Genomic DNA, 57,671 nt, shown 5'->3' with positions numbered 1-57,671 from the left:
AGGAGCACCGGGAGGAGTCATTGAGATGCTTGAAGCTATAGGAGGCAAAGAAAACGCAGAAGTATGGCTGCGGGCGAAAATAGAGTCCGGGGAGCGGCTGATGGGGTTCGGCCACCGGGTATATAAAACGACAGATCCGAGAGCAGAAGCATTAAAGAAAATATGTGAAAGCATTGCAGGTGAAAATGACTGGCTTGATACTGCGTATTATGTAGAACAAAAGGCGGTGCAGCTGCTGGAGGAATACAAGCCGGGAAGAAAGCTTTATACTAATGTAGAATTCTATGCAGCCGCTGTTTTAAAGGCCGTCAAGCTTCCTAAAAGCTTATTCACTCCAACATTCGCTCTTTCACGAAGTGTCGGCTGGAGTGCTCATATTGCAGAGCAGCGAAATGATAACCGGATCATCCGGCCTCAGTCTGTGTATGTTGGCAAATAAATAAAAGATAGAAGGCCGCTGAAAAGCGGTTTTTTATATGGTTGAGTAAGAAAAATTTTCATAATAAACGAGTGAATTAAAAGACAATGGATAATAATGATGATAAAATAAGACTAAAGGACTATATAATTTATAAAAAAGTACTAAGTATATTTTTTTATTATTAAGAAAAAATTTGTACTGTTTGTAGCTTGTGGCTGAGGGAGGGCTGGCTCTTGAGTGGACAAAATAAAGAAGTGCAGTTATATCATACAACGATCAAGTATGGTGTATATATTGCCTTAACCATTCATATGGTGTGGCTCTTAGGCTTTTGGTGGCTGCAATTTGAGGCGATGGCTGCTGTGAATGTGCTCAGCTGTCTTGTATATGTAATTGCCTATTATTTAATGAAAAAAAGAAAATATGTAACATGTTTTTTCCTCGTACTTACAGAGGTCATGGCCCATGCTACTGTGGCTACGATAGTACTTGGCTGGGGAACAGGCTTTCATTACTACATGATTGTTACTGCCTATGTACTGTTCTTTTTTCCGCAGATTCGCGAGGTGAAGGCCACGGCTTTTGTAATTATTATAATTTTGTATGTGGGGTTATACAGGATCACTGTAGGCACGCCTCCTGTAGAAAATGACATTGTGGCTTTCGTTTTGCCGGAAGCAAATATAGTGGGGGCGCTTTGCATTATAGCGCTGTTAGGCTCGATTTTCCGTAATAATTTTGATCAAATGATCCAGAACTTACATCAAATGAACCGGCAGCTTGAACATATGGCCGCGACCGACGTACTCACAGGGCTTTTTACGAGGCGGAAGATGTATGAACTGATGTCTGGAAAAATGGAAAAGAACGATTCCTTTTATATCATGATGATCGACATTGATTATTTTAAATCAATAAATGATAAATACGGGCATGCGGTAGGAGATGCAGCTATCATACATGTCTCGGAAGTTATTACGGCAAACCTTAAGAATACAGGCTTTGTCTCCCGCTGGGGCGGGGAAGAGTTTTTGGCAACGGCTGATGTTTCAAGTGATGAAGAAGCAGAAAGGCTAGCGGAGACGGTGAAAGAGGAGATGAATATAAAGGCCCTGCACCACTGCGGAGAACCGGTGCCGGTAACGGTATCAATCGGGATAGCGAAATGGGAAAGAGGCCGTGATGCTGAAGAGGTGATCAACGAGGCGGACCGGGCGTTGTATAATGCGAAACAAAAAGGGCGGAACCGGACAACGATACATGAAGTGGTGGAAACCTAAAAATAGCTCTTCGGCTAAAAAAGCTGAAGAGTTTTTTTATTAAAAGGAAGCCGCATCAAAAAAAGAGGGTATGATAAAGAAAAGATGAGCAGAGCTTGTATCTTACTGGAGAAATACAGCGAAAGGGGAGAAAAGGATGGCCAGTGAAATTATGACCGGCAGGTATACTACGACAGGGAGTCAGGAAGTGACTGTGTTTATAATAGGAATGAGAATCAACAGATGGCGGGCGGTGCATAAATGGCTGCCGGTGCTGCTTGCAATGCCCCCGATGATCAAAGAATTATCAATAAACAAAGAACTCGGCTGCATGGGCTTACAAAGCTATATTCAATTTCCAGCAACGATGATGATCCAGTACTGGAATTCCGAAGAACAATTGCTGGCATACGCAAAGGAACCGAAGCATCTGAAGGCGTGGCGGACGTTTAACAAAAGAACTAAAGGAAATGACGCAGTCGGTATTTACCACGAAACGTATATAGTGCCAAAAGGGGCATACGAATCGATTTATGTAAACATGCCGTCCTTTGGACTCGGCAAGGCTATTGGCACTGAGCCTGTAACCAAAGCGAACGGTACAGCCAAAGAACGACTGAACCGGAAAGCCGGAAAATAACCAGGTGCACAAGGAGGAGAAAAAGTGGAAGAAGAGAGCCGCAGAACAGCAGGATGGTTGGTGATAGTATTACCTGCAGTTATTTACGGAGGCGTTAGTCTGCTTCAAATGATTGTTTCTAAGGATGCAGGTTATGTAGAGAATACGCTCCGGCAGGATTTTTTTCGTGCCGGACATGCGCACGCAGGAGTGCTTCTTATCCTTTCACTGGTCATACTTTTATATGTGGACTATACTTCCTATGGGCCAAAAGCGAAACGCTTTATACGCCACAGTATTCCGATGTCAGCCATACTGCTGCCAGCCGGTTTTTTCTTTTCAGTATTGGACCCACAAGCTACAGAGCCAAACGCATTTATATATGCTGCCTACGTCGGGGCAGTACTCCTTACCCTCGGGCTAATATTGCTTGGAATCGGCTTAATAAAAAATAAAATTCCAGGCAGGGACTAGGACTAAACTCGTGTTATGACGTATAATAAATAACAGTAACATCCCTGTACAGCACATTCAGGGTAACTTCGACAAAAAGTGAGCAGATTAAATGAAAAAACTATGGATCGCCCTGACGCTTCTTATTGCAGCGGGTATTACTGCTGGAGTATTAATCTTTTCGGAATGCACCCAGGCAGCCGCGAGCTCCTGTCTTTATGTAGCAACGGACGGGAACGACAGTAATGACGGCAGCAGATCGGCACCGCTGCAGACGTTGAACGCAGCTTCTGAACAGGCGGAGCCTGGAACAATTGTATATGTCAGAGGAGGCACGTACGAAGAACCGTTGGAAGTATCACAAAGCGGCAGTGCTTTGAATCCGGTTACGTTTGAAGCATATGAAGACGAAGAAGTAATTTTAGACGGTGAAGAAATGGAAGACGAAGCAGGTATAACAGCAATGATCCATATAGAAAACCAGAACCATATCACCATCCGTGGGTTCACCATCCAGAATTTATCGACAGAACTTAGCAACGAAACCCCTGTAGGCATTTTCGTTCATGACAGCGCTGATGGAATTACGCTCGATAACAACCATATTCGCGGTATCGAAACAAACGCAGACAGCGGAAACGCACACGGCATTGCAGTATATGGCCGGGAATCAATAACCGATGTCGAAATTATTAACAATACGGTGGAAAATCTTACACTTGGCTCAAGCGAAGCGGTCGTGTTAAATGGAAATGTAGAGGATTTTACGATTGCTTCGAATACAGTACGCCATAACGATAACATTGGAATTGACATGATCGGCTACGAGGATGTTGGAGACGACCCGGATCTTGATTACACACGGAATGGAATAGTGGAAAACAACACCGTCTACGACAACTCTTCGTATGGCAATCCTGCGTATGGCGAGGGGGATGTTTACGCCGCAGGAGGGATCTACGTAGACGGAGGCAGCGACATTGATATTCAGAACAATACGGTATACAGGAATGACCTTGGTATTGAAGCAACCTCGGAGCAAGACGGGGAACAGGCGGAAAATATCCGGATTACCGGGAACACCGTCTATGAAAACAATTTTACCGGCATCTCCATCGGCGGGTATGACGAAAAAAGAGGCGGGACGAAAGACAGCACGATTACAGAAAACATTATATACCGTAATGATGCAAACGATTTGGACGGAGGACAGCTGCTGCTGCAGAATGATACGGAAAACAACAGGATTGAAAACAATATATTAACAGCAGGAAGCTCCCGTGTATTTGTAGCTAATTACTTTGAAGATAACACGAATAACGAATTCAACAGGAATGTGTATCACCGGGAGAAAGACAAGGAAGGCATCTGGATTTGGGAAAACGAGCAGGTCTCCACGCTTAATGAATTTCAGTCTTTGGTTGGCAGTAATAATGATTCCCGTTACGTGAATCCGCAGTATAAAAACGCTTCTAATTACAACTTTGAATTATCCCAAAACTCTCCCGCGCGTGAAGTTATTGAATAAAATAAAGCCGGACGGATAGCAGTTTATCCGTCCGGCCTTTCTTATTGCTTTAAAGAATAGTGCGTTGGTTCATCCACTGACTCAATTTAGTAAATAAGGTCGGAGGATTTGGGCGTTCAAGATTATTCGGGTTGCAAAAAGCAAAGTAATCGACTTTTTCAATAAAGTACGTAAGACGGAGCAGAGCAAACAGCAGGGCCCCGCTCGACCCGAGAGCAAAGCTCAGTCCGTAGCCGTTGAATCCTAAAGGAAGCAGCAGGAAGGTGAGCACCGCATTTAAAGAGAAAAACAGGATGGAAGTAATCATCGCACCGCGCCGGTCTTCAAAATAGAGAAGGATCAGCGTCAGTACAAGAACCATCGCGTTTGAAAATGCCCCGACCGTCGTAAAACGGAAAATCGAGATGATGTCGTCCTCGATGGGTACAAACGTAGTAACGTAGCCGATCGATAAAATGATCACAATCGAAATCATTCCCTGACTGCGCACGAGCCGTTCGAGCTCCTCCTTTAATACATACTGCATGGAATCTTTTGACGTTTTAATCTGCTGAAGCGTCCCTCCCTGGTTGATGTAGCCGTAAAAAGAACGATACCGTTCGTAAAAACGGGTCTCCACCGATACGACGAAGATAATCAGGGTAGGAATAATAGTCAAGTACGACCAGAAGATCGCGGTATCATACACCCGGTTATAGACAAACGAGTCGAGAAGAATTGATCTTCCTTCCCCGAACCAGATAATCCAGTTACATACCCAGATACCGACATTGTACAAAAATCCGGTCCAGAATAGGGTTGGGTATTTGTCGAAATAGCTGATGTATTGAAACTGGCTGTCGGATGTATGAAGCGGAAACGTAATCAGCATCGAAAACAGCAGTCCGAACAAGGTGATAACCATGCCGCTCGTAAATCCAAGTACAAGCATAAAGCTTGTAGCGTGCGGAATGAACGTAAAAGCTTCTGCAGAGCGGCCGAGGAGAAATACCATGCCTACCGCAATCACTGCCCCGGACAAAAAGCTGTAGGCGACAGCCTGATAAAACTTTGCGGCACTTAAGAATAAAAACAGCACCCAGATTAAGTTAATGGTGACAAACAACACAAGGAGCAAAAGCTCATACAAAAATGGAAGAGAGCTTATCCATATAAAGATGAGCCAGGCAGTAACCGCGAGAAGCAGGGTTACCTTTGTCATTCCGAGAAAGGTTGGAAAGACTTTATTTGTCTTTTTCTCATAAAATAGATCCGCGACATACCGCGTAACTACCAGCTGCTGGATGCCAAACAGCACCTGGGAAAAAATAAACGAGTAGGAAATGGATAAGTTGAAAAGCTCCCGTTCCTGCAGCGTGACAGGCAGAAAAACCGTGGAAAACCATTGGATCATCGCAATAGTAGCGATAACGACAATCCATGGCCCAGCGGTGACCAGACCGGCAAAAGCATAGGCTTTCATCCTGGAGGAAAAGTAATCTTCCTGAAACAACTGCTGGAGTTTAAACCCTATGCCGGCCATATTCGAGCCCCCTTTGATGATAACGTTCTGTGTACTCCTGAATAAACTGATGAATCTGATAATACGCTTCGACCCGGTTCTGCCCATTGCGGCCGAACTTTTCGGCCTCCTCCGGGTGCTGATAAATCCATTCACAGCGCTGGGCTACCTGCTCCGGATTCACAGGAGGAACAACAAAGCCGGCTGGCCCGTATGGATCGCCTTCCCGCCCATGAATCAGCTCGGAGCAGGAGCCTACATTTGTAGCGATAAACGGGAGGCCTGCTGCCATGCCTTCAAGAACGGCCAGTGGCTGTCCTTCAGAAATACTTGTCAGCAGACATACATCAAAGGTTGGCAGGTAATCGGTAATGTTTACTTTTCCGACAAGAAAAACGTGGTCCTGGAGGCCAAGCTGGTCGACGAGACGCCGGCACTCACCGGCATACTCGAGATCTTCATCCAGAGGTCCCATAATAGTAAGCTTAAAAGGAACAGCACGGCTTTTTAAAATATTGCCGGCATGAATCATTGTCTTAAGGTCTTTAATAGGAACAACGCGTACAATAGCTCCGATATGAACATAGGATCGATGATGTTTGTCTTTTTCGACAAGCGATAAACGGGCGTAGTCAATTCCATTCGGAATGATTTCAATCTTAGCCGGATCGGCCCCAATATCCTCCTGCAATTCGCCGTTGCGGGCAAATAGGGTGATTACGTCATCCGCCTCTTTGTATGCCTGGCGGGAAAGGTGATGGAAAAACGTAATCCAGCGCTGTTTGTAGTAATCCGGTATCCAGTTAGCCTGAAGAATTTCTTCCTCTCGCTCCCGGGAATAAATACCATGCTCGGTCAGAAGATAAGGAATTTCCTGCTGTTTTTTAATAGCTGCAGCTACCATGCCGGCATAGCCTGTCGAGGCTGAATGCACAATATCAAGCTCCGGAAATGAAAATTGAAGCAGTTCGATCACGGGCGCAAACATGCCGCGCCACATCCAGAAATAATCGATAAACGAACCGGACTGCTTTTCTTTATCGTAGCTCTGTTGCACGATTTCCCAGAACAAGCTGCTGGAAAAAAAGTTTTCTGTGCCCCCGAGCTTTTGTCCGAGAGCAAGCAGAGCATCCGAATGGACAGATTCAAACATCATCCATTCGGTAATCGCTTCTTCATCCTCCGGTGTTAAATGGAAATTCCGCTGTCGTCTCGGCTGCTGCATATTAAGCGGAAGATTCAGGACCTGCGAAATGTTGCCCGGCAACTCATAACGGTAATCCTCTGGAGAGATCGGCTCCGGAGTGATAGCGATGATAACGAATTCATGCTCGGGCATTTGCTTTACGAGCATCTGGACCCAACTGGCCACTCCGCCGCTGACGTACGGATAGCTTCCTTCTACAACCATGCCTATTTTCATGATGCATCATCCTTTAGCGGAATTTCAGCCTGCGGCTCTTCGAGCGTCAGCCGGTACAACGTACCGGAATCGCCGTAAGCTTCAATGGAGCCGAAGTCAAAGCTTCCTGTTTCAATAGAAGTACCTTTTTCAACACGAAGCATCATGGTGGAAGGTTCAAGCAGAGCTTCTCCCTGAATCATAATTCGGTCCTCCTGATACATAACGTCAATATTTGAAGCCTGATAGCTTTTCATTCGTTCAGTGGCCTGCGCCTGGGTCATACTGTCGAGGTTTGGATATGTGTCTTCGACAAAAACTGCCATGTCCTCAAACTGGGCTTTCATATCGTCCCAGCCTCCCCCGTAAGCCCGGTCCGGGTCAAGCACGTCATCCGGGTGAATAAAGTGAGAGAATACACCGAAGTTTGCAACTGCATCTGCCTGAATGAACTGAGAGTCAGGACTTTCCCAATACCCGCTGGAGATACGCGGGAAATGATAAATCGATGGATATTCTTCATCTTCTTCAAACTCCTGAATGAAGCTTCCTTCGCCTTCGCCGGTATAGAGAGAAGCAATTGTGTTGATGCTTGGAAGGGCTTCATGAATCGCTTCAATTCCGGTTCTGTTTAGTACGTTGGAAGGAGGCACGTACGTTTTAAATTCCTCTTCAGGGTAGTAATGCTGAAACACTTCCTCCACCCGTGTCAGTGATTCCTCCATTTTTTCCTGACTTTCCCAAGGGCGGTATAAAAGCTCGGGATCCATTGGTTCGTCTTCGGTTACGAGCGGCTGGTGATTGTAACCGTGCAGGCCGATCTCTCCGTCGTGGCGGTAAACATTTCTGCCGAAGAAAAGCAGTGGAAAACGGTCATTTTCAATAAGCTCTTCGGCTGTGGCATCCATTCTATCCTCATACGTGCCGATAATTAATCCGGTATATGTGAGGTCATGGTCCATGCCAATTTGTTTCATGTCCTCCCACCAGACATCGGCGTAAAAATCCTCCACAGACATATTGTACTGACTGGCAATTTGTTCGTTTTCCTCTGTTGGAGCGGGAGCTGGGAAGTCGTCAATATGGGCCATTTTAATATCAGCCTGACTGCTTGCAAAAGCTGGAGGCAGAATAGATAGTGACTGCAGCATCATACCCCGTGAGTTTTTTATTTCCATGGAAGTTGTGTTCCAGAAAAGCGCTTTTCCTTCACCATACTCGTTTGTCCACATTAGTGGGTCGCCTTCGGTGGATAAATAAGGCTCCGCTCCTTCACGCAGTGTTATGTTGGCAATGCTGTGGGAAAACAGAGTCGAATCAGAACCAAGATCGGTGTAGCCCGGGAAGAGCTCCTGCTCAAAAGTCAGGCCCTGCCGGTTGCTAAAGTCGTTCACGTCGTCAATGCCAAGCATTTCATTATATCTTGTATCAATAAAACGGGCGCCAATGTAAAGGCGGCCGCCCTCCTCGACGAACGATTCTATCTCTTCAAATGGCCATTCTTCAGCGTGCTCGCCGGCTAGAACCAGTACATTGTAAGGAGAAGGCTCGAGATCTGCAATTTCGTCCCGCGAAATTTCGGTGTGCGGTACTTTGGCGTAATCGAGGGCATGTTCAAAGTTATTTAATGTATTTTCAGAAAGGTCACTGTCGTTTTTATGAATGTAGACGTTCATTTCTTCCCCCGCCGTTTCCTCGTTACCTGAATTCATCGTTTCTGTTTCTTCCGCTGTATTTGAGGCCTGATGGGGGAGCCACAGCTGAAAACGCTCAAGCCGGATAAACTGGAGGATGAGAAGAATACTTAAAATAACTGCAAAGAGCCCGATCGTTGACTTCATCATCTGTTTTTTCATGAAACGACCCCTCCCATCTGCCGGACAATATACTGGCGGTTTTCTGGTATTTTTTCTGTAGCTACATGTTGATGCATTTGGGAAAGGACGTGCTCTATCCCGGTCCAGTCTTTTTGGTTATAGTAGTATTCGATTAAGTTTAAATAACCATCGGCTTCATCCGGGAAAGCCTGAAGCATATACATGTACGTGTTGACGGCCTGTGTCGGGGAATTAAGCTGCAGATAGATGTCCCCAAGCTGGTTGAAAACCTCCATATGATCCGGGAAGTCTTTGGCTGCCTGCTCTAAGAATTGAAGAAACACATAGCGCAGATGCTCCTGTGAATGATCGTCAAGCAGGCGGCTGTCAAGGTAGCCCCGGTAGACTCCCATCAATCTGCTGAGAGTCTCTTCGCTGTGAAAGTGCTCATGCTCTGTTTTTGCTGTCTCAAGACTTTTTTCATAGCGGTCGACAAGCAGATTCATGGTCGTCGCAGCATAGTGGACGGTCTCTGAATCATCGTTGTTGAGTCCGAGATTCAGATACTTCCCTTTGTCCGAAATGTTGGAGTTGATCAGCTTCAGCATTAAGCTTTTGCGGTCCGGCTGGTTATCGTTTGTAAATGCCTCCATCAAGGGGGTGAGGTTTTTATTGTCTTTAGCTTCATAGCGAAGATGCTCCAGGTTAATCGGCTGAAACTTCACGTATTCTGTATAATCAGAGACAATTTTGTTTGAATCTACCCGCCTGGAAGCCCACCAGGCAAGAAGACCGAAAGCCTCCCCAATCAAAGGAAGAAAGCAGCTGATCAGCACAATCCAGATAACGGCTCCGTACTGATCCGGCTGTAGTCTTTTTTTCGCGGCCTTCGCCGCAGCAAATAAAATACAGGCGTGAACGATGTAAAAAAGAATAACGAGTATCGTTGGCTGTATAAGGTTACCCAGCATGAGTGCCTCCTTTTTCTTTTAAGGCTTTTTTGATTCGTTTTTCGACCACTTGAGCGTTTTCAGCATCGGTACCGGGCAGGAGGAAGTAGAGAATACTCTGTCTGGCATCAAAGCCGATAATATCTATTTCACGCAGGTAGGTCCTTAAAATAACTTCAGCTTCAGCAACAGACATCCCCTCAAAGCGGTCAAACTGAATGGCTACTGTGCTGTAAGGAACGCCGTACTCTTCCTGGCGCACCTCCTGCTGGGCCACATGAGCATCAAAGGCATCTTTATAGTAGACGTTTGTTCCGGGAAGCATTTGTTTCTCTTCATCTTTGGCCTGCCATTCACGTGCTCTTTCAATACGGTTGGAAATCCAGTCAAGCACAAAGGACATGATTTGGATTTCATGAGTAGTAAGACGGGAGAAGTCGAGCTGGTCGATAATCAGTACTTCCTGGATTTCTTCGTTATAAACGATAGGCCCTGCAATTACCGGGGCATTTTTTTCGTCTTTGACGTTTCGCAGCGTGATTGCCTTTTCCGTGAACAAGCGCTGGTAAAAGGATGATTCTTCGCTTAAAAATACGGTTTGCGGCAGTGTCTGTGAACTTCCCTGGCGTACTCTCAGCCGAAGGGATCTTTTCGACGAATCTACATGATAAATCGCAATGTCATTAGCTTTAAATAAATCTGCGATAATTGCGATCGCCTCATTTCGCACAAGCTCCGGCGTAGGCTGATCGAGCTTAATGCCGACCTGGTAAATCTGGGCGAGAGTATGCTCGGAGTCCAGTACTTTTTCCTGCATAACCCGCTGGGAATCCTCGAGTTCTTTAATAGTTCTGGTCAGTTCTTTATTATCATCTTTCAATTCATTCTGGGTGTACGTAAGGCTTTCATAGCGTTCCCGGTAGGATGAGCTGTAAAGGCCGCATATAACAGCGAGAAGCAGGGAAAACAGTAAATAAAGATAGTCTCCGGTGTCATAAAACAGAAGGAACAGGTCATCTCCTGCTGTAAATGTGGCAATAACGTGATACACAAGGGTGGTGAAAAAGCTCATAATGGCAATATTAATGCCATACCGCAGAGAGAAAAACAAAATAACAAACAAAAATGGGTTAAGTGTCCAATCAAGCATTCCCAGCTGGAATACCTGGTCGATGATCCCTAGTACAAGAACGACAACGAGCAGCTCCACAACTTTTCTCCACACATTTTTCTGCGTGTAAATCATCCCATCACCTCTTCAAAAAGTTATATTAGATTTATGTACCGTATTGCTATTGCTGCACCGTCCGAGTAAGATTAGTGAAACTTTATACTTACAAAGGAATTGAAACCGTGATGCTGAGGGTGCAATGGCATGGTTCATAAATCCCTGCACTTAAAAAGGACCGGTCCTAATTCTGTGCTTCAAAGCTTATTTACTATCTATAAGGAGGAGCATTATGGGTATTATCTCACAAAAAATGATTTTTGTTACAAATTTTTCTCTATTTTTTTATAAGTCTTTTCTAACGAATCTGAAACCCGCTTCTCACGGTACTTTCCCGCTGGCGAAAATGAAAAATTACAAAATTTTTTACGATTCCCCAAATAAAAACATACTCAGGGAAATGAAAAATTATGATGTGGTAATTATTGAACCGGTGTATTATTCCAGAAAGCAGGTAAAAGCCATCCAACAGGTGGGAACGAAAGTTTACGGTTATATTAATGCAATGGAAGCGGATCGATGGAATGAGGCTTTGTATACACAGATGGAGGAAAAAGATTTTTTTCACCGTCGTGGAAGCCGCGTATATTATAAACAGTGGGATTCCTACCTTATGAATATAGACGAAGAGCATTACCGGCAAGTCCTTTTGAGTGAAGTCACAAAGCAGATTTACGCCAAAGGGTGTGACGGTGTATTTTTAGACACGGTGGGAAACATCGATGACGAACATGAAAACGAATCTGAAATACTACGTACACAGCGTGCCGCGATGGCTGTGTTTATGCAAAGCATTAAAGAGAAGCATCCGCACCTTGCCATCATTCAAAATTGGGGATTTGATACGCTCAGCGCTGTTACGTATCCGTTTGTAAACGCTATTATGTGGGAAGGGTTTGAGTATTCAGAAATTGCAGGAGATGAATGGGCGCAGCAGAAAATTGCCAAATTAAAAAAGCTGCGGAAAAAACACAAAATTCAAGTACTGACGGTTTCTGAGCGTGAAGAGGAAGAAAGCCGGAAGTACGCAGAATCTAAAGGGTTCTGCCATTTTCATTCCCCGCGTGGATATAATGTCTGGGAGTAGGGCAGGAAAACAAAGCATTAAAGAACTTTACAGACAATAGTATTGTTATTAAAAAGAAAATGATGTAGTTTGGAAATAATAAATAACCAAATTTTGGGGGGAGATCAGCGATGATACTGGTAACCGGTGGTGCAGGATATATAGGAAGCCATATTTGTGTAGAACTGCTGGAGGAAGGTCACGAAGTAGTAGTTATTGATAATTTTTCCAACAGCCGCTCCGTTTCTCTGGAGCGGGTGGAAGAAATCACAGGAAAAAGTCTTGAATATTTCAATGTGGACCTGCTGGACCGTGAAGGAATGGCGAGCATATTTGAAAGATTTGATATTGAAGCAGTTATTCACCTCGCAGGACTGAAGGCGGTTGGGGAGTCTGTGGAAATCCCGCTCAAATACTACCACAACAATATTACTGGCAGTATTATCCTTTTTGAAACAATGAAAAAATATGATGTGAAAAAGATGATTTTTTCGTCTTCGGCTACTGTGTACGGTACACCGAGAACAAATCCAATTACGGAGGACTTTGAGCTGCAGGCGACGAATCCCTATGGCAATTCAAAACTGATGATTGAAGATATTCTCCGGGATCTTTACGTATCCGATCGCGAATGGAGTATTTCCATTCTCCGGTATTTTAATCCCATCGGTGCACATCCAAGTGGACGCATTGGAGAGTCTCCAAGCGGTATACCGAACAACCTGATGCCTTATATAACGCAGGTGGCAGTAGGAAAGCTTCCGCAGCTGAATGTGTTCGGGGATGACTATCCAACAAAGGACGGCACAGGAGTAAGAGACTACATTCACGTTGTAGACCTTGCTAAGGGTCATTTAAGCGCTCTGCATAAATCGATGGAAGGACCGGGGATTGGAGAGTTTAATCTTGGCACCGGAAAGGGGTACAGTGTACTGGAGTTGGTGGAAGCCTTCGAAAAAGCATCTGGCAAGGACGTGCCTTATGAAATACGGGACCGGCGTCCGGGGGACATTGCTGTCTGTTATGCGGACCCTGCCAAGGCGCGTAATGAACTGGGATGGACCGCTCAAAAAGGAGTCGAGGATATGTGTGAAGATTCCTGGCGATGGATTAAGCATAATCCGGAAGGGTACCCGACTGTGTAAATAGTAACGCTCAAAAAAAGTCTGTCTTTTCAGGCTTTTTTTTTGTTTTTATTTCTAAAATTAAGAAATATTTCTAAAAAAATGTACTTTATATATAAATATAGTTCTTATAGCACGGTACTTATTTATGAATAAGAAGTATAATAAAGTAAATAATGAATGCATGTTCACTCATACATATGCCGGTCGACCGGCATAAATAAATAAATGGGGTGAGCAGGATGGGTAAGAAATGGTTCAAAGCCGTGATTCTTTTAGTGTTTTTGCTTGTCACCTGTTTCTCGTTCCCGGTTCAGGCGGATGCTGCGAGTTCAAAGTATGTGGTGAAGGGAAATACTTCAAGTAAGGTAGTGGCGCTGACATTTGACGACGGGGCAGACGGTGCCAACATTTCCAGAATTCTTCAAACTCTGTCCACTCACAACGTTAAGGCCACGTTTTTCTTGACGGGTACTGGTACTAAAGACCATCCACAGTCAATAAGAAATATTGCTAATGCTGGGCACCAGCTAGGTAATCATTCATACTCCCATCCTGATTTCACCACCATTTCCACCACGAGAATGAAAAAAGAATTAGCAGATACGGAAGCGCTCGTGAAAAGTACTACTGGAAAATCAACCAAACCTATTTTTCGGGCACCGTTTGGCGCCACCAACTCCACCGTGCTTAAAACAGTGGGAGATGCAGGCTATACGCATACTCTGCACTGGAATATCGATACCATTGACTGGAGAGGGCTTTCAAAAACGCAGGTGCTGAATAAAGTAGTAAACAATATTGAACCGGGTTCGATCGTGTTAATGCATACAGGTGCAGGAGCGCCTGGCACGCCAGCCGCACTGCCGGAAATGATTACAAAGCTGAAAGCACAAGGATACAAGTTTGTGACGGTATCTGAATTATTGCAAATCCAGGGTTCGCCATCGACCGGAGGAGCTTCTTATACCGTAAAATCGGGCGACACGCTCTACAGCATTGCAAACCGTAACGACGTGAGCGTAACAGAGCTGAAAAAAGCGAATAGCATCCCAACGAGCTCGAATGTCATCAGGGTCGGCCAGGTGTTGAAAATCCCGGGCAAAGGGACCACTACACCGCCTCCTGCTGAATCCGGCTCGTATACTGTGAAATCGGGCGACACGCTCTACAGCATTGCAAACCGTAACGACGTGAGCGTAACAGAGCTGAAAAAAGCGAATAGCATCCCAACGAGCTCGAATGTCATCAGGGTCGGCCAGGTGTTGAAAATCCCTGGGGGAGGCACAGCCTCTCCACCAGCCTCGTCTACTACGTACACCGTAAAGTCAGGTGATACGTTGTACAGCATTGCAGGAAGATACAATACTACTGTCCAAAAAATTGCTGCAGACAATAACATCTCTAATACTGGCGTGCTCAGTATCGGTCAGAAGTTGAAAATCGCTTCGTAATAAAAGGTTGAACGTAAGCCCTGTGCGGGTAAAGAGAATCAGACCGTAAGAAAAGGGAGGTTTTCTAATGACCGAAATTACGTTCAAACCAGAAAAAGGCACACACACTACGAAAAGCAGCGATGGCCATAACATTCAGTACACGATTAATTTTGTGGAAAAAAATAATGAACGTGCTGTACACGTGAATTATGAAACAAAAGACCGGCTCACTCCACAGGCTGGAACTGTGTTGTTTGAAATGGGCCAAACAGAGATTGAACAGCGAGGGGTCGTCTTTCATTTAGACGGTACGCTCGAAAAGGGGGAAAACGAATAAACCGGCCGGAATGTTCGGCCGGTTTTATTTATGGAAAAAGAGCAATATAAGCAGGTTTCTTGGTATAATAACTTTTCAGAAAGGAGTAATGGCCTATGATATTATTAATGATGCTATCATTTAAAGCAATTTTAGCCTTCGTTGCTGCTGTAGATATTATTTTAGAGGCTTTTACTCCACAGCCTTTGCTTACCGGCTGGATGAAAGGAATTCATGTGTGGAGCCTGCTTTATTTATTATACTTCAGCCTGTATAAGAATTTTGACGTTGAAGAAGGAAATGAGCCGAATGGAAGCTACCGGTGGATTCTGCCTGCCCGGAAACAAAAAGAAAAGGTAGCAGACATTGAAAACAAAAAAAGAAAGAAAAAATTATCATAAGCGTACAAGTTCTTTATGAAGTCTATAAATTTCCTCATTAAAAATACGAGAGAGGATTTGAACACCGTTTTGAGAAAGGCGGGTCTTTACTTTTTTCTTATGAATTTCACGAAGCCAGTCGCGCCGGTCGTTAATATCACCAAGCAGAGGCTGCATTTGTTTGTACAGCTCTTCGGAACGATTCCCATCAAACTGGTATATACTGCTGGTGTATTTGTACAGATAACGCATCTCTTTCGTTTGCAGGCGTACATCGTGCAAGGCGGCGAGGGTCTTGGCGTGTGTCCAGCCATGACGGTCTTTAATAGATTCGTAGCGGCGAAAAGTTTTTTGATAGCTGCTTTCTTTTTTATCCAGTCGATCTTTGAAGGGGAAAAATCTGCTGTACAGTGGCAGTTCGCTTTCAAGAAAAAAGTGCCATCGCTGCATATGCGCGTTTTCAATCATTTCGGGGAGATTTGTAAGGAGAGCTTGCTGATGCTTTTTTTGTTTGTGGTACTGAAGTTGCAAAACTGTCTTAAATACTTCTTCCTGCCGGGGATCCGTTGTCTGGTCAAGAAGCGATTGAAAAGAAGAAATTATCACATCACTCTCTCTTAAAGGGGCAAGAAGGCGATGGATACGCTTTAGCCGTGTGCGAACGTCATTGGAACGTGGAATGCCCAGAAAATCGATAAGCGCCTGAAGCCGGCGCCCGGTCACGCGTGCTTGATGAACGTCTTCGGGGTCTTCAAGAGTGATAGCTTTCCTGCAATAGGTGAAATGATCGGAAAATAGCTGATCCAATGTCCTGTTCCAACGGTTTGTTTCTGCATGGGAGCTTTCCTCCCGACAGTCGAGACACAGATACGACTGGCCTACGGGTAGCAACTCTTCTTTTTTTCTGCAGAGGGCGCAGGAGGCTGTATAGGTTTTCAGATAAAGACCGCCCTCACTTTCATCCCATTCAAGCAGGGTGTCTTCCTCCCACTGCAGCGAGTGCCGGAAGGAGGCAGGAAGGAGCACGCGCCCGTCAGCGTCAACTTTTTTTTTGTAAAATAGCCCTTCCGGCGGTATTGTATTAAAAGAAAAATGCAAACATTTTTCAGAAGCCATGAGAGTGATAGTAATGGTTGAGTGCTTAGAGACATGATGCGGCCTGGCAGGCACAAAAAGGTGTCCTGTTTTGTCAAATGTTACCGGTGTCAGACTATACATAGAAAGTCCTCCCCAAGGTAATTGTTATCGTAGCTTTACCCGGTTCTTACTATTTTTATTCCTTTAAGCAAAGATGGCCCTTGACACTTCCCAGAGTAAAAGTGTAACATTACCTTTAATTAAAGATAATTGAATTAAGGATATGATGAGCATGAGTAATCCTATGAGCGGGCAGGACCTCGCTTTAAAATCATTAGTCGTGTTATCAAGAGCTAATCATGCAGTAGAAGAAAAAATTCGGGAAGATATACGTGCACATGGTTTGAATCCTACCGAATTTGCTGTGCTTGAGCTTTTGTATCACAAAGGAGAGCAGGCTATTCAGCGCATTGGGGAAAAAATTCTGCTGTCGAGTGGAAGCATGACCTACGTTATTGATAAACTCGAAAAGAAAAAATATCTTTTCCGGACCCGGTGTCCACAAGACCGGAGAATTATTAATGTACGTATTACAGAAGAAGGCTCTGCCTTGATGGATGAGATCTTCCCCCGTCACCAGGCAGCTATTCAGGAGATGTTCAGTGTGTTTGATGACCAGGAAAAAGAAACATTTATAGCTATGCTGAAAAAATTAGGTCTCTCTCTCGAAAAATAAATTTTTTTACGTTAATATCTTGAATTAAAGATATATGGCTTCGAAATAATAATGAAGAGAGGATGAATATGAAGAAAAAAACCGCTGGTATTCATCACATTACGGCGATCGTAGAAAATCCAAAAGAAAATATTAGCTTTTATTTAGAAGTTCTTGGTTTACGGCTTGTTAAGAAAACCGTGAATTTTGATGACCCCGGCACGTATCATCTGTACTTTGGTGACAGCGAAGGTTCACCGGGCACCATTATGACGTTTTTCCCCTGGAATCAGGCACGTAGAGGCCGGACTGGCAGCGGTCAGGTAGATACCACGGTGTTTGCTGTTCCTTTAGGGAGTCTTGCCTTCTGGAAGGAACGCCTCACAGCTTTCGGGGTGAAAGTCGAACAATTCGGAAGATACAACGAAGCGTATCTTCGCTTTCAGGACCCGCACGGCCTTCATCTGGAGCTGACGGAACGTCCGCCGGCGGGGAACAGTTCTTCCAGGGTGCCTGAGGGTTACGCGATTCAGGGATTTGCCGGGGCGGTACTGAATTCCGGGGCGCCTCACCAGACAGCTGATCTTCTCGGACAGGTGATGGGAATGAAGTATGTGGGACAGGAGGGAACGTATCTTCGTTTCAAGACCGAAGCCTCTGTCGGTAACACCATTGAGGTCAGTACAGCTCCGTTTCCGAGGGGAGAACTCGGGACGGGTACTGTGCACCATATAGCTTTCCGGGCTCAGGACGACGAGGACCAGCTCGAATGGCAGCAGCATATGACATCCCATGGCTACGCAACTACGGAAGTGAAGGACCGTGATTATTTCAAAGCCATCTATTTTCGGGAACGCGGTGGTTTGTTGTTTGAGATTGCGACCGATCCCCCGGGATTTACCCGGGACGAGCCGTTCGACCAGCTGGGACAGGAATTGAAGCTGCCGGTCTGGCTTGAGCCAAGGCGGGAGCAGATTGAAGCGTCACTGGAACCGGTGCATGCATTAGAATAAAGGAGGATTATAGTGAAACACATTTTTCAACAGGGAACGGAGCAGAGCAAACCAATATTCATGCTTCTTCACGGGACAGGGGGAACAGAAAACGATCTATTACCGGTGGCGGGAATGATAGATGATTCCGCTTCGGTGCTTGGGGTGCGCGGAAATATTACGGAAAATGGCATGCCGAGATTCTTTAAACGCTTGGCTGAAGGCGTGTTTGATGAAGAAGATTTAATGAAACAGACGGAGGAGCTTTATGGATTTATAGATACCGCCTCTGCAGAGCATTCCTTTGACCGGAAGAACGTGGTGGCTGTTGGGTATTCCAATGGGGCCAACATTGCTGCAAACCTGCTCTTTCATTACGAAGAGCCGGTAAAAGGGGCGGCTCTGTTTCATCCGATGGTGCCCCGCCGAGGCATACAGCTTCCAGATTTAACAGGCCTGCCTGTGTTTATTGGAGCGGGGAAAAATGACCCGATCTGCCGCCCGGAAGAAACAGAGGAGCTGGCGGAAATGCTTGAAGCAGCCGGTGCTGAGGTCACCCTGCATTGGGAGGACGGCGGCCATCAGCTGACAAGAGAAGAAGTAGAGCGGGCGGCTGCCTGGTATAAACGCTCGGTACTTTAACTTAATTGACTTTCGTGTGTGAGTGGAGCACGCATCCTTATACCAGAAAGCATGCAGAAATAAAAGAAATGGTGGTGCACGAAAGTGGGAGTATTTGATTTTTTGAAACAAAATACAAGGAGCGATGAAGCAATGGAAAACGTAAAAGTAGCAGTCATTTATTACAGCGCAACAGGCACAAACTATACAATGGGACAATGGGCCGTGGAAGGCGCAGAAGCAGCCGGCGCGGAAGCGAAGCTCGTCCGTGTTCCGGAGCTTGCTCCTGACGAAGCGGTACATGCAAACCCGGCGTGGAGGCAGCATCTCGAAGATACCTCCCACATTCCTGAGGCTACACTTGCTGATCTGGAATGGGCAGATGCCTTTATTTTCAGTATGCCGACGCGTTTTGGCAATCTGCCGGCGCAGATGAAGCAGTTCATTGATACTACCGGCGGCCTGTGGATGAACGGCCAGTTGGTCAATAAAGTTGTAAGCGGCATGTCCTCCGCCCAGAACCCACACGGAGGGCAGGAAGCTACAGTGAAGAACCTGTATACGACGATGATGCACTGGGGAGCGATCATCGCTTCTCCGGGCTACACAGATCCAGTCACGTTCGCTTCCGGCGGCAACCCATACGGCACGAGTGTAACGGTCGACCAGGAGGGCAACATGCAAGAAGACATTGAAGAAGCCGTCAAGCATCAGGCGAAGCGTACAGTGACAGTAGCTTCGTGGGTGAAAAAGGGTATGGAGCAGCAGTAGTCAAAAGGGGCGCGTGCGCCCCTTTTATATGGAATCTAATAAAGCATTTGGAACAAAGGAGGAACGCAAGGTGGAAGGAATCAGAGGCCTGCACCACGTAACAGCTATTACGAGCAGTGCAGAAAAAAATTATGAGTTCTTTACGTACGTATTAGGCATGAGACTGATCAAAAAAACCGTCAATCAGGACGATATTCAGACGTATCATTTGTTTTTTGCTGATGATGAAGGAAATGCCGGCACAGACATGACTTTTTTTGATTTTCCGGGTATCCCTAAAGGCACACACGGCACAAACGAGATCGCACGAACATCTTTCCGGGTGCCTAGTGACGAAGCGTTAGTATACTGGGAAAAACGATTTGACCGAAAAGATGTTAAGCACCAGGGCATTTACGAACGCTTTGGGAAAAAACGCCTCCCATTTGTTGATTTTGATGAACAGCAGTATGAACTTGTTTCTGATGAAAACAATGAAGGAGTGCCGGCAGGCAAGCCGTGGAAAAGCGGTCCTGTCCCAGATGAGTACGCGATTACGGGGCTTGGGCCCATTTATGTCCGTATCGATAACATTGACTATTTTAAAGAAATGATGGAGCGCGTGCTCATGTTTAAAGAAATCGGGCATGACGGCTCATTTCGTTTATTTGAGGTCGGAGAAGGAGGAAACGGTGCCCAGGTGATCGTCGAATACAACGCGGTTCTTCCGCCGGCGCGTCAGGGCTATGGCACTGTGCACCACTCGGCATTCCGGGTGAAGGATCGCGAGGAGCTCGACGCCTGGATTCAGCGAATGGCAGATTTCCGCTTCCGCACATCTGGGTACGTGAACCGGCATTATTTTGAATCACTTTACTCTCAGGTGGCACCGCAGATTTTATTTGAATTTGCGACGGATGGCCCGGGATTCATGGGAGACGAACCATATGAAACCCTCGGAGAAAATCTCGCTCTGCCGCCGATGCTCGAGCCGCAGCGCGAACAGATCGAGGCATCTGTGCGCCCGATTGATACAGTAAGAAGCACGAAAACATTTGAAAAAGAATACAATGACTAAGGCAACGCCTCCGGCCTCCGGGCCGGGGGTTTTTTTATGACTCACCTTTGCCTGAAAAATGGAAAGTATAGTAAGCTGGTAAAAAGAAGTCAGAACGCATCTCCATTCAGAAGGGCGGGGGTAAAATGAAAAAAGACATATATGTAGTGGGAGCAGTCATTTACGACAAAGAGTGGATTCTTTGCGCTCAGCGCGGGCAGACGAAAACTCTTCCGCTGAAATGGGAATTCCCGGGCGGGAAAATTGAAGCAGGGGAAACGCCGGAGCATGCGCTGCAAAGAGAAATCAGGGAAGAAATGAATTGCGGCATCAGCATTGAAGACAAAATTGAAGAAACAACGCATGAATACGATTTTGGGATTGTGCACTTAACGACATTTTATTGCAGGCTTACTGGAGAAGAACCGACACTTACGGAACACCGTACAATCAAATGGGTACATAAAGAAAATCTGTATGAACTGGACTGGGCGCCGGCAGATATTCCTGCCATTCATAAAATCACTCAGTAGTTTTTATTACAAACATAGGCAGGAGATTGATGATGGATACAGTACGTCAATTACAGGAATCGTTACACCGCGGCTTTATTGACCGGAACAGCTACGAGCGCAGTCCTTATGCACCAAAGCTTTTAATGAATGACAAACAAAAGCATGAGGAGGTGCTCGCTACACTTCTTCATGAATTGCAACGGTGTGAATCTTTTTTCTTTTCAGTTGCCTTTATTACGGAAAGCGGCCTGGCCACCTTGAAAACGCACCTGCTGGAGCTGAAAGAACGAGGTGTGCATGGGAGAATACTTACGTCCACCTTTCTTCAGTTTAATCAGCCGAAGGTCTTTCAGGAGCTGCTGAAAATTACGAATATAGAAGTGCGCTTAGCTGAAATCGATGGATTTCATTCCAAGGGGTATGTATTTAAGCATAAAGACCACTATTCGCTGATGGTCGGGAGCTCGAACCTGACGGTGCATGCGCTGAAGGTGAACTACGAATGGAATATTAAGCTGTATTCTCATGAAAACGGAGAAGTGATTCATCACTTCCGTCAGCAGTTTGAAGATATCTGGTCGCAGGCGGTTCCGTTGACGGAGGTATGGATAGAAAAGTATCAGCAGCTGTATCGTCCGCAGGCCCAGGAGAAGATTGCCGAGCTTTCTCCAGCCTGGATTGACCGGAACGCAATGAAGGAAGCACTGGAAATCAAGCCGAATAAAATGCAGCAGGCAGCTTTGAAGGAACTGGAGGCCTTGAGAACAGAGGGGCAGCAAAAAGGGCTCGTCATCTCAGCAACAGGTACCGGAAAAACGTATTTGGCCGCATTCGATGTGCGAAAGTACCGGCCCCGAAAGATGCTGTTTATCGTACACCGGGAGCAGATTCTCCGGAAAGCAAAGGACGACTTCGCCGAAGTTCTCGGAGGCCGCACAGAGGATTTCGGGTTATATACCGGCGCTGGCCAGGACACGGAGGCCCGGTACGTGTTTGCAACGATACAAACAATTTCAAGGGATATTCATCTACAGCAGTTTGACCCTGAAGCATTTGATTATATATTAATTGATGAAGTACATAAGGCAGGGGCTGCATCGTATCAAAAGGTTATTGATTATTTTCAGCCATCATTTTTACTTGGTATGACAGCGACACCGGAGCGAAGCGATGATGTAAATATTTTCGCTCTATTTGACTATCAGGTGGCGTACGAAATACGGCTGCAGGAAGCGCTTGAGGAAGAAATGCTCTGTCCTTTTCATTATTTCGGAGTAACCGATTATGAGAAGGACGGAGAAGTGATTGACCAGACAACAGATTTGAGCCGGCTTGTGTCGGAAGAGCGCGTAGAACACCTGCTCAAAAAAATTCATTATTACGGTCATTCCGGGGAGACAGTGCGTGGACTGATTTTTTGCAGCCGAAACCGGGAGGCAGAAGAGCTGTCTGCCCTCATGAACCAAAAAGGGCGGAGCACCGTAGTGCTGACCGGGGCTCATTCGCAGGACGAGCGGTGGAAGCAGGTGAACCGTCTTGAAAACGGCGTGATTGAATACATTATTACCGTGGACATATTCAATGAAGGCATTGATATACCAAGTGTGAATCAGGTTGTCATGCTCCGGCAGACGCAGTCGAGCATTATCTTTACCCAGCAGCTTGGGAGAGGACTCCGCAAAGCCCCCACTAAGGATTTCGTAACCGTCGTGGATTTTATCGGCAATTATAAAAATAACTACCTGATTCCGGTGGCGCTCTCCGGCGACCGTTCGCTTAATAAAGATAATATCCGCCGGCGGATGCAGACTAATAGCTTTGTTCAGGGCGTTTCCTCTATTAATTTTGAAGAGGTGGCCAAAAAGAAGGTGTTTGCTGCTATCGATCAGACGAATCTGCAGGAAATGCGAAAGCTAAAGGAATCTTATATGAATGTAAAGCAGCGTATCGGACGGATACCGCTTTTAAAGGATTTTCTACAGCAGAATGCCGTGGATCCGGAAGTGATCACTTCTAAATATGGGAGCTATCACCGTTTTCTGGGCAAATTGAAGGAAGAGGTTCCCCGGCTGTCTCCGCTTGAGGATCAACTCCTATACCTCATTTCGGCGGAATTTATTAACGGAAAACGCCGGCATGAAGTAGAAGTACTGCGGCATCTTCTTAAGCACGGCCGCATTACGACAGAAGAAATAGAGCGCATTGTGCAGGCGTCGGGGGACGTCGAAACAAAGGCAGCGACCATATCAGTGAAGAGACTTTTAACGACGGATTTTTTCACAGACCCTTATCAAAAAAAGTACGGCAGAACCCCGCTGGTAGAAGAGGACAGAGGAACCATATTATGGCACACTGCGATGAAAGAAGCGCTCGCCGGTTCGCCCTGGTTCAGCGTGCTCGCGGAAGACGTGCTTTCCTGTGCGGAACTGAAGAATGAACAATACGGCAGGCCGCCATTTACGCTGTATCAGAAGTATTCCCGTAAGGATGTATGCCGGCTGCTGAACTGGGAAAACGATGAAAGCTCAACCATATATGGCTATAAAACGAAATACGGCACGACTCCTATTTTTATTACGTATCATAAGCCAGAAGACGTGGAAGCCAATATTAATTACGAGGATGAGTTTATTAGCCGCAAAGAGCTGCAGTGGTATACAAGGAGCAACCGGACGACTGCCTCCAAAGAAGTGCAGGAAATTGTCGATGCAGATAAACACGATAACCGCATTTATATCTTTGTGAAAAAAGACGATGACGAAGGCCGTGAGTTCTATTACATGGGCGAAGCAAACCCGCTGAAGCATACGGCAGAAGATACATCCATGCAAGATAAAAATGGAAAATCAATTCCGGTTGTGCGGTTGAAGCTTCAATTAACGGAAGAAATCGATGCCGATCTATACCGTTACCTGCACAGTGATTAAGTGATTAGAAGATAAAATTTTTCAGGCTGTTTTAAATGGCTTTTTCGCCTGGGCGGCCCACGGACTGGGAAGTATGTAAAACAGCTTGCTTTTTTCAGATTTAACGTACATGGAATATATCTATTTTATTACCCTGCTTCCCGGACTAGGCTGCTCTTCCTTCGGGTATAGGGGATCATGTAGACTGGGAGGAGGAGTATATAATGAAAAAGAACGCCTTGGTGACTGGCGGGAATCGCGGTATTGGACTGGAAGCCTGCCGGCAGTTAGCTCAAAGCGGCTTCAAAGTATGGCTTGGAGCAAGAGATGGGAATGCGGGCAGGGAAGCAGCAAAAGCATTACAGGACGAAGAACTCGACGTGCAGTTTATTGCACTCGATGTCGGTCGCCCCGATATGGTGGAGGCAGTGAAAAAACACATTCTGGACGAAGACGGAAAACTCGATGTGCTTGTAAATAACGCCGGAATTTTTCCGGATCAAAAGCAGTCTATCGTTGATATTGAACCAGAGACGTTCGAAGACATTCAATTAACAAATTATTTCGGACCGTTTTTTACGATGAGGAGCTTTATGCCCTCCATGCTCGAAGCAGGCTATGGACGTATCGTAAATATAGCTGCTGAAATCGGAGTTTCCGGCACTATGGATGCCCCGATGGGTGGCGCGTATAAATCCTCTAAATATGGATTAAATGCTCTGACACGGTTGTTCGCCGGAGCGGTGCGGAAAAAAGATGTAAAAGTGAATTCGGTCAGCCCGGGATGGGTACAAACTGATTTGGGCGGAGAAAAAGCTAAGCGAAAGCCGGCTGAAGCAATGGAAGGTATTTTGTGGCTTGCCCAGCTTGAAGAAGACGGTCCGAACGGAAAGTTTTTCCGTGATAAGGAAGAACTAGATTTTTAAAGCAGACGCACCTCCCGGAGTGCGTTTTTTTATTGAAGAAATTCCTCATTAATCGCAAAAATACCTCCACCTTAATCTGTGGTGGAGGTATCATCTGCATCGTCGTTAATGATGTTAACTATCTGCTGTGTGGCCCGGCGGCCTTCCTCGGTGTCCTGGAGCTGAAACACATGAGGCATTTCCGGATACTCATAGTAGTTGATGGGAATATTTTTCTCGTCGGTAATCTCAGAAAACTTCCGGGCATCCGCAAGAAACAATTCATGGGTGCCAACAATTAAAGTCATATCTCCAAGGCCGGTCATCTCTCCATAAATCGGACTAACCATTGGATTTTTCAAATCAGCATCTCCGGCATAGGAGGCTCCGGCATTCAGCAGCCATTCCAGATCAAGAAAAGGATCTACCGAAGTTAAATCCTGGATACCGGGGTTTGTCATGCTGACGTCAAGCCACGGAGAAAGCATGATAATATCTCCCGGCTGTTCGATGCCCTGACGGTTTAGCTCCTGGGAAAGTGCGAGAGCCAGTCCGCCTCCGGCAGAGTCCCCCATGATGACAATATTTTCAGCTTCTGTGTTCTCAAGTGTCTGCATATAGAGAGGCACCAGTTTTTCGAAGTTCTCTTCATATTTATGCTGCGGGGCTTTCGGATAAACAGGGAGCATTACCGTGCTGTCAGTCTGATCCTGCACTCCCGCCAGCCACTGAAAATGGCGGGGGTTTGGCTGACTGACGTAGCCGCCGCCATGCAGATAAATGATTTTCTTTTCTGCGGTCTGTTCGTTTTCGAGTACATAATTGTCCATGCCGTTTAATGTCATTTTCTCGTAATCATAACGGGCCTCAGTTTCTTCAGGAAGCTGGTACTCCGGCCTGTCCGGGTAAGAGCCGTCTTTGCCATTTGAGCTGTCAGCAAGGTTTGTCACTACGGACATTACCGAGCGGTCCTCGTGCCAGCTTGTGTAAAGAATAAACGCAGAAAATCCTGCAGCGAAAAGACCCAAAAGGCTCAAAATCCAGTATTGTAATTTTCTCTTTGGTGTTTGTCTTTTCATGCACCGACCTTCCTTAAAGTTGCTCCGTGAGAATCAATACGTATTATCTTAACACAGGTAGTTGGTTGTTGACAGCTTTCGGTCCAGAAGGAGGCCGGGAGGTTATTTACCTATAAGAAACGGAGCTTTATTTTTGATTAAATATACGAACGGTACGCTGATGATAAGCGTAACTACAGTAAACATAATCCCCCACAAAGAAGTAATAGGCATTGGGTTGCCTTCAATACCGAAGCCGTATTGAAGCGTTATACGGATGATGGCAAAAATCATAAAATGTAAAGCGAAAATAATCAGTGAGTTCTGTCCCAAGTAACTGAGAATGCGACTTGTTCCTGCCAGGCGAAAGCTTAAAAACAAAATACCTGCAGTGCCGAGAAGAGAAGTAGAGATAAAGATAGGGATAGATTCATATTCCCCGGAACGCATGTCAATACGATTGATAAATTGAATGAACGGATAAATCAAGCTGAGTGCTGCGGCCGCTGCCACCCAGCCGAAGGAGTATTCAAATATTTTTGTCCGGGCCTTTAACAAATAACCAAGCCCGAAAAACAGTATGGCAACGGTAGCTACCTGGATACTCCACGGAAGCATAGAGTCAAACCAGCGGGTCGAGAAGTAACCCGCTGTTGCGACAGCAACAATACTGGCAATGCGGACACTGTCCAATGGCACATATTTGAGCAGCAGATAAAAGCCGACTTCAACTAAAAACAGACAGGTTAAAAACCATATAGCTGGGTTGTAGGCTAGCAGATAGTTGTCACCGGCAGAGTAAAAAATGCCGAGAGCGGGAATAACAGCATCAACATCGTCTTTCCCTAGAAAGGGACGCTCGAGAAAAACCCAGAATGTATATGTAATGATGGAGAAGGTAAAATAAGGGATAAGCAGTGAACGGCCTTTTTTTCTGGCGAAATCGACCGGGCGGAGATCAGTATAGCCACCTTTAAATGTAACCCCGGATAAAAGAAAGAACAAAGGCATGTGGAAAGCAAAAATATACTGGCGTAAAATATCGTCAATGGGAGCGTGGCCGAGGACAACGAGAATAATGCCTAGTCCTTTGGCAATATTCACCCATTCAAAGTGCTGATTCATCATTATCACCTGCGTCAACTGTTAATTTTAGTGTCGGAAATGCTGAAAGATACAGCATATCATGGAGAAAAAGCGAAAACTATCGCAAGCCTATGTAAAAAAGTAAAATAAGCTGCTTTCAAAAAATAAACAGACTAATGTCACATACCCTGTATACCGTCATTGTATACGACGAAATGAAACAATGTTGCAAATAACCGCAGAAAGGGGTCTATCCTCATGCAGGAATTCCGTCTCACAAAAATAAAGCTCGAACATTCAGCTGAAACGATCAATATTTCACGGGGGTCGCTGACCATTTATGACGACAAAGCCAGTATATGGTATGCCGAAATTGAACAGCCTTCAGAGGTGGAATTATTACATGAATGGAAGAAAAAAGACACAGAAGAAGAAGTGATGTTTTTTACTGAGGGCCACAGCGCAAGAATCGGCTTCGCTAAAGTAACAAGGGTAACAGAAAGCAGCTCGGGAGTGAGTGTGAGCTTTAAAGGAAATGGAGAACTGCAGCTAGTGGAAAGCAAATAATAGCAATAATACCGGTGTGGGCTGAACGAACGCCTGTAAGAGTTACTCTGCGCACACTAAAGAGCTGAAAAACATGTAAGCGCTTTAAATTACTTTTAAAATGTGTGAAAATAGGGAAAAGTATAAAAACAATAAAACACAGAGCCCGGAATGGAAGTCTTTGGAACTCATTAAGGGGGGCGTTACCGATGAAAGAGTATCGCTTAACGAGGCTAAAGTTTGAACACGCACAAACACCATTGACGTTCGATAAAGGACTTTTAACTGTATATGATTACGAGCCGGCAGAAGTGTGGTATGTAGAGCTGGAAAACCCTCATCATATCGAGCTGTTTGAAGAAATGTATGAGAACTGTGATGTACGCAGCATGATTTTTTATACGGAGCGAAACAGCGCACGGATTGGCAAAGCAAACATTACCAGGGTATTAAAAAGTGACGGGAAAGTAAGCGTCAGTATTAAGGGCGAAGAAGCATTAAAGCTTGTAGGAAGTTAAACAACCGGTACCCGGGAAGTGTCCCGGGTCTTTTTTTGCCCTGCGGGCAAAAAAACAGGTTCCGGAAAGGGCTGAACGGGAAAGAAAAAAGCAGAACACACAGAATGGAAGATGACACATGCTGATAGATGTAAAAAAGGAATGGGAAAAAATCATTGGCCCGTTCGCGAGCGAGCGTCTGACGGGAGGGTTCAGCCACCACACCTTTTTGGTTACCCAGACGTCGGGACAGCTTGTATTGAAAATTGAGAAAGGACGCGGCGGCTATCTGCGCAGGGAGTATGAAGTGCTCGAACAGCTGCGGGGCGGATCCTTTCTCCCGGCTCCAGCGGGCTGTCTGGAATCAGAGGGCTATTTTTCATTTATGCAAAGCTATCACCGCGGGGAAAATGTCTCTAAACTTCCGCCTCACTCTTCCTTCTGGCTTGAGGCCTATAAAAAGCTTGCTGCCGTGCTTGCTTCTGAGGTGCACAGCCGTTCTGGGAAGGTCCGGGAGTATGACCGGAATGCAGAGCCCTTGCAGCTGGGTATAGATACGCTCCCTCCACGGAGCATGCATCAGCGGGCTGTAGAAGCCTGGGAGGCACGGACACCTGGGGAAATTACGTTTGTTCACGGAGATGCGGGGCCGCATAATATGATTCTGAACGAAAACCATAGAGCAGTCCTGATCGATTGGGAGTGGGCCGGATGGAACGATCCGATGATAGACATCAGCTGGGCATTATGGAACGCAGCATTCCATGCCCCTGAAAGATACAGCGAACTCCGGCGTGCATTTTTAGAGACGTACGTAAGTATTCGTACAATGAATATTACAGAAGACAATATTAAAGCCTACAGTCTTGCTGTGATTTACCGGGCGCTTGGCCGGGTAAAACGTTCTCCGGAAGCTATTCAGCGCCGATGGATCAAACGGCTGGAATGGACATTGACCAGCAACTGGGAAAAGGGGGAAACGCTGTGAACATTCAACCAATGAAGGAAATTGACTGGCAGAAGAAAAAGGATTTTTTTACCACCTGCTGGGAAACAAATGAGATGCATGTTAATAATCAAACGTATGTACTGCCGGAGCTTGAAGGATTCTGTGTCCAGGAGGAGGGTGTACTTGTCGCAGCGATTACTTATACATACGAAGGCAGCATCGGTTTAATTGTGTCTCTAGACAGCATAATTGAGAAACAGGGACATGCGAGCCACCTGCTTATGCATACAGAAGAGTATTTAAAAAAGGCGGGAGTGGAAGACCTGCGGGTCGTTATTACAAATGAGAATGAATACGCACTTCGTTTTTACCGGCGCCGGGGATTTCAGCTGGCGAGTGTACATGTTGATGCTGCGAGGAGAGCCCGGGAGGATAAGCCCTCCATTCCGCTTGTTGGTGTAAACGGAATAACAATCCGGGATGAGTGGCATTTAAGAAAATGGTTGTAGCAAAAGAGAGCCGGCATAATAATGCACGGCTCTCTTTTTAGGATCCAAATATTGGGGAAGCTGCCTGGTCCTCGCATAAATTATAAGGAAGACAGAGCGGCATTCCAGAACGGGGATCTTTAATAATGTCGCTTTTAATACCAAACACTTTTTCGATAATTCCTGCTTCCATCACTTCGTGAGGCGTGCCGGTCTTTACAACATTGCCGTGTTTGATGGCGACAATATGGTGGGCGTAGCGGCTGGCATGATTCAAATCATGCACGACCATTACGATTGTCCGGTGCTCCTGTACATTTAGTTTTTCAAGAATGTTCAGCACTTCCATCTGATGGGCCATATCAAGAAAGGTGGTAGGCTCATCCAGGAACAGGGTTTCGGTTTCCTGTGCCAGAGCCATGGCAATCCATGCCCGCTGGCGCTGCCCGCCGGATAAATGATCAATTGGGCGGTTGGCGAATTCACGCATGCCGGTGATTTCAATTGCCCAGCCGATCATTTCTTTATCATGGGCTTTTAAGGAACCAAAGCCGCGCTGATGGGGGGCCCGCCCGTACGTTACAAGCTCCGTAACCGTTAAGCCCTGCGGCGCTTCAGGGTTTTGAGGAAGAATGGCCATCTGTTTGGCGAGTTCTTTTGTTTTTTGGCTGTGAATGGAGCTGCCGTTTAAGTAAACGACGCCCTTCGAAGGCTTCATCAGCCTGGACAGTGCCTTAAGAATGGTAGACTTTCCGGAACCATTTGCGCCGACGAGCGCGGTAATTTTACCAGAAGGAATCTCAATATTTAAATCGTTTACGATTGTCTGCTGATCATAACCAATATGGAGTTGATCTGTTTCGATCATCGCATAAACATCCTTTCAGGGTGATAAAGTTAGACATTGCTTCTGGCAAGCAGGTATAGGAAATAAGGAGCGCCAATAACGGCAACGACAATTCCCGCATGAATTTCCGACGGTTGAATGATAGTACGGCCGAGTGTGTCCGCAAACAAAAGCAGAAGTCCACCGAGAAGCGCCGAGGCAGGGAGGGCAAGCGCATGATTGGGACCGATCAGCCTCCGTGCTATATGAGGAGCAATCAGTCCGACAAAGCCAATCCCGCCGCTGACAGAAACAGCCGATGCTGCAAGAGCTACCGAAGCGAAGGTGAGCATAAGGCGTTCTTTTTCCACCCGAAGGCCGAGCCCCTTTGCCATCTGTTCGCCGAACGTAAGAGTATCAAGAGCGCGCCACCGGTAATAAATGAAAATCGATAATATAATAAACCAGGGAAGAAATGAATATACATAAGGCCAGGTGGACCCGTAAATTCTTCCAGCCAGCCATATAGCGACAAAGTCAAACTGCTCCGGCTGCAGACGCAGCATAAGAACGGTCATCAGTGCATTCAACCCGGCAGCTACTGCAATGCCGGTCAGTATCATTCTCATCGGCACGAGTCCGAGCTGCCGGTCGTAGGCCAGGATATAAATTAATGCTGCAGCGAGCAGGCCGCCAAAAAGCGCGAATACCGGAAGTAAATACGGAGAAGCAGCATCAATCGAACTGAAAAACGAAATATATAAAACTACAAACAAACCGGCTCCAGTAGTAATACCGAGAATCCCCGGATCGGCCAGGCTGTTACGGGAGATTCCCTGCAGTACGCATCCTGAAACGGCAAGAGCCGCTCCGACAAGAAGAGCGAGCACGATCCGGGGCAGACGGAACTGAAATAGGACAAGATTCTGATTACTGTCTCCAAGCCCAAAGAGCGTCTTTAACACCTCGAACGGACCCAGCGGGGTAACCCCGGAATTCATGCTGAACAGCAGCACGATAAATATTAGAACGGCAAGGGAGCTGAATACGAAAATGCGTCGTCTGCGGCGCTTTCGTTCCCATTCACCGGAAAATATAGAATGCATTTAAAGCTCCCTCCTCTCGCGGCGCGCTATATATAAAAAGAACGGCACACCGATAAGCGCGAATAAAGAGCCGAGAGGGGTTTCGTACGGCGGATTAATAATCCGGGCACCGATATCAGCAAGTGACATAAAAATCCCGCCCACCAAGATAGAGCACGGAATGATAGCCCGGTAGTCGACTCCTACGAAAAACCGGACGACGTGAGGTATAACGAGACCGACAAATCCGATAGGGCCAGCAATGGACACGGCAATGCCGGCGAGAAACAAAACGGCAAGTGTACAGAGTAATTTGATCAGCCCGACACGCTGCCCAAGACCCGAAGCGATATCATCCCCAAGGCTTAAAATAGTGACAGACCTCGATAGGGCGACTGCAAATACAAGCGCTCCCCCCATCCACGGGAGTGCTGGCAGCAGCTGTTCCCACCGGACGCCGGACAATCCGCCGGCATACCAGAAAGCAATATCCTGGCTGAGATCAAAGTGAATGGCGATGCCTTCACTTAACGCAGTGAACAGAGCGTTAATCGCCGCCCCGGCAAGCACCATGCGAAGAGGCGTCAGGCCGATGCGTGAAAGCGAAGCAATGCCAAAAATCAGCCCCATGCTGATCGCCGCGCCTAAAAAAGAAAAAACGATCAACAGGTTATAAGAAAGGCCCGGCAGAAATGCAAAACAGATCGCCACCATAAAAATTGAACCTGCGTTGATACCGAGAATCCCGGATTCGGCCAGTGGATTTCTTGTCATTCCCTGCATAATGGCTCCGGCTACGGCGAAGCAGGCGCCGACAATAATATCTGCGATAGCCCTTGGAAGACGAAGCTCGCGGATCACGACGTGATCATTTAGGGAAGCGTCGTAGTGAAACAATGCGTTCCAAACAGTACCAATTTCCACGTCTGCAGCACCGACAGAAATTGAAAGCAAAAAAATAAATCCAAGTATAGGAAGGCCGACAATAAACATTAGTACAGCTGTTACAGGACGTGAAGTAATATCTTCTTTATAGCTGGAGGGTTCCGTTTGTTGACGCATGTTATATCCTCTTTCAACATTAAAAAATCATTCAGTAGTGATAATCATTATCAATCAATATTTATCATATCAGTTGAATTTCTTTCTGTCCACGTTTTCCTGTATAAGCAGGACAAATAAAACAACTTCCGCCTTTTTCAAGAGGGAAGTTGTTTTATTATTTTTCAGGTAGTATCACCTTTAATCAACTGCACGTCGAGGACAATGTTTTGATTATGTTTCTCATCTTCCTGTCGTTCAATATTATTGATTAAGGAAAAAGCAAGCGCTTCTCCCAATCTATCGAGTGGCTGCTGAATGGTTGTTAGCCTGGGTGTCTGCAGCATACGGGTAAAGCTGTGATTGTCATAGCCGATAATTTTAAGTTCATCAGGTACATGAATATGATGTCTTGAGGCATAAACATATAACGCGTACGCCAGCAGATCGTTACTGCAGAAGATGCCGTCATAATTTTTAAGAATAGTACTGATCTGTTCTTTAATAAATTTATAATTATCTTCAAAGGTCGCTTCAATATAGGCACCTTCGATACTCATATAAGCAACGCCTGCTTTCATAGCCGTTAATTCAAAGGCGTCCTTGCGGCGGTTGGCTAGCAAGTCGTATTCAAGCGGCCCCGAAATATGAAGGATTTTTTTGCACCCGCTCTCAATGAGGTGTCTGGTGGCAATCTCTCCGCCTTGATAGTTATCACTGGCGACGTAAGGAATAGAAGGGGAAATCACGCGGTCAAAGGAGATGACCGGCATTTCTTCATGTTCATATTTTTCGGTAGACAATGTATGACTGCAAACAATAATACCATCCGCCCGGTTCTGACGGAGCATATTTATATAATTGGCTTCCTTTTCGGCATCGTGCAGAGAATTACAGACGATGATTTTGTAATGCCGGTCAATTGCGTAAGCTTCAATTTCATTAATCAGCTCAGAAAAGAATGGATGTGCGAGGTCCGGCACAATCACGCCGATTAATCCCGAACGGCTGCGCTGCAGCGACCGGGCGATCTGATTCGGCTGATAATCGAGCTCCTGCATAGCTTTTTCCACCCGGCTTCTTGTCTCTTTTCCAATATAGCCCCGGTTGTTCATGACTCTTGAAACAGTAGTTACGGAAACCCCTGATAGTTTCGCGACATCTTTAATACTGGACATAAATACGTTCTCTCCTTCTGGCAAGCAATCTCCTGTTTATATTATAACTTATTTCCGGATCGGTCATTTTATGAAAACGTTAACTTATGCTTTGTGATTAAATAATCCATGAAAAATGCTTATTTGTAAAGATTTTATTGAAGATAAAAGTAGAAATAAAGAATAATATGACAATTTTTATGAAAACGTTTGACATATATTTTTAAATACGTATAATGCAATTTGAAAGCACTTACAAAAATGAATGCATAAGGGAGTGTGCACCGTGAAAAAACCTGCCCTCTGTTTAATCGCTTTTTCAGCTTTAGGACTAGGCGGCTGCTCGTTTGAATCGTTTGGAGCAGATGATGACCGTACAGAAGTAGAAATCATGACGGGGAAAGTAGAAATTAACGATGCCTTTGAAGAACTGGCCAGGGAATACGAAGAAGAAAACCCGGATGTGAAAATTCAAATTACGAGCGTGGGCGGAGGGTCGGACTACCTGGGCACGCTGAAATCGCGTTTTTCTTCGGGAGATGCCCCGGATGTATTTAGCGTAGCGGGCCCCAGGGAGCTGCAGCAGTTTGATCAGTATGTGAAGGATTTATCGGACACGGAATCAGCTGAAACAGCTCTTGACGGCTCCCTCGAGCAGGTAAGTGAAGGGGAGAAAGTGTACGGGCTGCCTTTCAATTATGAAGGCTATGGATTGATTTATAACAAGCGGATTTTTGAAGAGGCAGGAGTTAATGCTGACGAAATTCAGTCATATGAAGATTTAGAAGCAGCGGTGCAGACAATGGACAGTCAGAAGGAAGAGCTGGGGATTGACGGAGTATTTGCTTTTCCGGGCAAAGAAGGATGGGTTATCGGCGGTGATCTGGCCAACGCCTATCTCTCTCCCGAATTTGATGAGAGTGGGACAAAAGCATATGAGGCAGAAACCGTAGATTTTGAACGTGAAGATGAATATCAGCGGATGTTTGATCTTCAGGCGGAAAATTCGATCACGCCGGTTCTCAGTATGAGCTATGCCCAGCAGGTGGAGGAATATTTTGCCCAGGGTGATGCTGCTATTATCCAGCAGGGGAACTGGGTGTACCCGTCACTTGCTCAGGCAGATGAAGAGTTTGCAAACGAAGATATAGGCATGATGCCTATTCCGGTGGAAGGGCATGAAGGAGAAATACCGGTCGGCGTCCCAAACTATTGGGCAGTAAACAAGGATAACGATGATCAAAGCACCCAGGAAGCAGAGGCATTTCTGGACTGGATGAATAATTCCGAAGCCGGCAAGGATGCCGTGATGAATGACTTTAACTTTGTGCCTGCCTATGAAGGCTATGATACATCGCAGATTTCTGATCCATTATCCCAGCAGGTAAATGAAAGCATTGAAAATGATGAAACACTGAACTGGATTAAGCTGAGTTTCCCAAATGCATGGGACGGTTTCATCGGCTCTCAAATGCAGCGTTACTTGAGCGGCGATTATACATGGGACGAAGCGATAGAAGCTTCGAAGGAAGAATGGAAGGAAGAACGGGCCACGGAGTAGGCGAGAGAAACCCGGCTCTTCAATAAAGAATATAAATCAGGCACATTTCAAGCAATGTCAGGAGGAATACGATGAATGATCGCAGTTTAGCATATTGGTTGTTTTTAGCCCCGGTATTGATTGCTCTCGGAGCAGTGGTGATCGTTCCGTTCTTATACGGATTCGGCTTGTCATTTACCAACTGGAACGGGGTGTCGATCAGCAGCTTCGTCGGACTGGAAAACTACATCAGCCTGTTTCAGGACGGGGAATTCCGCAACGCCTTTTGGTTCACACTTTTATTTGCTGTCGCAACAGTCATATTACTGAATGTTTTTGGTCTCGGTCTTGCTTTGCTCGTGACCAGAAGTTTAAAAAGCAGCAATTTGCTTAGAACCGTTTTCTTTATGCCGAATCTGATCGGGGGGTTGATTCTTGGTTTCATCTGGCAGTTTATTTTTGTGAACGTGTTCAGTGAAGTAGGCACAGCCCTAAATATCGAAGCTATGCAGGGGTGGCTGTCTACAACTGCTACCGGCTTCTGGGGCCTGGTTATTCTTACCGCCTGGCAGATGTCCGGCTATATCATGGTTATCTATATTGCTTATCTGCAGAGCATCCCCGGTGACTTGATTGAAGCTTCAAAAATTGACGGGGCAGGAGCTTTTGAGCGTTTTAAAAGTATTTTGTTTCCTTTGCTCGCCCCGGCCTTTACGGTCAGTATGTTTTTAACGCTTTCGACCGGATTTAAGCTTTACGATCAAAATTTGTCACTGACAAATGGCGGTCCGTTCGATTCGACCCAGATGCTCGCCATGGACATTGTGCGGACGGCCTTCGTGGAAAATGATATGGCTTACGCTCAGGGTAAAGCAGTAATTTTCTTTATCATTGTGACAGCGATCGCACTTGCCCAGGTTTACTACAACAAACGCCGGGAGGTTGAAATGTAATGAGTATGTCCAAAGCCGAAAAGCGCAGACTGGTACCGCTCGAAATTGCAGGAATAGTCCTCGGAATACTTTGGTTGATCCCTTTTTATCTGATGCTTACCAACGCTTTTAAAACGCCGGACGGTATTTTTGAAAGCGTGATGGCTCTGCCCGGCACCTTTGTATGGCAGAATTTCGTTACCGCCTTTCAAGAGCTAGACTTTCTCAAATCCTTATTTAATTCTGTTATGATTACGGGTGTGAGTATTGCTGTTATCATCATATTTTCATCGATGGCCGCCTACGCGCTCGCCCGGAATCCGAGCAGACTGAGTACGACACTATTGTTTGTATTCGTTGCTGCTATGCTTATTCCGTTTCAGTCCGTGATGATTCCACTCACGTCGATTTTTGGCCAGATAAACATGATGAATGGAGCGGGACTGATCTTCATGTATCTTGGATTCAGCTCGAGTCTGGCAATATTTTTATACCACGGGGCGCTCAAAAGCATTCCAAAATCGATGGATGAAGCAGCAATTATTGACGGGGCGAATCGCTTTCAAATGTTTTGGTTAGTCATCTTTCCGTTGTTAAAGCCGATCACAGTGACTGTGGCTATTTTGAATGTCATCTTTATATGGAACGACTACCTGCTTCCATCACTGGTGCTTGGCGAGGCTAATGCAACGATCCCACTGAAAATGTTCTATTTCTTCGGCCAGTATACGACTCAGTGGCATCTAGCGCTTGCTGGTCTTGTGCTTGCGGTGCTTCCGGTTATTATTTTCTACTTTTTAGCTCAAAAACAAATTATCGAAGGGGTATCGGAAGGCGCAGTGAAATAGTTAGCTGTGCTGCCCCGCAGAAATTTTATGAACACAGGAGGTATCTGAACAATGGAGCAGGCATGGTGGAAGGAAACGGTTGTCTATCAAATTTACCCGAGAAGCTTCATGGATGCAGACGGGGACGGCGTCGGCGATATTCCAGGGATTATTTCGAAGCTCGACTATCTCCAGGAGCTGGGCATTGGTGTAATCTGGGTATGTCCGGTATATGCATCACCTAATGACGATAACGGGTACGATATCAGTGATTATCAGGCGATTATGCCGGAGTTTGGGACGATGCAGGATTTTGACAGGCTGCTCGGGGAAGTTCACCAGCGGGGGATGCGCCTGATCATGGATTTGGTCATTAATCATACGTCCGATGAGCATCCATGGTTTGTGGAGTCTCGTTCTTCCAAAGAGAGTGAATACCGGGACTATTACATCTGGCGGCAGCCGGAAAACGGTCAGGAGCCAAATAATTGGGGGTCCATTTTTGAAGGGTCGGCCTGGGAATGGGACGAGCATACCAAAGAGTATTTTCTGCATATTTTCTCCCGTAAGCAGCCGGACCTGAACTGGGAAAACCCGGATGTCCGCCGTGATCTGTACGATATGGTCAACTGGTGGCTCGATAAAGGAATTGATGGATTTCGCATAGATGCTATTTCCCATATTAAAAAGAAACCCGGCCTTCCCGACGTGCCAAATCCGAATAATGAAGACTATCCACCTTCCTTCGAGGGGCATTTAAACCAGCCGGGCATTCAAACATATCTTGAGGAACTGAAGAAAGAAACGTTCGATCATTACGATATAATGACCGTCGGAGAAGCCAATGGAGTAACAATTGAAGAAGCGGACGCATGGGTTGGGGAGACAAACGGCAAATTTAATATGATTTTTCAATTTGACCACGTTGATTTATGGGGGAAAGGCATCGACAGCCGGCCGGACATTTTTGCCTTGAAAGAAATTTTTGCTAAGTGGCAGAAGGGGCTGGACGGTGTCGGATGGAACGCTTTGTTTTTAGAGAATCATGACCTGCCGCGTTCAATATCTACATGGGGAGACGCGGATAACTATTGGTATGAAACGGCTACGGGGCTCGCCACGATGTATTTTTTCATGCAGGGAACCCCGTTCATTTATCAGGGGCAGGAGATCGGTATGACCAACGTCGAATTCCCTTCCATTGAAGATTACAATGATATTGCCATTCGGAACCTTTACCATAAGGAGCGCCAGGCAGGAATGCCGCATGAAGACATTATGAAAACAATCTGGAAAACCGGCCGCGACAACTCCCGCACTCCGATGCAGTGGGACAGCAGTCCGGGCGCCGGCTTTACGACAGGCACGCCCTGGCTGAAGGTTAATCCGAATTATTCTACGATTAACGTCGAACAGGAAAAAAAGAGATCCCCGTCTGTATTTACTTACTATCAAACATTAATACGGCTGCGACAGAAATGGAAAACGCTTGTATACGGTTCATTTGACCTTGCGCTTCCAGATCACCCGCAGATTATGGCATATATAAGAACTCTTGAGGATACCAAAATGCTTATTATGGTGAATCTGTACGACACTAAAACAAGCTGTGAGCTCCCGGGTGAATTTGCAGCTCAGGCTCCGGACCTGATATTAAATAATTACGGAGAGGCCTGGACAAAGGGAACAAAGGAAATCATGCTGCGACCGTTTGAAGCTGTCGTTTATGCTTTAGGAGGTGGCGATGCATGAATCATCAGCAGCGAATAAACGAAGCAGTGAAAGGCGTTACGTCCATACAAAAGAAAAACAACAAGGAGTACTGGCGTCCCGCCTTTCACATTACAGCGCCTGTATCATGGATGAACGATCCCAACGGCTTCAGCATGTTTAAAGACGAATATCATTTGTTTTATCAGTACCATCCTTACTCGCCGGAATGGGATAACATGCACTGGGGCCATGTTAAAAGTCCGGATCTTGTTCATTGGCAGCATCTTCCGCCCGCGCTGGCGCCAAGCGAACCCTATGATATAGATGGCTGCTTTTCGGGAAGTGCCGTGGAGGCGGACGGACAGTTAGTCTTAATGTATACAGGTAATGTGTGGACGGGCCCGGACCCGGATGAAGACTTAAAGCAGGTTCAGTGTCTGGCTACAAGTACAGATGGTCTCCGGTTTGAAAAGAGCTTTCACAATCCTGTTATATCAGAAGCCCCTGAAGAAGGAGCACATCCGAATCATTTCCGGGACCCAAAAGTTTGGAGAGAAGATGATTATTATTATGCAGTGCTTGGCTCCCGGACAGAAGACAACATTGGCCAGGCGCTTCTCTACCGGTCGGAAAATCTTCTGGAGTGGGAATTTATGAACATACTGGCAGCAGGCCGGGGGAATATGGGCTACATGTGGGAGTGTCCGGATCTTTTCCGGCTTGACGGTTTTGACGTGCTAGTGATGTCTCCGCAGGGCGTGCTCCCGGAAGGGGACAGGTATCATAATCTGCATCAGGCGGTCTTTGCCGTCGGTGACCTGGATATTGAGGAGGGAACGTTTGATTTTGACGTCTTCCATCCGCTCGATCACGGTTTTGATTTTTACGCCCCGCAGACAACGCTGGACCGCTTTGGGCGCAGAATCGTTATCGGATGGTTTGCGATGTGGGAAAGTGATATGCCGGAAAAAGAAGAGTTGTGGGCTGGTGCGATGAGCCTGCCACGCGTTTTATCCTGTGCAGCAGGCCAATGGAAAAGCCGTCCTCTGCCGGAAATGGCGGACCTGCGCGGTGAAGAAGTGAAGCACCGCGGCGTCATCGTTGAAAATGAAGGACAGATGGAAGGTGTCGAAGGAAAATGTCTGGAGCTTCAGGTGGTTATAGATCCGCTCAAGGCAGAGCAATGTGGTTTGGACCTTCTCGCAAATGAAAGTACAGGGGAAAAAACGAAGCTTGTATATAATACACGCGAGCAAAAAATAACGCTTGATCGTGAAAAATCCGGCTGGGGCCCCGGCGGGACACGAACGACAGACGTTTCTTTGAAAAACGGCCTTTTGTATCTGCATATCTTTATCGATCACTCCACGGTAGAAGTATTTATGCAGGACGGGGAAAAGGTGATGAGCGCCCGCGTCTACCCGGCAGAAGCTTCTACCGGTGTCCGCTTTTTCGGAGACAGGGCAATAGAGCTGGTTGAAGTCCGGAAATGGGAGCTTTCAAAAAGTATATCGACCGCAGCGGTTGATATGCAGCTGCTATCAAAAAATGAATAATAAAAGCAGCCGTATTTTTCAGGTACGGCTGCTTTTTATCATGGCGCATGGCGAAAATTATTCGGTCAGCTGGACCATTTGAGCAGAGGACAGGACGGTATTTGGAGAATTTACGGTAAGGCATACGACAATGCCTGAAGGATCGGTGACGTATAAAGTATGTTCTTCGCGGTGAAATGGATAATCATCGGCCTCCAGCCTGTCGGCAATAGGCTCCAGAGCCCATTCAGAAGGAAGCACAAGCGTGTACATGTCGATTCCGGTATTTCGTATGGATGCTTTAGGCGCCTGGGCTCCGGCCCATGGGTTAAGCCCGATATGGTGATGATAGCCACCGGCAGCAACAAAAAAAGCAGGAAATTTCTGCGGGTCGGCGGTAAGTTCAAGTCCCAGCACCTCTACGTAAAAATGATAAGCCTCCTCCATGTCGTGCACATGAAGATGAACGTGTCCCATCACAGTTCCGGCAGGCAGGCCGTGCCACTGCGTATTTTCTCCCGTCTGAACCAGCTGTTGTTCATGCAGGGGACCCACGGTCATGTGCACGAATCCGTTGCTGTCGTACGTCCATTCTGTTCGGGGGCGGTCACGGTAAACCTCGATGCCGTTTCCATCCGGATCCGTCAGATAGAGAGCTTCGCTGACGCTGTGATCAGAGGCTCCGAACCGCTCGTCGATGCTGTGCAGATGACGAGTGAAAGCTCCCAGGGACGCACGGTCCGGAAGAAGAACAGCAAAGTGGTATAGCCCGGCATATGTGCGAGGGGGAGTGATCGAACCTTCCACTTCCCGAAGCATGACAAGAGGGAGTCCGTCTGAAGGCACGCCGAGAACAGCGGTAGAAGATGAGCGTTTGAGTATCTGGAGGCCGATCACATTTTCGTAATAAGCGGCGGCCCGGCCGATATCCTGCACCCTGAGCTGCACAGGCCCGATAGAAACATCGGGATCAATCACATTAGTCATGCGTGAACACTCCTCTAATTTTATTTTAGTATGCAGATGTATGTAGAGTTCATCATACTAGGAAAAGGCTCAGGCATGGAAGTACCCATTTTGAAGTGGTATAGTATCCCAAACGATACTAACGAAGGCTGCATCTGAATAAACGCTTAAAAAAGGATTTTCTTTTACCCTGGGCAGGAGAGAGCGGGAGGAAACGAGAAGAAAGCAAAATAGTTTCATTACAGGCAGGGGGGCAAACAATGCATGAAAAACACGGTTCGTCCGCAGTGGACAAATACAATTTCCCGGATACGCCCGAAGAACAGGAGCTTAAGAACGCAATTGTTTCTGCAGAAGTAGAAGGTTTTGTTTTTTCAGAAAAAGATATTGAAGCCGTACGTAAGCTCCGAGACGGGCAAATGACGATTAAAGAAGTGACAGCTTCTGTAGCGGAGGGGCGTTTATAATATGAGCGAATCCTATTACACGTATGGAGACAGCGGAGTGCTTATAAACAAAATGAATTTTCGGGAATCAGCCAAGGCAGAGAAAATCGAGCAGATTATTACAACGTACCGTCTGCAGCAGATGATGACAGCAAAAAAGGTGCTTGGATCCTTTGACGAAGAGCATATACGGCGTATTCACCGACGGCTGTTTTCTGATGTATACGCCTGGGCCGGGGAATTTCGGACGGTGGATCTTACTAAAGGAAGAACATCCTTTCTGCCTGCAGCATTTATCGACAGGGGTCTGCGTCATCTAAGAGACTCCGTACAGGAAAAAAATAAACTGGCGTACAAAGACAGGGAAGCTTTCGCTGAAGCCTTTGCCCCGGTTTATAATGACCTTAATCACATTCATCCATTCCGGGAAGGAAACGGCAGAACACAGCGGGAGTTCGTGCGCCAAATTGCCTGGCATCATGGCTTTGACATGAAGTACACGCCGCTCCAGCAGGAAAAGCTGTTTGAAGCTTCTGTGGCTGATGATGAAAAGAAAGCAGCTGAAGCACTGGCGGAGGGCCTGACTGAAAGCTGAAAAAGCAGCCTCCCACGGGAAGCTGCTTTTGATTTATTGTTTTTCGATCAGTACGCCCTGGCGTGAGGAACGCGGCTTCGCTTTAGGAATGGGCCTTGAAGCGGCGATTTTTCCTTTGGCTATGCTGAGCACAAAAGCAGTAGCGATAATGGAAAGTGTGGAATAAGCGCCTGCGATTAAGCCGACAGAAGCGAGCCCCACAGCTACTGCCAATATATCGAAGGATAAATTGACTTTGCCGGGGTTCCACTGGAGCCGGCGCTGAAGAAATAATGCCAGAATGTTAGCCCCGCCGAGCGAGGTGTTGTTCATAAATAATATTGATATGCCGGCTCCTATACTGATACCGCCGAAAATGGCTCCAGCAGCCGGATGGATACTGAAGGCAGGAAGAAAATAACTCAGGCTTGTCAGAGCGGAAAGCAGAGACACTGCGGCGATTGTATTCAGTGTGAATTTCCATCCCATATGCACAACAGAAAACACATAAAAAGGCAGGTTGATGATAAAAAACACAGCTGAAAAAGACAGTGGCAGGACGTAAGTTAAGCCGAGCGCAAGGCCCGCCGTACCTCCGGTGACTAAATCAGCGTGCTGGAGCAGGGTAATGCCGAAGGCAGCTAACAAACATCCGGCCAGGACTTGTAGTATATTGGTTATGTTTATCAACGGTCGTCTCTCCTTCAACAATAGGATACTTCTATTATAAGGAAAAATAATCCAAGTTTGAATATACATATGAAGGATAATTGTTTTAAAAATAGCAAAAATGAATACATAATAGATTTATTATATTCAAAAAGAAAGGTGAAGTGCATTTAAATGGATCATATTGATATAGAAATGCTTGAGATACTTCAGGAGGACGGAAGGATATCGGTAAGTGATTTATCCAAGAAATTAAATTTAAGCCGTCCAAGCGTTTCTGAACGAATGATCAGGCTGCAGGAGAGAGGGATTATTGATCACTTCAGTGCAGTGGTTTCACCGGAAGCCGTGGGCCGGGATACGCTTCTGATGATCCAGGTGAGCGAGCTGAAGGATACGATCCCCCGTTTTGAAAAAATGATTGCAGAGGATACACATGTACTTGAATGTCACCGGGTGACTGGGGAAGTAAGTTATTTTATTAAAGCAGCGGTAGAGGGGATGGACAGCCTGAGAGAGCTTGTTGATACCCTGATCTCCTACGGAAACATTAATACGTCAATTGTGTTGAAATCGCCGGTGGAGCGGAGGAAAATACTGCCCGAAAACCGGGAGCAGGAATAGTCGGTTTTCTTTCTAGGGGTGGGTAATTGTGATAAGATTAATATGATTTAGAGAGCGAGAGCATATAAAGTAGGGGGAGAAAGATATTGGTGAACGAACGTGAAGCTTTGCAGCGTGTCATCGAAAACGTGCAGCAGGTCGTGGTCGGAAAAAAAGCTGAAATCGAATTAAGCCTGACGGCGCTCCTGGCCCGCGGACATATCCTGCTTGAGGATGTGCCTGGCGTGGGGAAGACGATGATGGTGCGGGCAATTGCCAAATCCATTGGCGCGAGTTTTAAACGGATACAATTCACCCCGGATCTCCTCCCATCAGACGTTACAGGTGTGTCCATATATAATCAGCGGACGATGGAGTTTGAATTCCGGCCCGGCCCATTAATGGGAAACGTTCTGCTCGCAGACGAAATAAACCGTACTTCTCCGAAAACGCAGTCGGCCCTTCTCGAAGCGCTGGAGGAAAAAAGCGTGACAGTGGACGGCGAAACGAGGAATCTCGAACGTTTATTTTTTGTGATGGCCACCCAGAATCCAGTAGAGTACGGTGGGACGTATCCTCTGCCGGAAGCACAGCTCGATCGTTTCCTGTTTAAGCTCCGGCTCGGCTACCCAACCGAAGAGCAGGAGATAGAAGTGCTCGAGCGCGTGGAATTCACTCATCCGATTGACGAGCTTTCCTCCGTAATGAGTCTTGAAGACGTCCTGGAGGCGCAGGAGCACGTAAAAGATGTGCACGTGGACCAGTCAGTGAAACAGTATATTGTTTCTATCGTGCGGGAAAGCAGAAATCACCGCGATATTTATCTTGGCGTCAGTCCAAGAGGGTCAATTGCACTGATGAAGGTGTCGCAGGCATATGCTTTTGTGAGGGGAAGAGACTATGTGACTCCAGATGATGTGAAGTATCTTGCGCCATTTGTTATGGGGCACCGCCTTATTCTGCAGACAGACCAGCAGATGGCGGATAAAGACGGAGAAACTGTAGTGCGGGACATTTTATCGAGTGTTCGTGTACCGGCATCGGACAGTGATTCGGCGGTACGCCCATGACTCGGTTTTTAAAAATCGGAAAAAAAGTAATGCAGCTGGCAGCTGTTGTGGCTGCATTGGCTGTATTATTTATTTACGCTATGTTCCAGGGAGGCTTTGTCAGCTGGTTTTTATTTTACAGTGTGACGACTCTTGCGCTAATGCAATTATTATTGTTAATTTATCCACTTCGTTCTTTAAGGGCTGAGCGCAGGCTGACTGCTGAAATGCTTTCATTCAACGGCTCTGCAGAAGTCGACGTTACGCTGAAAAAAAGAATTCCACTTCCACTGATATATGTAAAGGTCCGGGATCACCAGCCGTACGGGCTCCGGGAATGGGAAACGTCCGCTGAAGCCCTGGTATTTCCTTTTTTTCAAAGGGAGGCCTCCTATTCCTACAGTATTAAAGGGAGACGGCGGGGAAAGCACACCATCGACTATCTCCGTGTTCGTTCCGGTGATCTGTTTGGCTTTGTGGAGAAGGATTATGACATTCCAGTTTCTTCTACGGTGGTGGTGCTTCCAAGAATGAGAAAATTAGCGAACTGGAATACAACGGCAGATAACTCCTCGGAAGCAGTATCGCTGTCGCAGCGACTGCAAAGCGAATCTGTGAATGTGGCAGGAGTCCGGGATTACACTCCTGGGGACCGGATGGCAAATATTGACTGGAAGGTAACAGCCCGGGCCGGAAAGCTTGTTACGAAAGAATTTGAAGCCGAAAAAGGAGAGGGTTATTTTCTGCTGCTTGAAAACGCCTTGGGTACCACATCAGAATCATTTGAAACCGCGGTAGAATTTGCTGCTTCTTTAACAGAGTATGCCTACCAGATGAAAATGCCGATTGGCTGCGGAGTTACCGCTTCTGAGCAGCTTTTGCAGCATCCCGGTACCTCGAAAGAGCATTTTCAGCGTATTTATCAGAGTCTGGCGTATGTGGAATTGAACACAGACACAGAGGCATCGCCGTTTTTACGTCAAACCCCAGGGCTCGAAGCGCTGATTTATGTTACCCCGGAACTTTCCGGAATTAGAATTAAAGAATTAAAACAGTGGGCCGAACAGAAACGATCTGTTATTGTAGCTCTCCTCCCTCATGAGAGCGGGTTCTCCCGCCACGAGGGGGTAGAAGCGCTGCGGCACACCAATATTCATATATACTATGTGCAGCCGGGCGAGGCTGGCTTTGAAGTGCTGTAAAGGAGGCATAATTATTTGGTTAAACCGGAGCATACCTGGAAGAAGTTGATTGTTTATATTCTTGGTTATTTCCTGCTGACAGAATGGCTGCTGCCTTTGCCGGAAGCTACTGGAACAGGGTCAGTGACTGTATTTATGGTTGTTTCCGCTGTTTTTTTTATCGTAATTTATCTGCGTCCGCCCTGGTGGGTGATTATCGGCAGCGTACTGCTTGTGATACTGATAGGCATAAACGCTGTTTTTTATGAGGAATCACTGCTGCAGCCGGGCTGGCTGGCTGCCCTGGCGGCAGAAGTGCAGACTAATGCCGATTATATTATCAGTGGCCAGTGGTACGCTCTGACAGATATGTTCCGCAGTGTTTTGTTCATGCTTCTGCTCGCTATTATGAGCTATTTGATTTATTTCTGGGTAGTTCAGTCCCGCCGGATTTTATTTTTTCTGACGTTTACGATTATTTATATTGGCGTGATGGATACTTTTTTCGAATATGATGGAATGTTTGCGGTAATCCGGACGTTTGTTATAGGGTTTTTGCTTTTAGGGCTTCTTCAGTGGGACCGTATTGTATCACGGGCGGAAGACAGAAAGGCACAGAGAAAGGTCTTTAGTCGGTGGATGCTGATTATGGCGGTCTTTCTGATTATCGCCGGGGGCGTTGGCGTGCTTGCTCCCAAAAGTGAACCACGGTGGCCTGACCCCATTCCGTTTTTAACGTGGGGAGAAAGCAGCACCGGAAGCAGCCAGGGCGCACAGAAGATTGGCTATGACGATACCGATGAACGTCTGGGCGGTGGATTTCAAATGAGTGATATGCCTGTGTTTACTGCCTCCGGAGATATTAACGGCTACTGGCGGGGCGAAGCTAAAAATGTATACACCGGTCTTGGATGGGAAATAGATGCCCCGGATGAAACGTCTTCGGAGGCCGGTTTGTACAATGAAAGTATTGAGACAGAAGAACAGGAAGTAAACATTGAAATGGCAGAAACCCAGGAGTTTGACTTTGCCTTTTATCCAGGTTCGTTTCTTTCTATTGAAGAAGACATAGAAACCTCGGTAGATACTTGGACCACCCAGGCAGAGTTTGAGAATGGCAGGGAGTCTGAGGCGTTAACTAATTATACGGTGGCGTATGAAACAGCAGATTTTCCGGTAGAGCAGATGAGTGCTGTCACTGATGATTCAGAAGACCCGGATGAAGTGACAGAATACTTTACACAGCTTCCGGACGATCTTCCGGGAGAAATTCAGGAGCTCGCCGAAGACCTTACAGAAGAAGATGATAACCGCTATGCAAAGGCAAGGTCGGTGGAAAGATATTTGCGCGGTCCGGATTTTTCCTATCAAACGACAAACATTCCGGCTCCCTCGGAAGGTGAGGATTATGTCAGCCAGTTTTTGTTTGAATCACGGACCGGGTACTGCGACAATTACTCGACTTCGATGGCGGTGCTGCTTCGGACGCTGGATATACCGACACGCTGGGTGAAAGGGTTCACGGAAGGCGACCAGGCTCCGGGAAATGAAAACCAGGTGGAGGTTACCAATGAAAATGCGCATTCCTGGGTGGAAGTGTATTTCCCGGAGGTCGGATGGGTGCCGTTTGAACCGACGAAAGGTTTTTCTTCAGAGTTTAATTACACGTATGAAAACAATGAAGCGTCGGAAGAAGCACCTGAAATTGAAGAGGAGCCGGCAGAGGAAGAAACAGACGCACCCGAGGAAGAGGAAACGGCTCCTGAATCAGGAGAAGAGAACGAAGAAGAGCAGGAGGACACATCCGGGGGCGCCGGTGTTGACTGGAGGCTTCCGCTGTGGCCCTTTTTTGCAGCGATTGTTATCCTCCTTGGAGCCGGGTGGTTTTTCCGGAGGAAGCTGTTGGCCAGCTATCTTCTTTTCAAATACCGGCATATGCATTCCGATGCAGAATTTCAAAGTGCCTACCAGGCACTGCTAAGGCTGCTGCGGACAGCTCGTGTGAAACGAACCAACGGAGAAACGCTACGGGAATTTTCCGGACGGGTCAATGACATTTACGGAAGCAGTGACATGGATCCACTGACTGAAAAATACGAACGTCTGTATTACGGGCGTAAAACCGGAAACGGAGCCGAACCGGAAACAGTTGCTGCATGGAAACGGCTGGTAAAGAAAATCCGTTCTTGACCGGCTCATGACGGGCTGTTAGAATTTATTTCATGTTTACAGGTGAATACCTCGTATAGTTTGGGATCAGGCCCAAATGTCTCTACCCGGCCGCCGGAAAATGGCTGGACTACGAGGGCAGTGAAGGACAGACAGCGGCAAGGGAGCCGCCGTTTGTTTCCAGTCAAAAAGCTGCTTTCGTATAATGCGAAAGCAGCTTTTTTGGTCTGTAAAAAAAGACTTTCATTGAGGTGTTTGACGTACGCCCGGCAATCGAAAACAGATAGTTGCCCGGAAGCAGGCATTCCTTTAAAGTGAACCTTGCACGTACATATTTGAAAACAGTTAGGGGTAGAAGCGATGAGCGTAGGAAATATCAGTGAAACGATTATTGTTCTGGACTTTGGCGGCCAGTATAATCAATTGATTACACGCAGAATCAGAGATCTCGGTGTTTTTAGCGAACTCCATCCGAACACGATTAGTGCAGAAAAAATTAAAGAATTGGATCCGGCAGGAATTATTTTTTCCGGCGGACCGAACAGCGCGTATGTTGAAGGCGCGCTCACCTGTGATCCAGCTATTTTTGACCTGGACATTCCTATACTGGGTATCTGCTACGGGATGCAGCTGATGACGCTGCATTACGGCGGAAAAGTGGAAAAAGCCCAGCATCGGGAATACGGCAAGGCGGATATTCATGTGCAGGCGAATCCAGTATTATTTGAAGGGCTGCCGAAAACCCAGAGCGTGTGGATGAGTCACGGTGACTTAATTGTCGGGCCGCCGGAAGGTTTTACGGTCGACGCGACCAGTCCGTCATGCCCGGTGGCCTCCATGAGTGCTCCGGAGAAGAAAATGTACGGCGTTCAGTTCCATCCTGAAGTACGCCACACCCAGTTTGGCGATGACATACTGAAAAACTTTGCCTACCGGGTCTGCGGATGCTCGAATGAATGGACGATGGCCAACTTTATCGATGAGCAGGTGGGAATTATCCGGGAACAGGTAGGCAGCCGTAACGTGCTGTGTGCGTTGAGCGGAGGGGTAGACAGCTCGGTAGCAGCGGCTCTTGTACACAAAGCGATCGGAGATCAGCTTACGTGCATGTTTATTGATCACGGCCTGCTTCGTAAAGAGGAAGCCACAGGCGTCATGGAGTCTCTCGGACGCGGATTCCAGATGAATATCGTGAAAATTGACGCAGCCAAACGCTTTCTCGATCAACTCGACGGAGTGAGCGATCCGGAGCAAAAACGGAAGATTATCGGAAATGAATTTATATATGTGTTTGAGGAAGAGGCAGGAAAGCTTGAAAACGTGGATTTTCTTGTCCAGGGCACGCTGTATACAGACGTCATTGAAAGTGGGACGGACACAGCTCAGACGATTAAGTCACACCATAATGTTGGCGGACTGCCGGAGGACATGAAATTCGATCTGATTGAGCCTTTAAATACGCTGTTTAAAGACGAAGTCCGCAAGCTCGGAACAGAGCTCGGAGTGCCGGATGAAATCGTTTGGCGCCAGCCGTTCCCGGGGCCGGGACTCGGCATTCGTGTACTCGGGGAGATTACGGAGCAGAAGCTCGAAATTGTCCGGGAATCGGATTATATTTTAAGGGAAGAAATCAAGAATGCCGGTCTCGACCGTGAAATCTGGCAGTATTTTACGGCGCTGCCGGACATGAGAAGCGTGGGCGTCATGGGTGACAGCCGGACATACGATTACACTGTCGGCATCCGCGCGGTCACTTCAATTGATGGTATGACTTCGGACTGGGCCCGTATTCCATATGACGTTCTCGAAAAAATTTCCACCAGAATTGTCAATGAGGTGCAGCACGTCAACCGTGTAGTGTACGATATTACGTCCAAACCGCCTTCGACCATCGAATGGGAGTAGGGGCTTGCGTCGTAAACGCTTAGTTAGTATATAATAGAATCAGAGAGAGTTTTGCCTGGGGAGAGCAAAGAGAGGAAGAGATAAGAGGATGGATCGTTTTTTTGAATTTACAAAGAATGAGACGAACTACAAGAAAGAATCGTTAGCTGGTTTAACGACTTTCCTTGCGATGGCGTATATTTTATTCGTCAACCCCAGTATTTTAGCCGAAGCCGGAATGAATGAGTCCGCTGTGTTTGTAGCGACAGCCCTGGCAGCAGCTATCGGAACACTGATTATGGGGCTGCTTGCCAGGTATCCGATCGCTCTGGCACCGGGGATGGGGCTCAATGCCTTTTTTACATATTCCGTTGTGCTGACAATGGGGATCCCCTGGGAGCTTGCTTTGTTTGGGGTATTCTGCTCCGGGATAATCTTTATTGGTTTAACGACATTTGGCATTAGAGAGAAAATTATTAACGCGATTCCGGAGGAACTGAAATATGCGGTTTCTGCCGGTATCGGACTGTTTATTGCTTTTGTCGGACTGCAGGGAGCGCAGATTGTGGTGGCTGATGAGTCTACTCTCGTCACGCTTGGCACACTTACTTCCGGACCTGCTGCTCTTGCAGCATTCGGGCTCGTTATTACCGTCATACTGATGACTCTGGGTGTCCGGGGAGGTATTTTTTACGGGATGGTGATTACAGCCCTGGCTGGCATTTTGGTGGGGCAGATTCAGCCTCCCGGCCAGATTGTCTCCGGGGTGCCCAGCATCGCACCGACATTCGGGGCTGCTTTTACTTCTCTTACAGACTTTTCGTGGGATTCAAGCTTCATTATTGGATTTATCGTAGTTGTTCTTACATTTTTGTTTGTAGACTTTTTTGATACGGCTGGAACTTTGTTTGCAGTAGCCAACCAGGCCGGCTTCGTAAAAGACAACAAACTGCCGCGTGCCGGGCGCGCCCTGGTGGCAGATTCATCTGCTACCGTGATCGGCTCGATTCTTGGAACGTCTACAACAACAGCATATATTGAGTCCTCAGCCGGTGTAGCTGTCGGAGGACGTACCGGATTTGCTTCGATAATTACAGCGCTGCTGTTTCTTGCCGCTTTGTTTTTCTCGCCGCTTCTCGGCGTGGTGACAAGCGCCGTAACGGCTCCAGCTCTTATTATTGTAGGAGCACTGATGGTATCTTCGCTTCGCTTAATTGAGTGGCAGCGTCTTGAAATTGCCGTGCCGGCCTTTTTAACCGTCGTCTCGATGCCGCTCACCTACAGTATCGCGACCGGTATTGCCATGGGCTTTATCTTCTATCCGATCACGATGGTGCTGACTGGAAGAGGGAAGCAGCTGAATCCAATTATGTACGCTCTGTTTTTTGTATTTATCATTTTTTTCCTGTTTTTAACACCGTAACAAGCCCGCACGTGCTTCCCTGGAGGAGGCACGTGCTTTTTGTTTACCCCGCATAAAATAAAACTTTTATGGGAATAGGGTAGAGGATCATTTTATGGAGGTGGAAAGTATGAGCACATTTAAGGCGCTGGTCGTGGATAAAAACGATCAGGGAGAAGTTACAAAAGAAGTACGCACACTGGAGGAAAAGGATCTGCCTGAAGGCGACGTCACCATTGATGTACACTACTCAAGCATCAACTATAAGGACGGCTTGGCAGCAGTACCTAAAAGCCAGATTGCCCAGGGCTATCCACTGATTCCGGGTATCGATCTCGCCGGCGTTGTCGCTTCGTCCAGTGACTCGAGGTACCAGGAGGGCGACGAGGTGCTCGTTACAGGATATGAACTGGGTGTTGCCCATCACGGCGGCTATGCGGAAAAAGCAAGAGTGCCTGCTGACTGGGTAGTAAAACTGCCGAAGGGGATGACTCCGAAAGAAGCCATGATTTTTGGTACTGCCGGGTTTACAGCAGGGTTGTCGGTCGTGCGCCTGGAAGAGGAAGGAGTCAGACCGGATCAGGGCGAGGTTGTTGTAACTGGTGCTACTGGCGGCGTTGGAAGCATGGCCGTGGCGATGCTTCACTCCCTTGGATATGATGTGGCAGCCGTTACCGGAAACACCGAAGCTCATGATTATCTCCGGAACATTGGTGCAGGACGTATCCTGTCCCGCGAAGACGTAAATCCGGACAACCGGAAGCCGCTCGGCAAGGCGATGTGGGCCGGGGCCGTCGACCCAGTTGGGGGAGAAACGCTTGCCTACCTGCTGAGTACGATGAAATATCACGGTACTGCAGCCGTCAGCGGACTTACCGGAGGGACAGACGTTCCTACGACAGTGCATCCGTTTATATTAAGAGGTGTCAACCTGGCTGGAATTGATTCTGTTTATTGTCCGGCAGAAAAAAGGAAGTATGTGTGGAACCGGCTCGCAAGTGACCTAAAAATTCAATCACTGCTTGATACGATTGCAAGCGAGACCACCCTGGACGATTTGGCGGAGGATCTTGACGCTATTTTGGAAAACCGGATCCAGGGTCGCCGAATCGTCGCTCTGAAGTAATAGAACTCAGGCCCTCCATTTGGAAACGTACGGATTTCCGGATTCAAAGAATCGCCACGGGTAATGGCGTGCTTCGCCGCTTCCGGAAATACCGACGCGCGGGCCGCTTTCAACCGCAGGTTCATAATCTTTTGGTGACAGATACAGCGGCGGATGATCAAGTTCATGGCCGTAGTAGCTCATATCAATACCAAGCGCTTTCGTTAACTTGCCGGGGCCGTTTGTCTGCTGAATGCCGCGGACACGGTGCCGGCGTTTTTGAATAAGCTCAAGGCCCGCTACAGGCTCGACAGCGCGGATGAGGACAGCTTCCGGAGATTCCTCCACTCCGCTTACGATATTTAGAAGCGCGTGGGTATGCATCGTGTACATATAAACGTGTCCCGGGGGAAAGAACATTACATCCGTCCGCTTTGTTCTGCGGTAATTGTAGCTGTGGGCCGCCCGGTCCACGGGGCCGATGTAGGCTTCCGTTTCAACAATTCTGCCGGCTGCAGGACCTTCCGGCGTTTCGTGCACAAGTACACAGCCGATCAGCGCCCGGGATAGCTCGAGGGTCGGTTTTTCGTAATAATCCTTTGGAACAACAGAATAAAGTGTCATAGGGAAGAATCCTTTCTTTAGGTGTATACGAAAAGGAATATATTGATTATGATAGAAATATAATGTATATAGTTTTACATAGCGAATGAGAAGCGTTTTTTAGTGTACCAAATTCCGGGTCATAGTAAAAATATTAAGGCAGGAGATGGAAGAGGTGCTTATATGGGTATAGCAGTCACGGTTATTATAGCTTTAATCATCATCGGAGCAGTTATTTTAATTCAGCGGGATCAGTATTTAAAAAAAGTCCGACAGTACGATAGAAAAATGGAAGAAGAAATTGAAGGAAAGAGTTCGCAGTACCGCGAGGATATCCAGGCGATACGCGGCAAATATGAGGAAGAAAAAGGGAAGCTGACGGATTACATTTATCATCTGGAGAAAATCTCACGGGAACCGGAAGAAATGAAAACACATGAACTGCTTCGAAGCATTAAAAATGATCTTGTCGAAGCAAATCAGATCGCTGTGGATGAAATGTTAATTTCCGGACACGTTTACGTGCCGCTCGATGACCGAACTGAGCTTTCGACCCGCCAGGTGGACCACGTCGTTTTGACGAGCCGCGGGCTGTATGTGCTTGAAACCCAAAAATGGAAAGGCCATATTATTCACGGCGTCAGTAAACACAATGCCGGGACACTTGATTTTGTGCTTGATACGCTGTACCCGGATCTCGAAGAAGATGTGGAAACGACAATGGTATTTCAAAACACAAGCCGGGGGCATATTCGGTCAGGAACATTTGAAGTACACGACAGTCCGATTGAGCATGCCAAAGCGACGGCTTCGATTACAGAAGATTTTCTGCGCAGGGAAAAGCACAATCCGGGCGAAGTTACGCCAATTATTTTCTTCGGCCATTCGAACACGCAGGATGACCGGTTTGTCCAGGACGTGTCGGTGGATGCTTATACTCATCGTTTTACGACAGAAGCAGCACTGCGTGCGTTCTTTCACGAGCAGTTTTCCCAAAACGCGCCCCTGTACTCCCAGGAGCAGCTCTATCAGATGGAACGCTCAATTATTACGACTAATTATGTTTCATAAAATACTTTTATTCACAAAACGTTCACAGCAATCGCTGGAGCGTTTTTTTGTGCCTGCATAGAGGCGTATAAGTCCTATTATCTTCCAAAGAAGATTTAGAGAGGTTTCTCTTTTTTAAAACAGTTGTAATTTTCTTGCGTTAAGCTACTTTTGACACGGTTAAATAGTATATAATGGAAAATGGATAATAACGGTTAGAAGGGATATTATTATGGTGAAACAGTATCAGAAAACCTTTATTGAAAACATTAAAAAACAGCATGAATACTTAGAACAAAAGCACTATGAAGAGTATGATGAAATGTACAGATGGCTCCATACGATTAAAGGCACAGGAGCCACGATTGGTTTGGGCCAAGTTGCTGATACGGCAGAGAAAGCGATGACTTCACTCAATACTGAAGCTGCTGAAGAAAGCCGGAAAGAATATGCGGAAAAAATTATGAACATGTTAGGTGAAGAAAGCGGCGGGGAAAATACTTTTTTCTCCTCAGATGTTTCTGAAGAAGAATCCTCTTTTGTGCTTCTCGGCCACACGTCGCTGCACGTTTTGTATGAAGTAAAGGAACAGCTTGAGACGCTTGGCCATCATGTTCTGATTGCTTCCGACCGGAGAAAGCTCATGGAAAAAATTGAAGAGTTTCACCCGGAAATGGTGCTTCTCTCAGAGGACCTGGCGGTAAGGGGCGAGCGGACGATTATTAAGCGTATTAAAGACGCAGCGAGAGACACTCTGCTGCCCGTCGCTGTATTCTGTACTGGGGCAATAGATAGGGAAAAAGCAGATAAATTGTATAATGACGGAGCTTCCTTTGTAATCAAGCCGCCGTATTCCACATTGGAAATAGTGCAGGTCATTCACCGTCATCTGGAATGGCAGGCACCGATGAAAGAAGCGCTGACGGTGGACGAACTGACAGGGGCCTACAACCGGAAAATGCTTGAATTGGAAGAGAATCGCCTGTGGGCGGAATTTAAACGGAGCGGCAAGCCTTTTTCAGTAGCATTAACAGATCTTGACCACTTCAAACAGATTAACGACAGCTATGGCCACGAGGAAGGTGACCAGGTGCTCCGGTGGTTTGTCAGCCACATGTTATCCAGGAAGCGTCCGAGCGATCTTCTGATCCGGCTGGGCGGGGACGAATTTTTGTTCATTTTCCAACAGACGTTTTCAGAGGAAACAGAAAAAATTATGAAACGCCTGCAGCAGTCCTTTGCTGATTTTGTATTGGATCAGCACCTGTCGTACCGGCTCGGGTTTACGGCGGGCACGTCTACAGCAACCACCGGGCATGCTTCTCTGCAGGAGCTTATAAATGAAGCGGATGCAGCCATGCTTGAAGCAAAGGATTCGGGGCGGAACGCTGTTGTTTCCTATTCGGGCGCCACGGTTATCGATCTTCCCTACATAAATGTATTTATCATCGATGATGATGAAGCGATGGCTTCCTTTGTCGCTGATCAGTTTCATCAGTTAAATATCGCGAGGTACCGGATACGGACAACATATTTTTCTTCTGGAGAAGTGTTTTTTGAAAATGAAAACTATGAACGCGGGCAGCGTTATTTTGTTGTTCTGGACGTTACTATGCCCGGCATGGACGGGTTTGAAGTGCTTGAAAAACTCCGGGGTAAGTATCCTTCGAGCAACATGGTTGTATTAATGCTCACAGGCAACCGGAACGAAGAGGACATTGTTCATGCGCTTGAGCTTGGAGCGGACGATTATTTGATGAAGCCTTTTCGGAAGGAAGAACTGGTCGCACGTGCGAAGCGATTAATACAGCGGGTGCTGTAAACAGAAAGGCGGGAAGAAATGTACAAAATACTGGTAGCTGACGATGCAGAAGTGCTTCGAATGCTTGTGGTGGATACGTTGGAGAACGAAGAAGAATACATAATTGATGAAGCAGAGGATGGAAAGGAAGCCTATGAAAAGGCGAGTGCAACCTCCTATGACCTTTTAATTATCGATAACATGATGCCTGAGTATAACGGGGTGGAAGTCGTTTCCATGCTCCGGAAAGACGGCAGGCTTGAAAACATGAAAACATTAATGATTACTGCAAAGTCCCGGGATAAAGACGAAGAAGAAGCGAAAAAAGCAGGAGTAATGGAGTTTGTATCCAAGCCGTTCAGTCCGGCCCTACTCATTACTATTGTGGAGGATTTATTAGATGCTTAACTACATAAAAAAACGTCTCCACCGTAGGTTTAGCATTATTTTTCTTTTAGTACTGGTGCTTGCTGGTGCCGGGGGTATTTGGCAGCATGCCTACATGAGTTCCAATCAGCAGGATCTTGAAAACGAGTCCAGACAATGGCGGGATACGCAAAATGTGCTGGCAGATCTGGAGTTTTATACCCAGCAGATCATCATTGCAGGGCGTGGCTATCTTGCTTTTGGGGACGAAAGTGAAATGGAAGAATTAGAAAGAAGTCTGAGTGCTGCAAGAGCGCATCTTGAGGAGTACCGGGATTTGAATCAAACAAACACTGACCTGGTCGCACAGACAGAGCAGTTTCTGGATGATTACGAAAATGAATGGCTTCCTGAGGCGTCTGAAGCTGTAGAAGCCGGGCGCACAACAATTGAAAACCGGGAACAGGCTAGCTCTCAGGTCGGGGCGCTTGTTAACAGCATATCAAATGAACATGATCAGGCAGAGGCTGAAAGGATGAGCGTGAACGACCAATACTTCGAGGTGAATGAAAATTCGCATTTAGCCTATCTGCTGTATTTGATTGCAATACTGATAGCGCTCGGTGCTATTGTTTGGGTGCTTTTGCGGAAAATTACCGGCCCTCTGGTGGAAATAAAGGACGCTGCGGCCAGGGTGGGAAGCGGCGAAGAAATATCGGTCTCAGACAGCCACCGCAGCGATGAAATAGGAGAGCTGAGCCGTTCCTTTAATTTAATGGCAGCAAGTATTCAACAGAATCAAAACGCGATTATGGACCGGAACGAAGAGCTTGTTACCCAGCAGAATGAGCTGCAGGAGCAGCAGGAATACCTGCGGACGTTAAACGAGTTGAATGAAACGTTCAGCGGCTCGATGGGAAAGCAGGCATTAATGGAACAACTGCTTGCCAAAATGTACGACCTTTTTCATTTTGAAAAGGGTATGGTGGCAGCGATGGAGCCTTTCTGGCAGGCTGCCTGGTACGGGGTGAGTGAAGAAGAAAAACAGCATTTCGAAGATCATTCTGAAGGGAGCCCACTTGCTTTAATCGCGGACACGAAAAAAATTCATGTCACCGAACGGAAAACAAGAGCCGGAGAAGAAGGATTGAGCGGCAGAGAAACGACAGTGTACGAAATGTATCTGCCGGTGTTCAGCAGTAAAAAAGAAATGATTGGCGCAGCGGTATTCACCAGAACCGGGCAAAACTTTTCGGAGCAGGAGCGCGAGACGATGCGCGGTATTCTCCGGCAGGCGTCCATTTCCTTCAGCCGTATTCTTCTGTTTGAGGAAACGGAAGAGGAGCGATTTTTGTACCAGCGTATTATCGACAGTGTTGATGAAGGGATTCAGTATATCAATGAGAACGGAGAGCTTGAGCATGCAAACCAGTGGACATGGAGCATGGTCAGTAACAAGGGGGAGACTGGAACAGAGACACTTCC

At 46.7% G+C, this 57,671-nt stretch carries 55 protein-coding genes and 1 riboswitch (2 of these 56 running past the window's edge); of the genes, 40 read left to right on the top strand and 15 right to left on the bottom strand.

The features are described 5' to 3' along the window. The 5 genes from Q9M42_RS09000 to Q9M42_RS08980 all read left to right on the top strand — a co-directional run. Positions 1–439 carry the end of a citrate synthase/methylcitrate synthase gene (locus Q9M42_RS09000; RefSeq protein WP_322526150.1) on the top strand. The gene continues 641 nt to the left of window position 1, outside the view, so the window shows 439 of its 1,080 coding nt (coding positions 642–1,080); its start codon lies off the left edge, out of view; it ends in the stop codon at positions 437–439. Between the two features lie 215 nt (positions 440–654). Beyond that, a complete protein-coding gene (locus tag Q9M42_RS08995) occupies positions 655–1,701 on the top strand; it encodes a GGDEF domain-containing protein (protein WP_322526149.1) in 1,047 nt (348 codons plus the stop codon). 136 nt (positions 1,702–1,837) lie between these two features. Beyond that, on the top strand, positions 1,838–2,320 hold the full coding sequence (locus Q9M42_RS08990; RefSeq protein ID WP_322526148.1) for a DUF4188 domain-containing protein: 483 nt from the start codon (positions 1,838–1,840) through the stop codon (positions 2,318–2,320). Between the two features lie 24 nt (positions 2,321–2,344). Then, entirely contained in the window at positions 2,345–2,773 is a 429-nt protein-coding gene (locus Q9M42_RS08985) for a hypothetical protein (protein WP_322526147.1), read from the top strand. A 91-nt stretch (positions 2,774–2,864) separates the two neighbouring features. Then, positions 2,865–4,280 carry a right-handed parallel beta-helix repeat-containing protein gene (locus Q9M42_RS08980; RefSeq protein ID WP_322526146.1) on the top strand — a complete coding sequence of 472 codons (1,416 nt, stop codon included), beginning with the start codon at positions 2,865–2,867 and terminating at the stop codon, positions 4,278–4,280. A gap of 49 nt (positions 4,281–4,329) precedes the next feature. Here Q9M42_RS08980 and pelG read toward each other — a convergent pair whose 3' ends face one another. Genes pelG through Q9M42_RS08955 form a run of 5 tightly spaced genes read right to left on the bottom strand, consistent with a single transcriptional unit; the run spans position 4,330 to position 11,196 of the window. Further along, positions 4,330–5,802: an exopolysaccharide Pel transporter PelG gene (pelG, locus tag Q9M42_RS08975; protein WP_322526145.1), complete on the bottom strand. Its 1,473-nt coding sequence runs from the start codon at positions 5,800–5,802 to the stop codon at positions 4,330–4,332. Continuing rightward, entirely contained in the window at positions 5,783–7,204 is a 1,422-nt protein-coding gene (pelF, locus tag Q9M42_RS08970) for a GT4 family glycosyltransferase PelF (RefSeq protein WP_322526144.1), read from the bottom strand. Before pelF ends, pelG begins: the two co-directional genes overlap by 20 nt. After that, on the bottom strand, positions 7,201–9,039 hold the full coding sequence (locus Q9M42_RS08965) for a DUF2194 domain-containing protein (protein ID WP_322526143.1): 1,839 nt from the start codon (positions 9,037–9,039) through the stop codon (positions 7,201–7,203). The genes pelF and Q9M42_RS08965 overlap by 4 nt, the downstream gene beginning before the upstream one ends. Then, on the bottom strand, positions 9,036–9,971 hold the full coding sequence (locus Q9M42_RS08960; RefSeq protein WP_322526142.1) for a tetratricopeptide repeat protein: 936 nt from the start codon (positions 9,969–9,971) through the stop codon (positions 9,036–9,038). The genes Q9M42_RS08965 and Q9M42_RS08960 overlap by 4 nt, the downstream gene beginning before the upstream one ends. Further along, complete coding sequence (locus Q9M42_RS08955; protein ID WP_322526141.1) at positions 9,961–11,196, bottom strand: hypothetical protein; 1,236 nt, start codon at positions 11,194–11,196, stop codon at positions 9,961–9,963. The genes Q9M42_RS08960 and Q9M42_RS08955 overlap by 11 nt, the downstream gene beginning before the upstream one ends. A 382-nt stretch (positions 11,197–11,578) precedes the next feature. Here Q9M42_RS08955 and Q9M42_RS08950 point away from each other — a divergent pair, with 382 nt between their 5' ends. The 5 genes from Q9M42_RS08950 (at position 11,579) to Q9M42_RS08930 (ending at position 15,521) form a co-directional block, all read left to right on the top strand. Beyond that, entirely contained in the window at positions 11,579–12,265 is a 687-nt protein-coding gene (locus Q9M42_RS08950) for an endo alpha-1,4 polygalactosaminidase (RefSeq protein WP_322526140.1), read from the top strand. Positions 12,266–12,375: 110 nt separating this feature from the next. Then, a complete protein-coding gene (gene galE / locus Q9M42_RS08945) occupies positions 12,376–13,389 on the top strand; it encodes a UDP-glucose 4-epimerase GalE (RefSeq protein ID WP_322526139.1) in 1,014 nt (337 codons plus the stop codon). 221 nt (positions 13,390–13,610) lie between these two features. Further along, the gene (locus tag Q9M42_RS08940) at positions 13,611–14,822 is read left to right on the top strand and encodes a LysM peptidoglycan-binding domain-containing protein (protein ID WP_322526138.1); all 1,212 of its coding nucleotides are present in this window, start codon (positions 13,611–13,613) and stop codon (positions 14,820–14,822) included. A 67-nt stretch (positions 14,823–14,889) separates the two neighbouring features. Then, entirely contained in the window at positions 14,890–15,141 is a 252-nt protein-coding gene (locus tag Q9M42_RS08935; protein ID WP_322526137.1) for a hypothetical protein, read from the top strand. A gap of 95 nt (positions 15,142–15,236) precedes the next feature. Continuing rightward, positions 15,237–15,521: a hypothetical protein gene (locus Q9M42_RS08930; protein ID WP_322526136.1), complete on the top strand. Its 285-nt coding sequence runs from the start codon at positions 15,237–15,239 to the stop codon at positions 15,519–15,521. On the opposite strand, the gene Q9M42_RS08925 is transcribed toward Q9M42_RS08930, so the two are convergent. Continuing rightward, entirely contained in the window at positions 15,516–16,718 is a 1,203-nt protein-coding gene (locus Q9M42_RS08925) for a CHAD domain-containing protein (protein ID WP_322526135.1), read from the bottom strand. The genes Q9M42_RS08930 and Q9M42_RS08925 overlap by 6 nt on opposite strands. Positions 16,719–16,860: 142 nt before the next feature. Here Q9M42_RS08925 and Q9M42_RS08920 point away from each other — a divergent pair, with 142 nt between their 5' ends. The 8 genes from Q9M42_RS08920 to Q9M42_RS08885 all read left to right on the top strand — a co-directional run bounded on the left by Q9M42_RS08920 (position 16,861) and on the right by Q9M42_RS08885 (position 25,059). Next, complete coding sequence (locus Q9M42_RS08920; RefSeq protein ID WP_322526134.1) at positions 16,861–17,313, top strand: MarR family winged helix-turn-helix transcriptional regulator; 453 nt, start codon at positions 16,861–16,863, stop codon at positions 17,311–17,313. A 68-nt stretch (positions 17,314–17,381) separates the two neighbouring features. Then, complete coding sequence (locus tag Q9M42_RS08915) at positions 17,382–18,305, top strand: ring-cleaving dioxygenase (RefSeq protein WP_322526133.1); 924 nt, start codon at positions 17,382–17,384, stop codon at positions 18,303–18,305. 12 nt (positions 18,306–18,317) lie between these two features. Further along, complete coding sequence (locus Q9M42_RS08910) at positions 18,318–18,926, top strand: alpha/beta hydrolase (protein ID WP_322526132.1); 609 nt, start codon at positions 18,318–18,320, stop codon at positions 18,924–18,926. 132 nt (positions 18,927–19,058) lie between these two features. Beyond that, positions 19,059–19,676, top strand: a complete 618-nt coding sequence (wrbA, locus tag Q9M42_RS08905) for an NAD(P)H:quinone oxidoreductase (RefSeq protein WP_322526131.1) — start codon at positions 19,059–19,061, stop codon at positions 19,674–19,676. A 70-nt stretch (positions 19,677–19,746) separates the two neighbouring features. Beyond that, positions 19,747–20,733, top strand: coding sequence for a ring-cleaving dioxygenase (locus Q9M42_RS08900; protein ID WP_322526130.1), 987 nt, complete (start codon positions 19,747–19,749; stop codon positions 20,731–20,733). A gap of 125 nt (positions 20,734–20,858) precedes the next feature. Beyond that, positions 20,859–21,245 (top strand): (deoxy)nucleoside triphosphate pyrophosphohydrolase, encoded by a 387-nt coding sequence (locus tag Q9M42_RS08895; RefSeq protein ID WP_322526129.1) that lies wholly within the window; start codon positions 20,859–20,861, stop codon positions 21,243–21,245. 29 nt (positions 21,246–21,274) lie between these two features. Further along, the gene (locus Q9M42_RS08890) at positions 21,275–24,154 is read left to right on the top strand and encodes a DEAD/DEAH box helicase (protein ID WP_322526128.1); all 2,880 of its coding nucleotides are present in this window, start codon (positions 21,275–21,277) and stop codon (positions 24,152–24,154) included. Between the two features lie 203 nt (positions 24,155–24,357). Next, the gene (locus Q9M42_RS08885) at positions 24,358–25,059 is read left to right on the top strand and encodes an SDR family NAD(P)-dependent oxidoreductase (RefSeq protein WP_322526127.1); all 702 of its coding nucleotides are present in this window, start codon (positions 24,358–24,360) and stop codon (positions 25,057–25,059) included. Between the two features lie 71 nt (positions 25,060–25,130). Here Q9M42_RS08885 and Q9M42_RS08880 read toward each other — a convergent pair whose 3' ends face one another. Both Q9M42_RS08880 and Q9M42_RS08875 read right to left on the bottom strand, forming a co-directional pair. Further along, positions 25,131–26,117 (bottom strand): alpha/beta hydrolase, encoded by a 987-nt coding sequence (locus Q9M42_RS08880; protein ID WP_322526125.1) that lies wholly within the window; start codon positions 26,115–26,117, stop codon positions 25,131–25,133. A gap of 102 nt (positions 26,118–26,219) precedes the next feature. Next, positions 26,220–27,224 (bottom strand): acyltransferase family protein, encoded by a 1,005-nt coding sequence (locus Q9M42_RS08875; protein WP_322526124.1) that lies wholly within the window; start codon positions 27,222–27,224, stop codon positions 26,220–26,222. A 216-nt stretch (positions 27,225–27,440) separates the two neighbouring features. On the opposite strand from Q9M42_RS08875, the gene Q9M42_RS08870 reads away from it, so the two are divergent. The 4 genes from Q9M42_RS08870 (at position 27,441) to Q9M42_RS08855 (ending at position 29,683) form a co-directional block, all read left to right on the top strand. Continuing rightward, on the top strand, positions 27,441–27,749 hold the full coding sequence (locus Q9M42_RS08870; RefSeq protein ID WP_322526123.1) for a hypothetical protein: 309 nt from the start codon (positions 27,441–27,443) through the stop codon (positions 27,747–27,749). Between the two features lie 188 nt (positions 27,750–27,937). Then, entirely contained in the window at positions 27,938–28,246 is a 309-nt protein-coding gene (locus Q9M42_RS08865; RefSeq protein ID WP_322526122.1) for a hypothetical protein, read from the top strand. 118 nt (positions 28,247–28,364) lie between these two features. Beyond that, the gene (locus tag Q9M42_RS08860; protein ID WP_322526121.1) at positions 28,365–29,213 is read left to right on the top strand and encodes a phosphotransferase family protein; all 849 of its coding nucleotides are present in this window, start codon (positions 28,365–28,367) and stop codon (positions 29,211–29,213) included. Further along, on the top strand, positions 29,210–29,683 hold the full coding sequence (locus Q9M42_RS08855; protein WP_322526120.1) for a GNAT family N-acetyltransferase: 474 nt from the start codon (positions 29,210–29,212) through the stop codon (positions 29,681–29,683). The genes Q9M42_RS08860 and Q9M42_RS08855 overlap by 4 nt, the downstream gene beginning before the upstream one ends. Before the next feature lie 37 nt (positions 29,684–29,720). Here the strand turns inward: Q9M42_RS08855 and Q9M42_RS08850 are convergent, their stop codons facing one another. From Q9M42_RS08850 to Q9M42_RS08835, 4 genes are all read right to left on the bottom strand, one after another. Further along, positions 29,721–30,530 carry an ABC transporter ATP-binding protein gene (locus Q9M42_RS08850; RefSeq protein WP_322526119.1) on the bottom strand — a complete coding sequence of 270 codons (810 nt, stop codon included), beginning with the start codon at positions 30,528–30,530 and terminating at the stop codon, positions 29,721–29,723. A 29-nt stretch (positions 30,531–30,559) separates the two neighbouring features. Beyond that, a complete protein-coding gene (locus tag Q9M42_RS08845) occupies positions 30,560–31,594 on the bottom strand; it encodes a FecCD family ABC transporter permease (protein WP_322526118.1) in 1,035 nt (344 codons plus the stop codon). Next, the gene (locus Q9M42_RS08840; RefSeq protein ID WP_440972318.1) at positions 31,595–32,635 is read right to left on the bottom strand and encodes a FecCD family ABC transporter permease; all 1,041 of its coding nucleotides are present in this window, start codon (positions 32,633–32,635) and stop codon (positions 31,595–31,597) included. 164 nt (positions 32,636–32,799) lie between these two features. Further along, the gene (locus tag Q9M42_RS08835) at positions 32,800–33,792 is read right to left on the bottom strand and encodes a LacI family DNA-binding transcriptional regulator (protein ID WP_322526117.1); all 993 of its coding nucleotides are present in this window, start codon (positions 33,790–33,792) and stop codon (positions 32,800–32,802) included. A gap of 265 nt (positions 33,793–34,057) precedes the next feature. Here Q9M42_RS08835 and Q9M42_RS08830 point away from each other — a divergent pair, with 265 nt between their 5' ends. From Q9M42_RS08830 to Q9M42_RS08810, 5 genes are all read left to right on the top strand, one after another. Next, entirely contained in the window at positions 34,058–35,332 is a 1,275-nt protein-coding gene (locus Q9M42_RS08830) for an ABC transporter substrate-binding protein (protein WP_322526116.1), read from the top strand. A 71-nt stretch (positions 35,333–35,403) separates the two neighbouring features. Continuing rightward, complete coding sequence (locus tag Q9M42_RS08825; RefSeq protein WP_091615781.1) at positions 35,404–36,264, top strand: carbohydrate ABC transporter permease; 861 nt, start codon at positions 35,404–35,406, stop codon at positions 36,262–36,264. 5 nt (positions 36,265–36,269) lie between these two features. Beyond that, positions 36,270–37,091 (top strand): carbohydrate ABC transporter permease, encoded by an 822-nt coding sequence (locus Q9M42_RS08820; RefSeq protein ID WP_322526187.1) that lies wholly within the window; start codon positions 36,270–36,272, stop codon positions 37,089–37,091. Between the two features lie 51 nt (positions 37,092–37,142). Beyond that, positions 37,143–38,822 carry a glycoside hydrolase family 13 protein gene (locus Q9M42_RS08815; protein ID WP_322526115.1) on the top strand — a complete coding sequence of 560 codons (1,680 nt, stop codon included), beginning with the start codon at positions 37,143–37,145 and terminating at the stop codon, positions 38,820–38,822. Continuing rightward, positions 38,819–40,339 carry a glycoside hydrolase family 32 protein gene (locus tag Q9M42_RS08810; protein WP_322526114.1) on the top strand — a complete coding sequence of 507 codons (1,521 nt, stop codon included), beginning with the start codon at positions 38,819–38,821 and terminating at the stop codon, positions 40,337–40,339. Before Q9M42_RS08815 ends, Q9M42_RS08810 begins: the two co-directional genes overlap by 4 nt. 57 nt (positions 40,340–40,396) lie before the next feature. Here Q9M42_RS08810 and Q9M42_RS08805 read toward each other — a convergent pair whose 3' ends face one another. Beyond that, positions 40,397–41,305, bottom strand: coding sequence for a VOC family protein (locus tag Q9M42_RS08805; protein WP_322526113.1), 909 nt, complete (start codon positions 41,303–41,305; stop codon positions 40,397–40,399). Positions 41,306–41,544: 239 nt separating this feature from the next. On the opposite strand from Q9M42_RS08805, the gene Q9M42_RS08800 reads away from it, so the two are divergent. Then, entirely contained in the window at positions 41,545–41,751 is a 207-nt protein-coding gene (locus tag Q9M42_RS08800; RefSeq protein ID WP_322526112.1) for a hypothetical protein, read from the top strand. Position 41,752: 1 nt separating this feature from the next. Beyond that, positions 41,753–42,325: a Fic/DOC family protein gene (locus tag Q9M42_RS08795; RefSeq protein ID WP_322526111.1), complete on the top strand. Its 573-nt coding sequence runs from the start codon at positions 41,753–41,755 to the stop codon at positions 42,323–42,325. Between the two features lie 33 nt (positions 42,326–42,358). Here the strand turns inward: Q9M42_RS08795 and Q9M42_RS08790 are convergent, their stop codons facing one another. Further along, a complete protein-coding gene (locus Q9M42_RS08790) occupies positions 42,359–42,994 on the bottom strand; it encodes a YitT family protein (protein WP_322526110.1) in 636 nt (211 codons plus the stop codon). Positions 42,995–43,147: 153 nt separating this feature from the next. Here Q9M42_RS08790 and Q9M42_RS08785 point away from each other — a divergent pair, with 153 nt between their 5' ends. The 7 genes from Q9M42_RS08785 (at position 43,148) to Q9M42_RS08755 (ending at position 52,387) form a co-directional block, all read left to right on the top strand. Further along, positions 43,148–43,597 carry an Lrp/AsnC family transcriptional regulator gene (locus tag Q9M42_RS08785; RefSeq protein WP_322526109.1) on the top strand — a complete coding sequence of 150 codons (450 nt, stop codon included), beginning with the start codon at positions 43,148–43,150 and terminating at the stop codon, positions 43,595–43,597. An 89-nt stretch (positions 43,598–43,686) separates the two neighbouring features. Beyond that, the gene (locus Q9M42_RS08780; RefSeq protein ID WP_322526186.1) at positions 43,687–44,646 is read left to right on the top strand and encodes an AAA family ATPase; all 960 of its coding nucleotides are present in this window, start codon (positions 43,687–43,689) and stop codon (positions 44,644–44,646) included. Next, positions 44,643–45,827, top strand: coding sequence for a DUF58 domain-containing protein (locus tag Q9M42_RS08775; protein ID WP_322526108.1), 1,185 nt, complete (start codon positions 44,643–44,645; stop codon positions 45,825–45,827). Before Q9M42_RS08780 ends, Q9M42_RS08775 begins: the two co-directional genes overlap by 4 nt. Positions 45,828–45,842: 15 nt before the next feature. Beyond that, entirely contained in the window at positions 45,843–47,996 is a 2,154-nt protein-coding gene (locus Q9M42_RS08770) for a transglutaminase TgpA family protein (protein ID WP_322526107.1), read from the top strand. Between the two features lie 31 nt (positions 47,997–48,027). Continuing rightward, positions 48,028–48,128: riboswitch (purine riboswitch) on the top strand. Between the two features lie 207 nt (positions 48,129–48,335). After that, entirely contained in the window at positions 48,336–49,880 is a 1,545-nt protein-coding gene (guaA, locus tag Q9M42_RS08765) for a glutamine-hydrolyzing GMP synthase (protein WP_322526106.1), read from the top strand. A gap of 88 nt (positions 49,881–49,968) precedes the next feature. Next, positions 49,969–51,282: an NCS2 family permease gene (locus Q9M42_RS08760; protein WP_322526105.1), complete on the top strand. Its 1,314-nt coding sequence runs from the start codon at positions 49,969–49,971 to the stop codon at positions 51,280–51,282. Positions 51,283–51,391: 109 nt separating this feature from the next. Beyond that, complete coding sequence (locus Q9M42_RS08755; RefSeq protein WP_322526104.1) at positions 51,392–52,387, top strand: acrylyl-CoA reductase family protein; 996 nt, start codon at positions 51,392–51,394, stop codon at positions 52,385–52,387. Positions 52,388–52,393: 6 nt separating this feature from the next. Here Q9M42_RS08755 and Q9M42_RS08750 read toward each other — a convergent pair whose 3' ends face one another. Continuing rightward, complete coding sequence (locus Q9M42_RS08750) at positions 52,394–52,990, bottom strand: DNA-3-methyladenine glycosylase (protein WP_322526103.1); 597 nt, start codon at positions 52,988–52,990, stop codon at positions 52,394–52,396. Positions 52,991–53,152: 162 nt separating this feature from the next. On the opposite strand from Q9M42_RS08750, the gene Q9M42_RS08745 reads away from it, so the two are divergent. The 4 genes from Q9M42_RS08745 to Q9M42_RS08730 all read left to right on the top strand — a co-directional run. After that, on the top strand, positions 53,153–54,040 hold the full coding sequence (locus Q9M42_RS08745; RefSeq protein WP_322526102.1) for a nuclease-related domain-containing protein: 888 nt from the start codon (positions 53,153–53,155) through the stop codon (positions 54,038–54,040). A gap of 211 nt (positions 54,041–54,251) precedes the next feature. After that, entirely contained in the window at positions 54,252–55,841 is a 1,590-nt protein-coding gene (locus Q9M42_RS08740; protein WP_322526101.1) for a diguanylate cyclase, read from the top strand. Positions 55,842–55,859: 18 nt separating this feature from the next. Then, entirely contained in the window at positions 55,860–56,228 is a 369-nt protein-coding gene (locus tag Q9M42_RS08735) for a response regulator (protein ID WP_322526100.1), read from the top strand. After that, positions 56,221–57,671, top strand: partial view of an ATP-binding protein gene (locus tag Q9M42_RS08730; protein ID WP_322526099.1) — the 5' portion only. 1,366 nt of this gene lie beyond the right edge of the window; the window shows 1,451 of its 2,817 coding nt (coding positions 1–1,451); its start codon is at positions 56,221–56,223; its stop codon lies beyond the right edge, outside the window. Before Q9M42_RS08735 ends, Q9M42_RS08730 begins: the two co-directional genes overlap by 8 nt.

The organism is Marinococcus luteus, assembly GCF_034497705.1.
In the GTDB taxonomy this organism is placed as follows: Bacteria; Bacillota; Bacilli; order Bacillales; family Marinococcaceae; genus Marinococcus; species Marinococcus luteus_A.
Note: the sequence above shows the minus strand (reverse complement) of the source record. Positions and strands in the feature narration are given on the sequence as shown.

Excerpts from the sequence above, each read along its gene's own strand:
- Q9M42_RS08990 (WP_322526148.1), top strand. The coding sequence starts at position 1,838 with ATGGCCAGTGAAATTATGACCGGCAGGTATACTACGACAGGGAGTCAG.
- Q9M42_RS08980 (WP_322526146.1), top strand. The coding sequence starts at position 2,865 with ATGAAAAAACTATGGATCGCCCTGACGCTTCTTATTGCAGCGGGTATT.
- pelG (WP_322526145.1), bottom strand. The coding sequence starts at position 5,802 with ATGGCCGGCATAGGGTTTAAACTCCAGCAGTTGTTTCAGGAAGATTAC.
- pelF (WP_322526144.1), bottom strand. The coding sequence starts at position 7,204 with ATGAAAATAGGCATGGTTGTAGAAGGAAGCTATCCGTACGTCAGCGGC.
- Q9M42_RS08965 (WP_322526143.1), bottom strand. The coding sequence starts at position 9,039 with ATGAAAAAACAGATGATGAAGTCAACGATCGGGCTCTTTGCAGTTATT.
- Q9M42_RS08960 (WP_322526142.1), bottom strand. The coding sequence starts at position 9,971 with ATGCTGGGTAACCTTATACAGCCAACGATACTCGTTATTCTTTTTTAC.
- Q9M42_RS08955 (WP_322526141.1), bottom strand. The coding sequence starts at position 11,196 with ATGATTTACACGCAGAAAAATGTGTGGAGAAAAGTTGTGGAGCTGCTC.
- Q9M42_RS08950 (WP_322526140.1), top strand. The coding sequence starts at position 11,579 with ATGAAAAATTATGATGTGGTAATTATTGAACCGGTGTATTATTCCAGA.
- galE (WP_322526139.1), top strand. The coding sequence starts at position 12,376 with ATGATACTGGTAACCGGTGGTGCAGGATATATAGGAAGCCATATTTGT.
- Q9M42_RS08940 (WP_322526138.1), top strand. The coding sequence starts at position 13,611 with ATGGGTAAGAAATGGTTCAAAGCCGTGATTCTTTTAGTGTTTTTGCTT.
- Q9M42_RS08935 (WP_322526137.1), top strand. The coding sequence starts at position 14,890 with ATGACCGAAATTACGTTCAAACCAGAAAAAGGCACACACACTACGAAA.
- Q9M42_RS08930 (WP_322526136.1), top strand. The coding sequence starts at position 15,237 with ATGATATTATTAATGATGCTATCATTTAAAGCAATTTTAGCCTTCGTT.
- Q9M42_RS08925 (WP_322526135.1), bottom strand. The coding sequence starts at position 16,718 with ATGTATAGTCTGACACCGGTAACATTTGACAAAACAGGACACCTTTTT.
- Q9M42_RS08920 (WP_322526134.1), top strand. The coding sequence starts at position 16,861 with ATGATGAGCATGAGTAATCCTATGAGCGGGCAGGACCTCGCTTTAAAA.
- Q9M42_RS08915 (WP_322526133.1), top strand. The coding sequence starts at position 17,382 with ATGAAGAAAAAAACCGCTGGTATTCATCACATTACGGCGATCGTAGAA.
- wrbA (WP_322526131.1), top strand. The coding sequence starts at position 19,059 with ATGGAAAACGTAAAAGTAGCAGTCATTTATTACAGCGCAACAGGCACA.
- Q9M42_RS08895 (WP_322526129.1), top strand. The coding sequence starts at position 20,859 with ATGAAAAAAGACATATATGTAGTGGGAGCAGTCATTTACGACAAAGAG.
- Q9M42_RS08890 (WP_322526128.1), top strand. The coding sequence starts at position 21,275 with ATGATGGATACAGTACGTCAATTACAGGAATCGTTACACCGCGGCTTT.
- Q9M42_RS08885 (WP_322526127.1), top strand. The coding sequence starts at position 24,358 with ATGAAAAAGAACGCCTTGGTGACTGGCGGGAATCGCGGTATTGGACTG.
- Q9M42_RS08880 (WP_322526125.1), bottom strand. The coding sequence starts at position 26,117 with ATGAAAAGACAAACACCAAAGAGAAAATTACAATACTGGATTTTGAGC.
- Q9M42_RS08875 (WP_322526124.1), bottom strand. The coding sequence starts at position 27,224 with ATGATGAATCAGCACTTTGAATGGGTGAATATTGCCAAAGGACTAGGC.
- Q9M42_RS08870 (WP_322526123.1), top strand. The coding sequence starts at position 27,441 with ATGCAGGAATTCCGTCTCACAAAAATAAAGCTCGAACATTCAGCTGAA.
- Q9M42_RS08865 (WP_322526122.1), top strand. The coding sequence starts at position 27,938 with ATGAAAGAGTATCGCTTAACGAGGCTAAAGTTTGAACACGCACAAACA.
- Q9M42_RS08860 (WP_322526121.1), top strand. The coding sequence starts at position 28,365 with ATGCTGATAGATGTAAAAAAGGAATGGGAAAAAATCATTGGCCCGTTC.
- Q9M42_RS08850 (WP_322526119.1), bottom strand. The coding sequence starts at position 30,530 with ATGATCGAAACAGATCAACTCCATATTGGTTATGATCAGCAGACAATC.
- Q9M42_RS08845 (WP_322526118.1), bottom strand. The coding sequence starts at position 31,594 with ATGCATTCTATATTTTCCGGTGAATGGGAACGAAAGCGCCGCAGACGA.
- Q9M42_RS08840 (WP_440972318.1), bottom strand. The coding sequence starts at position 32,635 with ATGCGTCAACAAACGGAACCCTCCAGCTATAAAGAAGATATTACTTCA.
- Q9M42_RS08835 (WP_322526117.1), bottom strand. The coding sequence starts at position 33,792 with ATGTCCAGTATTAAAGATGTCGCGAAACTATCAGGGGTTTCCGTAACT.
- Q9M42_RS08825 (WP_091615781.1), top strand. The coding sequence starts at position 35,404 with ATGAATGATCGCAGTTTAGCATATTGGTTGTTTTTAGCCCCGGTATTG.
- Q9M42_RS08820 (WP_322526187.1), top strand. The coding sequence starts at position 36,270 with ATGTCCAAAGCCGAAAAGCGCAGACTGGTACCGCTCGAAATTGCAGGA.
- Q9M42_RS08815 (WP_322526115.1), top strand. The coding sequence starts at position 37,143 with ATGGAGCAGGCATGGTGGAAGGAAACGGTTGTCTATCAAATTTACCCG.
- Q9M42_RS08810 (WP_322526114.1), top strand. The coding sequence starts at position 38,819 with ATGAATCATCAGCAGCGAATAAACGAAGCAGTGAAAGGCGTTACGTCC.
- Q9M42_RS08805 (WP_322526113.1), bottom strand. The coding sequence starts at position 41,305 with ATGACTAATGTGATTGATCCCGATGTTTCTATCGGGCCTGTGCAGCTC.
- Q9M42_RS08800 (WP_322526112.1), top strand. The coding sequence starts at position 41,545 with ATGCATGAAAAACACGGTTCGTCCGCAGTGGACAAATACAATTTCCCG.
- Q9M42_RS08795 (WP_322526111.1), top strand. The coding sequence starts at position 41,753 with ATGAGCGAATCCTATTACACGTATGGAGACAGCGGAGTGCTTATAAAC.
- Q9M42_RS08785 (WP_322526109.1), top strand. The coding sequence starts at position 43,148 with ATGGATCATATTGATATAGAAATGCTTGAGATACTTCAGGAGGACGGA.
- Q9M42_RS08775 (WP_322526108.1), top strand. The coding sequence starts at position 44,643 with ATGACTCGGTTTTTAAAAATCGGAAAAAAAGTAATGCAGCTGGCAGCT.
- guaA (WP_322526106.1), top strand. The coding sequence starts at position 48,336 with ATGAGCGTAGGAAATATCAGTGAAACGATTATTGTTCTGGACTTTGGC.
- Q9M42_RS08760 (WP_322526105.1), top strand. The coding sequence starts at position 49,969 with ATGGATCGTTTTTTTGAATTTACAAAGAATGAGACGAACTACAAGAAA.
- Q9M42_RS08755 (WP_322526104.1), top strand. The coding sequence starts at position 51,392 with ATGAGCACATTTAAGGCGCTGGTCGTGGATAAAAACGATCAGGGAGAA.
- Q9M42_RS08750 (WP_322526103.1), bottom strand. The coding sequence starts at position 52,990 with ATGACACTTTATTCTGTTGTTCCAAAGGATTATTACGAAAAACCGACC.
- Q9M42_RS08745 (WP_322526102.1), top strand. The coding sequence starts at position 53,153 with ATGGGTATAGCAGTCACGGTTATTATAGCTTTAATCATCATCGGAGCA.
- Q9M42_RS08740 (WP_322526101.1), top strand. The coding sequence starts at position 54,252 with ATGGTGAAACAGTATCAGAAAACCTTTATTGAAAACATTAAAAAACAG.
- Q9M42_RS08735 (WP_322526100.1), top strand. The coding sequence starts at position 55,860 with ATGTACAAAATACTGGTAGCTGACGATGCAGAAGTGCTTCGAATGCTT.